This is a genomic window from uncultured Winogradskyella sp., from assembly GCF_947495255.1.
Taxonomy (GTDB): domain Bacteria; phylum Bacteroidota; class Bacteroidia; order Flavobacteriales; family Flavobacteriaceae; genus Winogradskyella.
In genome coordinates, this window is sequence record NZ_CANLYI010000008.1 from 57,672 (window position 1) to 115,342 (window position 57,671).

General features: G+C 31.9%; 63 protein-coding genes (2 of these 63 cut by a window edge). 20 read left to right on the forward strand and 43 right to left on the reverse strand.

Annotated features, from left to right (window positions below; translation table 11 throughout):
* From Q0807_RS13880 to Q0807_RS13915, 8 genes are all read left to right on the forward strand, one after another.
* Window positions 1-114 carry the end of a metallophosphoesterase gene (locus Q0807_RS13880; protein WP_299110724.1) on the forward strand. It extends 615 nt beyond the left edge of the window, so the window shows 114 of its 729 coding nt (coding positions 616-729); the start codon falls outside the window, past its left edge; its stop codon occupies window positions 112-114.
* Window positions 115-219: 105 nt separating this feature from the next.
* Window positions 220-525 (forward strand): helix-turn-helix transcriptional regulator, encoded by a 306-nt coding sequence (locus Q0807_RS13885; protein ID WP_299110726.1) that lies wholly within the window; start codon window positions 220-222, stop codon window positions 523-525.
* Window positions 526-575: 50 nt separating this feature from the next.
* The gene (locus tag Q0807_RS13890; RefSeq protein WP_299110728.1) at window positions 576-812 is read left to right on the forward strand and encodes a thioredoxin family protein; all 237 of its coding nucleotides are present in this window, start codon (window positions 576-578) and stop codon (window positions 810-812) included.
* 11 nt (window positions 813-823) lie between these two features.
* A complete protein-coding gene (locus Q0807_RS13895; protein WP_299110730.1) occupies window positions 824-1,231 on the forward strand; it encodes an OsmC family protein in 408 nt (135 codons plus the stop codon).
* A complete protein-coding gene (locus Q0807_RS13900; RefSeq protein ID WP_299110732.1) occupies window positions 1,224-2,198 on the forward strand; it encodes a permease in 975 nt (324 codons plus the stop codon). Before Q0807_RS13895 ends, Q0807_RS13900 begins: the two co-directional genes overlap by 8 nt.
* A 17-nt stretch (window positions 2,199-2,215) precedes the next feature.
* Entirely contained in the window at window positions 2,216-2,656 is a 441-nt protein-coding gene (locus Q0807_RS13905; RefSeq protein ID WP_299110734.1) for a nitrophenyl compound nitroreductase subunit ArsF family protein, read from the forward strand.
* A 19-nt stretch (window positions 2,657-2,675) separates the two neighbouring features.
* Window positions 2,676-3,152, forward strand: coding sequence for an aromatic aminobenezylarsenical efflux permease ArsG family transporter (locus tag Q0807_RS13910; protein ID WP_299110736.1), 477 nt, complete (start codon window positions 2,676-2,678; stop codon window positions 3,150-3,152).
* A gap of 5 nt (window positions 3,153-3,157) precedes the next feature.
* Window positions 3,158-3,385 (forward strand): hypothetical protein, encoded by a 228-nt coding sequence (locus Q0807_RS13915; RefSeq protein ID WP_299110738.1) that lies wholly within the window; start codon window positions 3,158-3,160, stop codon window positions 3,383-3,385.
* A gap of 128 nt (window positions 3,386-3,513) precedes the next feature.
* Here Q0807_RS13915 and holA read toward each other — a convergent pair whose 3' ends face one another.
* Window positions 3,514-4,518 (reverse strand): DNA polymerase III subunit delta, encoded by a 1,005-nt coding sequence (holA, locus tag Q0807_RS13920; protein WP_299110740.1) that lies wholly within the window; start codon window positions 4,516-4,518, stop codon window positions 3,514-3,516.
* A gap of 140 nt (window positions 4,519-4,658) precedes the next feature.
* On the opposite strand from holA, the gene Q0807_RS13925 reads away from it, so the two are divergent.
* The 3 genes from Q0807_RS13925 (at window position 4,659) to Q0807_RS13935 (ending at window position 7,066) form a co-directional block, all read left to right on the forward strand.
* Complete coding sequence (locus Q0807_RS13925) at window positions 4,659-5,111, forward strand: type I restriction enzyme HsdR N-terminal domain-containing protein (RefSeq protein ID WP_299110742.1); 453 nt, start codon at window positions 4,659-4,661, stop codon at window positions 5,109-5,111.
* On the forward strand, window positions 5,112-6,104 hold the full coding sequence (locus Q0807_RS13930; RefSeq protein ID WP_299110744.1) for a glycosyltransferase family 2 protein: 993 nt from the start codon (window positions 5,112-5,114) through the stop codon (window positions 6,102-6,104).
* 104 nt (window positions 6,105-6,208) lie between these two features.
* Window positions 6,209-7,066 (forward strand): OmpA family protein, encoded by an 858-nt coding sequence (locus tag Q0807_RS13935; RefSeq protein ID WP_299110746.1) that lies wholly within the window; start codon window positions 6,209-6,211, stop codon window positions 7,064-7,066.
* 168 nt (window positions 7,067-7,234) lie between these two features.
* Here Q0807_RS13935 and Q0807_RS13940 read toward each other — a convergent pair whose 3' ends face one another.
* The 14 genes from Q0807_RS13940 to Q0807_RS14005 form a co-directional block, all read right to left on the reverse strand.
* Window positions 7,235-8,320, reverse strand: a complete 1,086-nt coding sequence (locus tag Q0807_RS13940) for an AMP-binding protein (RefSeq protein ID WP_299110748.1) — start codon at window positions 8,318-8,320, stop codon at window positions 7,235-7,237.
* Window positions 8,321-8,326: 6 nt separating this feature from the next.
* Window positions 8,327-9,286, reverse strand: coding sequence for a CPBP family intramembrane glutamic endopeptidase (locus tag Q0807_RS13945; RefSeq protein WP_299110750.1), 960 nt, complete (start codon window positions 9,284-9,286; stop codon window positions 8,327-8,329).
* A 2-nt stretch (window positions 9,287-9,288) separates the two neighbouring features.
* A complete protein-coding gene (locus Q0807_RS13950) occupies window positions 9,289-10,323 on the reverse strand; it encodes an o-succinylbenzoate synthase (RefSeq protein ID WP_299110752.1) in 1,035 nt (344 codons plus the stop codon).
* A 98-nt stretch (window positions 10,324-10,421) separates the two neighbouring features.
* The gene (locus tag Q0807_RS13955; protein ID WP_299110754.1) at window positions 10,422-12,083 is read right to left on the reverse strand and encodes a GDSL-type esterase/lipase family protein; all 1,662 of its coding nucleotides are present in this window, start codon (window positions 12,081-12,083) and stop codon (window positions 10,422-10,424) included.
* Window positions 12,084-12,132: 49 nt separating this feature from the next.
* Window positions 12,133-14,103, reverse strand: coding sequence for a YgiQ family radical SAM protein (locus Q0807_RS13960; RefSeq protein ID WP_299110756.1), 1,971 nt, complete (start codon window positions 14,101-14,103; stop codon window positions 12,133-12,135).
* Window positions 14,104-14,157: 54 nt separating this feature from the next.
* The gene (locus Q0807_RS13965; RefSeq protein WP_299110758.1) at window positions 14,158-14,979 is read right to left on the reverse strand and encodes an alpha/beta hydrolase-fold protein; all 822 of its coding nucleotides are present in this window, start codon (window positions 14,977-14,979) and stop codon (window positions 14,158-14,160) included.
* Window positions 14,980-15,014: 35 nt separating this feature from the next.
* A complete protein-coding gene (locus Q0807_RS13970; protein WP_299110760.1) occupies window positions 15,015-15,692 on the reverse strand; it encodes a metal-dependent hydrolase in 678 nt (225 codons plus the stop codon).
* A gap of 47 nt (window positions 15,693-15,739) precedes the next feature.
* The gene (gene menA, locus Q0807_RS13975; protein ID WP_299110762.1) at window positions 15,740-16,645 is read right to left on the reverse strand and encodes a 1,4-dihydroxy-2-naphthoate octaprenyltransferase; all 906 of its coding nucleotides are present in this window, start codon (window positions 16,643-16,645) and stop codon (window positions 15,740-15,742) included.
* 15 nt (window positions 16,646-16,660) lie between these two features.
* On the reverse strand, window positions 16,661-17,500 hold the full coding sequence (locus Q0807_RS13980) for a 1,4-dihydroxy-2-naphthoyl-CoA synthase (protein WP_299110764.1): 840 nt from the start codon (window positions 17,498-17,500) through the stop codon (window positions 16,661-16,663).
* Window positions 17,501-17,542: 42 nt separating this feature from the next.
* The gene (locus tag Q0807_RS13985) at window positions 17,543-18,373 is read right to left on the reverse strand and encodes a S1-like domain-containing RNA-binding protein (protein ID WP_299110766.1); all 831 of its coding nucleotides are present in this window, start codon (window positions 18,371-18,373) and stop codon (window positions 17,543-17,545) included.
* A 127-nt stretch (window positions 18,374-18,500) separates the two neighbouring features.
* Window positions 18,501-18,842, reverse strand: coding sequence for a DUF2853 family protein (locus Q0807_RS13990; RefSeq protein ID WP_299110768.1), 342 nt, complete (start codon window positions 18,840-18,842; stop codon window positions 18,501-18,503).
* A 109-nt stretch (window positions 18,843-18,951) separates the two neighbouring features.
* A complete protein-coding gene (gene menD / locus Q0807_RS13995; RefSeq protein WP_299110770.1) occupies window positions 18,952-20,712 on the reverse strand; it encodes a 2-succinyl-5-enolpyruvyl-6-hydroxy-3-cyclohexene-1-carboxylic-acid synthase in 1,761 nt (586 codons plus the stop codon).
* Between the two features lie 61 nt (window positions 20,713-20,773).
* Window positions 20,774-21,892 (reverse strand): chorismate-binding protein, encoded by a 1,119-nt coding sequence (locus Q0807_RS14000; RefSeq protein ID WP_299110773.1) that lies wholly within the window; start codon window positions 21,890-21,892, stop codon window positions 20,774-20,776.
* A 7-nt stretch (window positions 21,893-21,899) separates the two neighbouring features.
* Window positions 21,900-22,322, reverse strand: coding sequence for a PaaI family thioesterase (locus Q0807_RS14005; RefSeq protein WP_299110776.1), 423 nt, complete (start codon window positions 22,320-22,322; stop codon window positions 21,900-21,902).
* 49 nt (window positions 22,323-22,371) lie between these two features.
* Here Q0807_RS14005 and Q0807_RS14010 point away from each other — a divergent pair, with 49 nt between their 5' ends.
* Window positions 22,372-23,013, forward strand: coding sequence for an alpha/beta hydrolase (locus Q0807_RS14010; RefSeq protein WP_299110778.1), 642 nt, complete (start codon window positions 22,372-22,374; stop codon window positions 23,011-23,013).
* 217 nt (window positions 23,014-23,230) lie between these two features.
* On the opposite strand, the gene Q0807_RS14015 is transcribed toward Q0807_RS14010, so the two are convergent.
* The 7 genes from Q0807_RS14015 to Q0807_RS14045 form a co-directional block, all read right to left on the reverse strand.
* A complete protein-coding gene (locus tag Q0807_RS14015) occupies window positions 23,231-23,551 on the reverse strand; it encodes a YtxH domain-containing protein (RefSeq protein WP_299110780.1) in 321 nt (106 codons plus the stop codon).
* Between the two features lie 125 nt (window positions 23,552-23,676).
* Complete coding sequence (locus Q0807_RS14020; RefSeq protein WP_299110782.1) at window positions 23,677-24,051, reverse strand: glyoxalase; 375 nt, start codon at window positions 24,049-24,051, stop codon at window positions 23,677-23,679.
* Between the two features lie 206 nt (window positions 24,052-24,257).
* A complete protein-coding gene (locus Q0807_RS14025; RefSeq protein ID WP_299110784.1) occupies window positions 24,258-24,983 on the reverse strand; it encodes a DNA alkylation repair protein in 726 nt (241 codons plus the stop codon).
* Window positions 24,984-25,266: 283 nt separating this feature from the next.
* On the reverse strand, window positions 25,267-26,508 hold the full coding sequence (locus Q0807_RS14030) for a sigma-70 family RNA polymerase sigma factor (RefSeq protein WP_299110786.1): 1,242 nt from the start codon (window positions 26,506-26,508) through the stop codon (window positions 25,267-25,269).
* A 6-nt stretch (window positions 26,509-26,514) separates the two neighbouring features.
* Window positions 26,515-26,862, reverse strand: coding sequence for a YciI family protein (locus Q0807_RS14035; protein ID WP_299110788.1), 348 nt, complete (start codon window positions 26,860-26,862; stop codon window positions 26,515-26,517).
* Between the two features lie 113 nt (window positions 26,863-26,975).
* Window positions 26,976-27,563, reverse strand: coding sequence for a hypothetical protein (locus Q0807_RS14040; protein ID WP_299110790.1), 588 nt, complete (start codon window positions 27,561-27,563; stop codon window positions 26,976-26,978).
* Entirely contained in the window at window positions 27,544-28,095 is a 552-nt protein-coding gene (locus Q0807_RS14045) for a hypothetical protein (protein ID WP_299110792.1), read from the reverse strand. Before Q0807_RS14045 ends, Q0807_RS14040 begins: the two co-directional genes overlap by 20 nt.
* 277 nt (window positions 28,096-28,372) lie before the next feature.
* On the opposite strand from Q0807_RS14045, the gene Q0807_RS14050 reads away from it, so the two are divergent.
* Window positions 28,373-28,714, forward strand: coding sequence for a hypothetical protein (locus tag Q0807_RS14050; RefSeq protein WP_299110795.1), 342 nt, complete (start codon window positions 28,373-28,375; stop codon window positions 28,712-28,714).
* Between the two features lie 6 nt (window positions 28,715-28,720).
* Here the strand turns inward: Q0807_RS14050 and Q0807_RS14055 are convergent, their stop codons facing one another.
* Together Q0807_RS14055 and Q0807_RS14060 are read right to left on the reverse strand one after the other, a co-directional pair.
* Entirely contained in the window at window positions 28,721-29,668 is a 948-nt protein-coding gene (locus Q0807_RS14055; protein ID WP_299110798.1) for a nitronate monooxygenase family protein, read from the reverse strand.
* Between the two features lie 57 nt (window positions 29,669-29,725).
* Window positions 29,726-30,952 carry a class I SAM-dependent rRNA methyltransferase gene (locus Q0807_RS14060; protein WP_299110801.1) on the reverse strand — a complete coding sequence of 409 codons (1,227 nt, stop codon included), beginning with the start codon at window positions 30,950-30,952 and terminating at the stop codon, window positions 29,726-29,728.
* Between the two features lie 221 nt (window positions 30,953-31,173).
* On the opposite strand from Q0807_RS14060, the gene Q0807_RS14065 reads away from it, so the two are divergent.
* The 3 genes from Q0807_RS14065 (at window position 31,174) to Q0807_RS14075 (ending at window position 34,052) form a co-directional block, all read left to right on the forward strand.
* Window positions 31,174-31,839 carry an acetyltransferase gene (locus tag Q0807_RS14065; RefSeq protein ID WP_299110804.1) on the forward strand — a complete coding sequence of 222 codons (666 nt, stop codon included), beginning with the start codon at window positions 31,174-31,176 and terminating at the stop codon, window positions 31,837-31,839.
* 220 nt (window positions 31,840-32,059) lie between these two features.
* Window positions 32,060-32,725 (forward strand): acetyltransferase, encoded by a 666-nt coding sequence (locus Q0807_RS14070; RefSeq protein WP_299110807.1) that lies wholly within the window; start codon window positions 32,060-32,062, stop codon window positions 32,723-32,725.
* A 13-nt stretch (window positions 32,726-32,738) separates the two neighbouring features.
* Window positions 32,739-34,052, forward strand: a complete 1,314-nt coding sequence (locus Q0807_RS14075; RefSeq protein WP_299110810.1) for a CoF synthetase — start codon at window positions 32,739-32,741, stop codon at window positions 34,050-34,052.
* Here the strand turns inward: Q0807_RS14075 and Q0807_RS14080 are convergent.
* A complete protein-coding gene (locus Q0807_RS14080; protein WP_299110813.1) occupies window positions 34,024-35,151 on the reverse strand; it encodes a sugar-transfer associated ATP-grasp domain-containing protein in 1,128 nt (375 codons plus the stop codon). The two genes, Q0807_RS14075 and Q0807_RS14080, sit on opposite strands and share 29 nt — an antisense overlap.
* A 203-nt stretch (window positions 35,152-35,354) precedes the next feature.
* A complete protein-coding gene (dnaK, locus tag Q0807_RS14085; protein WP_299110816.1) occupies window positions 35,355-37,250 on the reverse strand; it encodes a molecular chaperone DnaK in 1,896 nt (631 codons plus the stop codon).
* Window positions 37,251-37,507: 257 nt separating this feature from the next.
* Between dnaK and Q0807_RS14090 the strand changes: the two genes are divergently transcribed.
* From Q0807_RS14090 to Q0807_RS14105, 4 genes are all read left to right on the forward strand, one after another.
* Window positions 37,508-38,020 (forward strand): dihydrolipoamide dehydrogenase, encoded by a 513-nt coding sequence (locus Q0807_RS14090; protein ID WP_299110819.1) that lies wholly within the window; start codon window positions 37,508-37,510, stop codon window positions 38,018-38,020.
* A 123-nt stretch (window positions 38,021-38,143) separates the two neighbouring features.
* Window positions 38,144-39,568, forward strand: a complete 1,425-nt coding sequence (locus tag Q0807_RS14095) for an L-serine ammonia-lyase (protein WP_299110822.1) — start codon at window positions 38,144-38,146, stop codon at window positions 39,566-39,568.
* Between the two features lie 233 nt (window positions 39,569-39,801).
* Window positions 39,802-40,620, forward strand: coding sequence for a 3-methyl-2-oxobutanoate hydroxymethyltransferase (gene panB, locus Q0807_RS14100; RefSeq protein WP_299110824.1), 819 nt, complete (start codon window positions 39,802-39,804; stop codon window positions 40,618-40,620).
* 237 nt (window positions 40,621-40,857) lie between these two features.
* Window positions 40,858-41,556, forward strand: coding sequence for an RluA family pseudouridine synthase (locus Q0807_RS14105; RefSeq protein WP_299110826.1), 699 nt, complete (start codon window positions 40,858-40,860; stop codon window positions 41,554-41,556).
* On the opposite strand, the gene Q0807_RS14110 is transcribed toward Q0807_RS14105, so the two are convergent.
* From Q0807_RS14110 to Q0807_RS14190, 17 genes are all read right to left on the reverse strand, one after another.
* Window positions 41,553-42,248 carry an ATP-binding protein gene (locus tag Q0807_RS14110; RefSeq protein ID WP_299110828.1) on the reverse strand — a complete coding sequence of 232 codons (696 nt, stop codon included), beginning with the start codon at window positions 42,246-42,248 and terminating at the stop codon, window positions 41,553-41,555. The two genes, Q0807_RS14105 and Q0807_RS14110, sit on opposite strands and share 4 nt — an antisense overlap.
* A 65-nt stretch (window positions 42,249-42,313) precedes the next feature.
* Complete coding sequence (locus tag Q0807_RS14115) at window positions 42,314-43,024, reverse strand: hypothetical protein (protein ID WP_299110830.1); 711 nt, start codon at window positions 43,022-43,024, stop codon at window positions 42,314-42,316.
* A gap of 21 nt (window positions 43,025-43,045) precedes the next feature.
* Window positions 43,046-43,444, reverse strand: coding sequence for a hypothetical protein (locus tag Q0807_RS14120; protein ID WP_299110833.1), 399 nt, complete (start codon window positions 43,442-43,444; stop codon window positions 43,046-43,048).
* An 86-nt stretch (window positions 43,445-43,530) separates the two neighbouring features.
* A complete protein-coding gene (locus tag Q0807_RS14125) occupies window positions 43,531-44,379 on the reverse strand; it encodes a biotin-dependent carboxyltransferase family protein (protein ID WP_299110835.1) in 849 nt (282 codons plus the stop codon).
* A complete protein-coding gene (pxpB, locus tag Q0807_RS14130) occupies window positions 44,376-45,104 on the reverse strand; it encodes a 5-oxoprolinase subunit PxpB (RefSeq protein ID WP_299110838.1) in 729 nt (242 codons plus the stop codon). Before pxpB ends, Q0807_RS14125 begins: the two co-directional genes overlap by 4 nt.
* A 6-nt stretch (window positions 45,105-45,110) precedes the next feature.
* Window positions 45,111-45,854 (reverse strand): 5-oxoprolinase subunit PxpA, encoded by a 744-nt coding sequence (gene pxpA / locus Q0807_RS14135; RefSeq protein ID WP_299110840.1) that lies wholly within the window; start codon window positions 45,852-45,854, stop codon window positions 45,111-45,113.
* Between the two features lies 1 nt (window position 45,855).
* On the reverse strand, window positions 45,856-47,082 hold the full coding sequence (locus Q0807_RS14140; protein ID WP_299110843.1) for an Nramp family divalent metal transporter: 1,227 nt from the start codon (window positions 47,080-47,082) through the stop codon (window positions 45,856-45,858).
* Window positions 47,079-48,194, reverse strand: coding sequence for a DUF2891 domain-containing protein (locus Q0807_RS14145; RefSeq protein WP_299110845.1), 1,116 nt, complete (start codon window positions 48,192-48,194; stop codon window positions 47,079-47,081). Before Q0807_RS14145 ends, Q0807_RS14140 begins: the two co-directional genes overlap by 4 nt.
* A gap of 132 nt (window positions 48,195-48,326) precedes the next feature.
* Window positions 48,327-49,802 (reverse strand): anti-sigma factor, encoded by a 1,476-nt coding sequence (locus tag Q0807_RS14150; RefSeq protein ID WP_299110847.1) that lies wholly within the window; start codon window positions 49,800-49,802, stop codon window positions 48,327-48,329.
* Entirely contained in the window at window positions 49,799-50,353 is a 555-nt protein-coding gene (locus tag Q0807_RS14155; RefSeq protein ID WP_299110849.1) for a sigma-70 family RNA polymerase sigma factor, read from the reverse strand. The genes Q0807_RS14150 and Q0807_RS14155 overlap by 4 nt, the downstream gene beginning before the upstream one ends.
* Window positions 50,354-50,471: 118 nt before the next feature.
* Complete coding sequence (locus Q0807_RS14160) at window positions 50,472-51,749, reverse strand: LVIVD repeat-containing protein (RefSeq protein ID WP_299110851.1); 1,278 nt, start codon at window positions 51,747-51,749, stop codon at window positions 50,472-50,474.
* A 60-nt stretch (window positions 51,750-51,809) separates the two neighbouring features.
* Entirely contained in the window at window positions 51,810-53,348 is a 1,539-nt protein-coding gene (locus Q0807_RS14165; RefSeq protein ID WP_299110852.1) for a YifB family Mg chelatase-like AAA ATPase, read from the reverse strand.
* A gap of 75 nt (window positions 53,349-53,423) precedes the next feature.
* On the reverse strand, window positions 53,424-53,747 hold the full coding sequence (locus tag Q0807_RS14170) for a hypothetical protein (protein WP_299110854.1): 324 nt from the start codon (window positions 53,745-53,747) through the stop codon (window positions 53,424-53,426).
* Window positions 53,748-53,749: 2 nt separating this feature from the next.
* Entirely contained in the window at window positions 53,750-54,253 is a 504-nt protein-coding gene (locus Q0807_RS14175) for a hypothetical protein (protein WP_299110856.1), read from the reverse strand.
* Between the two features lie 44 nt (window positions 54,254-54,297).
* The gene (locus Q0807_RS14180; RefSeq protein WP_299110857.1) at window positions 54,298-55,260 is read right to left on the reverse strand and encodes a YheT family hydrolase; all 963 of its coding nucleotides are present in this window, start codon (window positions 55,258-55,260) and stop codon (window positions 54,298-54,300) included.
* 58 nt (window positions 55,261-55,318) lie between these two features.
* A complete protein-coding gene (locus Q0807_RS14185; protein WP_299110858.1) occupies window positions 55,319-57,241 on the reverse strand; it encodes a CocE/NonD family hydrolase in 1,923 nt (640 codons plus the stop codon).
* 28 nt (window positions 57,242-57,269) lie between these two features.
* Window positions 57,270-57,671, reverse strand: the 3' end of a protein-coding gene (locus Q0807_RS14190; RefSeq protein WP_299110859.1) for a T9SS type A sorting domain-containing protein. It continues 2,052 nt past the right edge of the window; the window shows 402 of its 2,454 coding nt (coding positions 2,053-2,454); the start codon falls outside the window, past its right edge; it ends in the stop codon at window positions 57,270-57,272.

A 57,671-nucleotide genomic window follows, 5' to 3' on the forward strand; every position in this document is an offset into this window, starting at 1 on the left:
GCGATAAAAGTGACCTTCAAAAGAGCCACATACGATGTTGAAAAAGCAGCAAAAGCAGTTGAAAATAGTGAGTTTAGCACGTCTTATGCTGATGCTTTAAGAATTGCGAAATAAACTAACCAGAATAATTAAATAGCTTAAAACTTTTTTTCTTAACGTGACAAAAGTCACATTTCTTCTCAAAAACCAATCGTACATTTACGATAGATTCTTATTGAGATGAAACGAAATTTAGAACCAATTGCATACAAAGCAGACACCGAAGCTTTAGCTAAATTCGCTAAAGCATTGGCACATCCTACACGTATTGCTATTTTAAAACATCTAGAAAACCAATCTTGTTGTTTTACAGGCGATTTAGTAGATGTTTTTCCGTTGGCACAATCTACAATTTCTCAACATCTAAAAGAATTGAAAAATGCAGGTTTAATTCAAGGTGAATTAAAACCGCCTAAAATAAAATATTGTATTAATCAAGATAACTGGAAAACTGCCAAAACACTATTTCAACAATTTTTTGATTGATATTTTCTAATAATTAAATCGTCAATTGGCGATAAACAAATACAAATATTATGAGTAAAGTAATTAAAATACTTGGTACAGGTTGCCCAAAATGCAAGACAATGACAAGTGTTGTCACTGAGGTCGTAAAAGAAAATAACATTGATGCGACCATAGAAAAAGTTGAAGATATCATGGAGATTATGAAATTTAATGTCATGACAACTCCAGCATTAGTAATAGATGATGTTATTACAATAAAAGGAAGAGTACCTTCAAAAAATGAAGTCTTAGCACTACTCAACTAAATGGAACAGTTATGAATTATCATATCAAAGCCTCTTCTATCTCAAATGAAGATGCAGTTATTCATGTAAAAGAATCGAATATAGATTTTGGTACCACTTCAAAAACTTCTGAAATTTTACCAAATCCTGCTGAATTATTCTTGGGCTCATTTGCAGCATGTATGCTTAAAAATGTAGAGCGTTTTTCGGTTATGATGAAATTTAACTACTCAAAAACAACCCTTGAAGTCAATGCTACACGGCTAGAAAATCCGCCTAGAATGGAAAATCTAGTTTACCACTTAACTATTTATAGTGCCGACCAAAAAATCAATACAGCCTTACTAAAAAAGAATATTGAAAAGTTTGGTACTATTTATAACACTATAAAACAGTCTTGTAATATTGAAGGCACCATAAAAACGTCTCCAAATGTTTGATTGGTTACAACACTTTGCGGATTGGTTAATTTATTCAGTTTTCGGAATTGAAGTAGAAACACATTTGGGCATTGCGCTTAATTTCTTTGTACACGACACCCTTAAAATTCTCATTCTACTTTTCTTTATTGTTTTTATAATGGGAATTGTAAATGCTTATTTCCCAATTGAAAGACTCAAAGATTATCTAAATAAGAAAAAGTTATACGGATTAGAATACTTCTTTTCTTCCATATTTGGTGCGATAACTCCATTTTGCTCCTGTTCTTCTGTGCCACTTTTTATTGGCTTTGTACAAGGCGGAATTCCTCTTGGAGTTACTTTTTCATTCCTTATTACGTCGCCATTAGTTAATGAAGTCGCTGTCGCTATGTTTATTGGCATGTTTGGTGTAAAAGCCACATTAATTTATGTAGTCTCAGGCATTCTATTAGGAACTATTGGTGGTTGGCTTCTAGGTAAATTAAACCTAGAACCCTTATTATCTGATTGGGTAAAGCAGATTCTAGAAAATAAAATGCACCAAGCCGAATTTCAAAATGAACAACGGACCTTTTACCAACGCTTACCAGAAATAACAAATGGTGCTTGGGCTATTGTAAAAAGCGTACTGCTTTATGTAATTATAGGAATTGCAATTGGTGCAGCCATGCATGGTTACGTGCCAGAAAACTTTTTTCATCAGTATTTAGGTGGTGGAGAATGGTGGACAGTTCCACTTGCAGTAATCGTTGCTGTACCAATGTATGCGAATGCAGCAGGCATTGTGCCTGTAATTCAGGTATTTGTAGCTAAAGGTGTTCCATTAGGCACGGCTATTGCCTTTATGATGGCAACCATAGGCTTATCAATACCAGAAGCTACATTGCTTAAAAAAGTAATGTCCTTAAAACTTATTGCAATCTTTTTTGGAGTTATTACGCTTTGCATCATTCTTTCTGGCTACTTATTCAACATATTATTATAAACTTAAATTGATATAAAATGAAAAACTCAATTAAATTCTTTGCCTTAATTACCATAGGATTAATGCTCATGGCTTGTAATGGTCAAAACAAAAATGAAAATAAAACTGTAGATAAGTCGGTTTCTAAAATTGAAGTGTACGACTTCCATTCTACACACAGATGCATGACATGTAATGCTATTGAAGCAAATACAAAATACACTTTAGACACCTATTTTTCTAATGAATTGAAAACTGAAAAAATTACGTTTCAGGTAATCAATGTAGATGAAGAACAAAACGAACAAATTGCAGAAAAATTTGAAGCCTCAGGAACTGCCTTAATTTTAAATGTTATTAAAGACGGAAAAGAAACCAAAATTGATTTAACGGAATTTGCCTTTATAGAAGGAAATGATCAAGATGTTTTTTCAAAAGAACTAAAAGCTAAAATTGATAAAGAATTAAAAACACTTTAGTTTCTAGAGAATAAGTAAAATGGATGTTCTACAATCGCTTTTAGAGAATTCTAATTTTCCTGTATTATCAGCTTTAATACTAGGATTAATGACAGCTATTAGCCCTTGTCCTTTAGCTACTAACATTACTGCGACTGCATTTATTTCTAAAAATATTTCGAATAAAAAAAAAGTATTCCTAAGTGGTTTATTGTATTCTCTTGGTCGTGGTTTTAGTTATACTGTAATTGGTTTAATACTTTATTTTGGCGCTAGTAAATTTCATATTGCAAGATTTTTTAACCAAAATGGCGAAAAGTATCTAGGTCCTTTATTGATTATTATTGGCTTAATAATGCTCAATATTATTAAGTTGAATTTCTTAGGGAAGTCTAATTTTCAAGAAAAACTGTCTGATAAATTCAAGGATAAAGGTTTATTGGGTTCATTTCTTATAGGAGTTGTATTTGCTTTAGCCTTTTGTCCTTACTCTGGTGCTTTATTTTTTGGATACTAATTCCTATGAGTATAAGTTCTGTAGACGGATTATATTTACCCATAGTATTCGCCTTAGGAACAGGTTTACCAGTTATTCTTTTTACCTATTTATTGGCGTTTACAGCTGGGAAAATTGGCGTATTCTACAATCGAATTACTAAAATTGAAAAAGTAATGCGTTATATAACTGGTGTCGTTTTTATTAGTACTGGTCTATATTATGTCGCTATTTTCTCAGGACTAATAGACTAAATTGTAAGATAATTTGAAATAATTAAAGAATTACTAATTGAAAATGAATTTGTTTTATTTCAATATAATTTAACTATGACTAAATAAAGAAAAGTTTAAAAATATAATGCTTTTATCAAAAACAAAAATTAACTTAAAATTCTGACTAACATCTCCTTAAGCAAGTCGCCTTGAGGTGTTGCATTAGCACCTACACCTTTGCTTTTTACATCAAATTCTCGTAAAACGCCAATTACATAACTCACTTTTCGCATTGGATAATGACGTGCTGCATCTAAATATTCATTGACAAAATAAGGATTCACTTTTAAAGCTGAAGCAACACTTCTTGGGTTTCTGTCAGACATGCCATGAAGATGTAATAATTGCGAAAAGAAACCAAACAACAAAGCCACAGTTACAACCATAGGATTATCCTTTGGGTTGTCCGCAAAATACTTAGCAATTTTATGCGCTTTTAAAACATCACGTTGTCCAACTGCCTTACGTAATTCAAAATTATTGTAATCTTTACTGATACCAATATTCTCCTCAATATGATCTGGTGTAATTTGAGTACCTTCTGGTAGAACAATTTTAAGTTTACTGAGTTCGTTGTCAATTTTACTTAAATCGGTTCCTAAGAACTCAACTAACATTTGTGCCGCTTTAGGCGCAATATTGTAATTCTGTCCAGCCAAAACACGTCTTATCCAATCGGAAACTTGGTTTTCGTACATTTTTTTACTCTCGTAAACAACGCCAACCTTATTTATAGCTTTATACAAAGCCTTACGCTTATCTAATTTTTTGTATTTATAATTAAGAACTAAAACTGTTGAAGGTTGCGGATTAGCAGCATATTGTGCCAATTTTTCGATACTACGACTTAAATCTTGCGCTTCTTTTACAATGACCACTTGGCGCTCAGCCATCATCGGGTAACGCTTGGCATTACTTACAATATCATCAATAGTTACATCACGACCGTAAAGCACCATTTGATTAAACCCTTTTTCGGCTTCATCTAGCACATTATTTTCAATATAATCAGAAACCTTATCAATATAATAAGCCTCTTCACCCATTAAAAAATAAATAGGTTTAAGGTCTCCCTTTTTTATGGCTGCTACTAATTGTTTTACTTCGTCCAAAAGCTTAAAATTCCGAGTTTATAATTCAAAAATACCTATGCTTAAAATTTAGCTTCAAACTAAATAATAAGGATTTTAGGAATTGAAAATTGTGATTTGCGGTTTTCTACTTTAACTTTGAAAAAAATTAAGGCCTTAACGTGTTTCAAGAACTCAACTTTCCAAAGTTTGAATACCGTTTCAAAAGTACAGAAAATAAAGTTTCTATTTTTGATGTCATTCGGAAAAAATTCATCATTCTTCAACCCGAAGAATGGGTAAGGCAGCATTGCGTTCATTATCTAATAAATGATAAAAACTACCCTATATCATTGATTAATGTCGAAAAAGAACTGACTATAAACGGCTTAAAGAAACGCTATGATATTGTGATTTTTAATTCTGACGGCAGTATTTTTTTAATTGTAGAATGTAAATCGCATAGTATAAAAATAGACCAAACTACTTTTGACCAAATTGCACGTTACAACCTAGTTTTAAATGCCACCTATTTAATGGTTACTAATGGTTTAAATCATTATTATTGTGAAATGGATATGGAAAGTGAACGTTATTCTTTTTTAAAAACAATACCAGATTATAAACCTAATTAAATGCTTCAAACCAAAGATTTTGCTGTTGTTATTTTAAACTGGAATGGAAAAGCTCTGCTTCAGCAATTTTTACCTTCTGTTTTAAAATATTCTGATGATGCTGTGATTTATGTGGCTGATAATGCCTCTACTGATTATTCTGTTGCTTTTATATCTGAAACATTTCCGACGGTAAAAATCATTAATAATAATGAAAATGGAGGTTATGCTAAAGGATATAATGATGCCCTTAAACACGTTGAAGAACCACTAATCTGCTTGGTGAATAATGATATAGAAGTCACGGAGAATTGGTTACAACCTATAATTGCAGAGTTCAATACTGAAGACACTACAGCAATCATTCAACCAAAAATATTAGATTTTAAAGATAAAACGCATTTTGAATATGCTGGTGCAGCTGGAGGATTTATAGATAAATATGGTTATCCTTATTGCAGAGGACGCATATTTGATACTATAGAAGAAGACAAAGGTCAATACAATGATACCAAAGCTATTTTCTGGGCTTCTGGTGCTTGTTTTTTTATTAAAAACTCAGTTTATAAGGAATTAGAAGGTTTTGATGAATCTTATTTTGCGCACATGGAGGAAATTGATTTGTGCTGGCGCGCTTTTAATAATAATTATAATACCAAGTATATAGGGACTTCTACCGTTTATCATGTTGGTGGTGCAACTTTAAGCAACACAAATCCTAGAAAAACGTATCTCAATTTTAGAAATAGCCTGTTTACACTTTTAAAGAATACAGATTCTAATCTGCTTTATAAAATATGGGTTAGAATGGTACTTGATGGTGTTGCAGGAGTTCGGTTTTTGTTTCAACTTAAACCTGCTTTTTTAGTTGCAATTCTTAAAGCTCACTTTTCTTTTTATGTAAATCTACCAAGACTTTTAAAACAGCGCAAACAGTTACCTAAACGTCCTGGTTATTACGAATCGAGCTCTATTGTTTGGTCTTATTTTATAAAGAAAAGAACAACATTTTAATTGTTTATAAAACTGTTAAAGTTTTTGTTAATCCATGTACCATCGACTCTTCTTTTGCATAATTTTGTTATGTTAAAACTAAAATTTTAAACTATAATTAAATTATGAAAAAATTAATGTTATTAAGTGCATGTACAATGTTGTTTTTGGCGTCTTGTGTGTCGAAAAAAGAGCACCTTGCATTACAAGAAAAATATCAAGAAACTCAAGATTTATTAAATACTGCAACTGTTAAATTAAATAGTTGTCTATCTGATGTTGCTGCAGCAAACGCGCGAGTAGAAACGATGAAAGATCAGTTATCTGATTTACGTAAATCGAATCAAGATTTAATTGATACCAAAGGAAACTTAACAACTTTAACTCAAAAAGGTGCTGAGAATCTTGAAAAATCATTAGAAAGTTTAAAAGAACGTGATTTAAAAATCACAAGATTACAAGATGCTTTAACTAAAAAAGATAGTGTAACACTTGCTGTTGTGACTAGTCTTAAAAAAGCAGTTGGTATAAGTGATCCAGATATTGAAATTAACGTAGAAAAAGGAGTTGTATTTATTTCTATTGCAGATAAATTATTATTTCAAAGTGGAAGCTATAACGTAACTACAAGAGCTAATGAAATTTTAGGAAAAGTAGCGAAGGTTATTAATAGCAAACCAGATTTTGAAGCTATGGTAGAATCTCATACTGACAATGTACCTTATAACAAACCACCATTAATTGACAACTGGGATTTAAGTGTTAAACGTGCTACTTCAGTAGTAAGAGTTTTAGAGAGCTTAGGAGTTAATTCTCAACAATTAATTGCTTCTGGTCGTAGTTCTTACGTACCGTTAGTAGAAAATGACACTGCTGAGAATAGAGCAAAAAACAGACGCACACGTATTGTTGTATTACCAAAAATTGACCAGTTCTACGAAATGGTTGAGTCTGAAATGAAAAACTTATCTGAAGGAAAGTAATCCAATCAGATTTTTAGAATAAGAAAAACCCAATGCAATTGCATTGGGTTTTTTATTTACTCAAAAATTAATTACTTCACATTATCATAAGATTTTACTAGTCTTATAAACTCAGATCTAAAGCCGTCTTTATTTAGAAACCTCTACCTTAGTAAAACTTATAATGAGTTAACGCTCTATAACCGACTTAATCGTTTTTTTACGTTGAATTTTACCATTAACGGTTTCTAAGAAACGATCTATAAAATAAATTTCTTTTGGTACTTCATATTTCGTTAAGTCCTTAAGAATTTTAATTCTACTTGCTATGCTCTCTTTAGAATCGCGAGGATTTTCTACAATTAGAATCAATTTTTCACCTAATTCTGCATCATCTTCACCTGCTACAATAAAACGCTCATCAATTACAGGTTGAAGTTTTTCTTCAATTTGCTCAGGAAATAACTTAACACCTCCAGAATTAATTACATTATCAAAACGCCCCAAAAGTTTAAAGCTTGTTTCAGATTTTAAATCCACTATATCATTAGTAACTAAAGTCTCGTTAACTAATTTTGGTGCGTGAATTACTAAACAATGTCTATCATCTTGCTCAAAATTAATATTTTCTAAAGCATTAAAAAAATGCTCTTTTTTACCAGATTTAGACTCTAAAGACCTTACAGCAACGTGTGTTACTGTTTCTGTCATTCCGTAGGTTTCATAAAACCTAGGCTCACAGTTTTTAATTTTCTCAATTAATGGCTTTGTTACCTTAGAACCACCAACGATAATAGTTTTAATATTCTCAATATGATTTATAGTGTGCTTTAATTGCAACGGAATCATTGCACAGAAATCGTAAGGCACTTCATAATCGAAAATAGGATGTCCTGATGGCTCTACAAAATCTATTTCTAATCCTAACACCAAAGCACGTACAAACATCATTTTACCAGCAATGAAATGACTTGGCAAGCAATGTAAAGCTTTATCTCCTGGTTCTAACCCAAAAAAGTTACCTGTAGCTATGGCAGAGTTTACCATGGCTTGTTTTTTAAGTTTAATTTCTTTTGGGTAACCTGTAGAGCCAGACGTGTTAACAATTAAAAAGTCTTTATTATTTAACCAATCTATTAGAAAATTTCCAGTTATTCTTTCGTAAGGTTTACCTTCTTTTATAAGACTGTAGGCGACTTCTTTTAGGTCTTCATGATTAAAATGAAGTCCATTAAACTTAAAACGATTATGTACTTTTTCGTATGTTGGTGTCATAATTTCTTATTCAATTATTTTATAATCTTCTTTTGGAGGCTCAGTAACTTTTCCGAATAATTTATCTTTCCAATTGGTCCATCCATACATTTTAGAAAGGATGAATAACAAGATAGGAAAAATAACAAACACGGGAACAACAATATCTACTAATGCAGCTTCTGTTGGATCTGACGTATCTTTTAAAATGGAATACGTTTGAAATGCTGTCCAATCTGCTGTAACCAATAAAGCTGTAAACAAATTATTAGCTGCATGAAAGCCAAGTGCTAACTCCATGCCTTCATCCATTAAGGTGATAATACCTAGAAAAAAACCTGTTCCGATATAATATATCATTATAACATAGCCCAATTTTTCAACTTCAGGGTTTGCAATATGTAACATTCCGAAAACGACTGATGTTACAATTAAAGGAAACCATTTTGTTTTAGTTAACACTCCTAAACCTTGCATTAAATACCCTCTAAATAAATACTCTTCGCAACTTGTTTGAAGCGGCACTAAAGCAATTGCAATTACACTTAAAATCAAGAAATTCTTTAATTCAAAATTCCAAACATAGTTCTCTGGTGACATAAAATAATCCACCAAAACTAATCCTGAAGATAAAATTCCCCAAGCAAAAAATATAACCCAAAAACGTTTCCAATCTATCTTCTTTCTTGCTGTAGTTAATTGAGTTATGGTCATTTTGTGCAACCATTTGTTTACCGCAAATATTCCGACTAAACCAACTGCAAATGACAATAGCATTAGTGCTAAATTAAGATTAGATTCTAAAACACCCATCATAGTACTCTCGTCTAATTCAAATAAATTAAGGCCTTGGTTATTGGCTTCAACAATAGCAGCAACCGTAAACGGTATTTGACCTGCCACTACAAAAATGATAATAATGATTGTTCCTACGAGATATCTCCATCCTTCATGTAATCCTTTGTAGGCTTGTTGTATGTAATTCATGCTTATAAATTAAATTTCCAGGGTTGTTTTAAATTGTATTGCAAAGTACCATTTTTTACTATTAATGGCGAAGAAAAATTATTGGTATATAAACTTCCAGTTCCTAAACCTTGTGGCATTTTACTATTTAAAGTGTAGGTCCATTGAGAAATGGCATTTAAGCCTACATTACTCTCTAAAGCACTTGTAATCCACCAGTTTATATTCAATTTTTCTGCTATATCAATCCACTCTTTACTTCCGGAAAAACCACCAACTAAACTCGGTTTTAGAATTATATATTGCGGATTTATAGTCTGCAATACATTTTGCTTCTCCTCATTTTTAAATACACCTATCAATTCTTCATCTAAAGCAATTGGCAAAGGCGTGTCTTCACAAAGTTTTGCCATAACCTCAAACTGCTTAGGTTTTATTGGTTGCTCAATGGAATGTAATTTGTATTCTGAAAGTCGTTTTAGTTTCTCTAAAGCTTCATTTGGTAAAAAAGCTCCATTGGCATCTACTCGCAATTCTATGTCGTTAACAGAAAACACTTTTCGTATAGATTTTAAAATATTTAATTCCGTTTGAAAATCTATTGCTCCAATCTTTAGTTTTATGCAATCAAAACCAGCTGCAATTTTTTCTTTTATTTGAGTACGCATAAAGTCTTCGCTTCCCATCCAAACTAAGCCGTTTATTGGAATTGAATCTTGGCCTGTTGAAAAATCTGATGGAAATAATTCAAACTGATCTGTACTTTCTAAAGACTTAAAAGCGGTTTCTACCCCAAATTGAATACTCGGAAACTCTATAAGATCACTTAAAAGCTCATCTAATCCTAAATTAATGTTATCACAAGTCCATTTAAGTTTAGCTTCATAATCTGGTCTATCATCAATAGACAAACCTCTTAAAATACCACACTCTCCTACTCCAGTTTTACCGTTTTGTTCTATAACAATAAACCAAGTTTCTTTGGTCGTCATTACACCTCTCGATGTTCCGCTTGGTCGTTTAAACTCTAAATTATATTTGTGATAGGTTGCTTTCATATGAACAACCAAAAATAGGTAATAAATGGATTTATATTACTATCATAATCAAATTTTGAATACTAAAAGCAACATAAATTATTAAAATAAAATTGTCTCTAGTTACCAAACACCTTTTCTTTTTTCAATTTTTCAACCCAATGTTTATAACCCAACTCATTTAAATGAGTCCCATCTGTGGTAAGATTATCTTTTAATAATCCTTTTTCGTTAGCAAATACGTCAAATAGATTGATGATTTTGTAATTCCCATCACTCTCATGATTCTTAATTATGGAATTCACTTTATTAATATTGTCTGCCATGAAATCTTTTGAAGTTGGCAATATAGTTTGCAAATAAATTTTTGTTTCAGGCGATTTTTTTTGAATGATTTCTGTTATTTTAATAATATTATGCGCCACATATTCAGCAGATGGAATTTCTTCTTCATAATGCAAGTTGAATAAATCGTTAATACCAACTAGCAACAATATCTTTTTAGGTTTATAGTAGATAATTTCATCCAAACGTTTTAAAAGACCATCAGTAACATCGCCTGCAATTCCTCTATTTTTTACGTTTTTTAAATTTAATTTTTTGCCCCAATTTTCGCCTTGTTCTGTAATGCTGTTACCAACAAATACTATATCTCCAAAATTTAGTGGTGCTTTTTTAAATTGAGCTATACGTTGTTTATAATGTACTTTTGTCCAAAGCCCATGATACTTAATTTGGGTTGAATCACTTGGATACAAGCTATCAATATGACTTTCCTTTAAATAGGAAGTCTTAAAAGGCACTAACATGCTTTGCTGTGGTAATAATTCTATAAAATTGCCCTTTTCATTTTTTACCCAAACAGAAATAGTTTTCGATGGATTGAAGACCTTATTCTTAGAATACTCTAAGTTTTTAATAGCATTTAAATAATCAGCAACCTCAATAGTTTGGGCATACCAAATTTCTTTTTGATTCCCTAGAATATTGCAAAGCGAATCTGCTAATTCCCAATTATTATGAAACTCGTAACTATGACCCCAAATATTTAACAACTGCATTTCATTAGATTTACTATACCTAAAATAAGAAGCATAATTAGATGCTTCTAAAATATGACAGGTTGGATTTAGTGTTAGAAAATTAGAGCTTGGTAATTCAAAATTATGAGTTGAAGCGGTTGTTCTGGCGTATTTCACATTCAACTGTTTTAAAATTTCTAAGGTTTTATCGTCATATGCTCCAAATGGATATGCTAATCCTTCTACAAGCTCATGGTTATCTCCTTTTAATTGATTTAATGACTTTAAATCTGAAGCGACTTCCTCTAAAATAATAGAATCCTTTTGATTGTTTAATCCTGTGTGATGTGCTCCATGTCCAGAAATTTCATGACCGTTATAGAGACTCGCGATTTCAGATTCTGAAACAAACGTAACGTTAGTATTTAACTCTGAACTCAACCATTCTGCTTTTTGTCCTAAACGTGCTGAGTTTAAATGAAAAGTCCCAAAAATGTTAGCGTCATTAAGCTTCTCAACCAACAAACGGTCATATTCTGGACCATCATCAAAGCTCATTACTAAACACTTTAATTTTCCATTAGGAAAAGCAAATTGACTTGAATTAATAATAGCATTATATTGTTTTTCTTTTGGATCTAAACTTGTATTTTCTGAATCATTGAAATTACAAGAGACCAAGAATATCGCAAATAGAAAACCATAACTAATCAACTTAAAACGTAAATAGTTTATTGTATTTGTCCTTTTTTCTATCATTAATTGAAATGAATTTAATCGATATAATACTTATACAGCGAGATGCTTTTTATCGTCGCTTCTTCCGAGACTTATGTTTACGCTTTCTACGAGAATCACTTGAAGAATTCGTTGCAGTTGCAGGTACTGCATCATCAAAAGTGTTTTTAACCGCTTTAAGATTGACACTTTTCCATCCCTTACTTTCGGTTTCTGGCACTAATGCTTCTACTAAATCCTTTCTTCCAACTTTATTTAAAGTCTTTCTGATCCAATCTTTATTTTCCTTTTTGTACCAAAAGAAGAAACGATGCTGTTCATCTTTTTCCTTTTTAGATTTAGGCGTTTTAGTTGGTTTTAAAGTATATGGATGATAACCACTGTAATAAATTACTGTAGCAACTGTCATTGGTGTTGGTGTAAACCCTTGTACTTGCTCTAACTGAAAGCCCATATCTTTTGTTTCTGCAGCCAAGTTTGCCATATCCTCTACCTCACATGCAGGATGATTAGATATAAAATAAGGAATCAACTGAAGTTTTAAATTTTTTGCTACATTAATTTTATCGAAACGCTCTTTAAACTTATGAAAATACTTAAATGAAGGTTTACGCATCAACTTTAAAACAGGATCAGAGGTATGCTCTGGCGCTACTTTTAAACGACCAGAAATATGTTTAGTCATTACCTCTTCCGTGTAATCGTCTAATTCTTTTGGATCTGCATTTTTATTGAATTCTGGCACTAACATATCATGACGAATACCACTACCAATAAATGATTTCTTTATTTTCGGATGTTTATCAACCGCCTGATATAACTCAGTTAACGGCTTATGTGACGTATCTAAATTACTACAAATTACAGGTGAAATACAAGAAGGTGCTACACATTTATCGCAAATGGATTGCACTTTTCCTTTCATCTTATACATATTAGCAGATGGTCCGCCAATATCTGATAAATAGCCTTTAAAATCTGGCATATTTGCCACTTTATCAACTTCTCTTAATACAGATTCTTGACTACGACTAGCAATAAATTTTCCTTGATGTGCAGAAATAGTACAGAAACTACAACCACCGAAACATCCACGGTGAATGTTTATAGAAAACTTAATCATTTCAAACGCAGGTATTGGTCCACGCTTATTGTATTTTGGATGCGGTAATCTTGTATATGGCAAATCGAAAGACGCATCTATCTCCTCTTCTAACATTGTTGGAAATGGTGGATTAATCACCAATGTTCTGTCATTAACTTGTTGAAAAATTCGATTTGCTTTTAACTTATTTGATTCTTGCTCAATCACTTTAAAGTTAGAGGCAAATTTCTTCTTATCGTTTAAACAAATTGTATGCGAATGAATTTCGACGTCATCCCAGTTCTTGTTTTTAGGAATCGCCTCATTTTTATTTACTAAAACAGCCGTTTGTTTTATTGTTCTTAAACTAGAAAATGGCACTCCCTTTTGTAATAATTCAACAATTTCTCGCAAAGGTTGTTCTCCCATTCCGTAAACCAACATATCTGCTTTAGAAGTTTCTAAAATAGATGGCATTAGTTTATCGCTCCAATAATCGTAATGTGTAACACGACGCAATGATGCTTCAATACCACCAATTAAAACAGGCACATCTGGGAATTTTTCTTTTAATATCTTAGAATACACTGAAGTTGCGTAATCTGGTCTAAACCCTTTGTCACCATTTGGTGTGTAAGCATCATTATCACGACGTTTCTTAGTCGCTGTATAGTTACTTACCATAGGATCCATACAACCACCTGTAACACCAAAGAATAATCTTGGTGTTCCTAGTTTTGTAAAATCTTGTAAATTATCGTTAACACTTGGTTGCGGAACGATAGCCACTTTTAAACCGTAACTTTCTAAAATACGACCAATTACAGCTGGTCCAAAAGATGGATGGTCTACATAAGCATCTCCACTAAATAGAATGACATCTAATTCTTCCCAACCTCTAAGTTTTACTTCTTTGTTAGTTGTAGGCAGCCAATCTGTAAGTTGATTAATTTTCATAGTGCTGCAAAGATACAGTTAAATTAACGTTATGAAATATTACTGTTAAAACTACTATTCAGCTTTAACATTTAAAATCCAAGTAAGGGCTTTTTCTTTAGTCGCTCTAAAAATGGTACTGTGGTCTTCATTAGGCTCATCAGAGTGTTTCCATGTTAGGTTTTGTGGCGTATTACTTTCTAATGTTTTTGCTAAATTATTAGTATGTACAGAAATATCTTCTACGCTAGAACCTGCAAACCAAAGTCTTGTAGGTTGTAAAGGCTGGCTATTTATCAATATCTTCGCGTTTTGTTCTAAGTAATTATCATTCCACCAAAGTGAAGGATCCATTGCTACATAAAAATTAAAGGTATCTGGTTTTAATAATAATGTTTCAACCACAAATAAGCCTGCTAGAGATTCTCCAATAATACCTTTTTCATTGGTTGTTCTGTATCTTTTATTTATTTCAGGCATTAATTCATCTGAAATAAAAGCTCTAAATACTTTTGCGCCATCTGTTAATGGACAATATTCTTCATCTGCCTTAACTTCTGAAAAGCCTGATAAATCTCTTCGTCTATCTGTATTCTCAATTCCCACTAATATAATTGGAGGAATACTTTTATTCTCTACCAATTTCGCAATAGTATTTGCTATGTGCGGAAAATCTTCTTGTACTACACCTCCATCTGGCATATACAAAACAGGAAAAGAATCTTTGCTCGTTTTATAATTAGGAGGTGTCCAAACATTAATTACTCTAGTTTCATTTACAATTTTGGATTCAATGGTAAAATCATCATGTTCTGGAATTGGGTCATTAAATTGTGCTGTGTTTTTACAACTCAACGTCACAATCAATAATACTGATAAATAAATGCACTTTTTCATACTTTATAGATTAGAATAATCAGTTTGTTTTGTTTCTACAATTCTACACTTTCACCAATATCCAATAACATTAAATCCTTATTCTTATCAAAGAATTTTCGTTTGGCTTCTTCATGATTAATCTCAATATATCCAAATGTATCAAAATGATACCCTAAGACTTTATCGCATTCTACTAAATCACTCGCCAAAATAGCATCTTCTATTCCCATGGTGAAATTATCTCCAATTGGTAAAATAGCTAAATCTAATTTAGTTTGCATCGGAATGAGCTTCATATCCATCGTTAACGCTGTATCACCAGCAATATAAATAGTTTTGTGCTCTCCTTCTATAATAAAACCTCCTGGTTGACCTCCATAACTACCATCTGGAAATGATGATGTATGTATGGCATTTACATATTTAAGATTTCCAAATTCAAAATCCCAAGAACCACCTAAATTCATAGGATGACCCTCTAATCCCTTTTTCTGATAATGTTCAACAATTTCAAAGTTAGAAACAATTATGGCGCCTGTGCGTTTAGCAATAGCTTCAACATCTAAAGTATGATCTTGATGTGCATGTGTTACTAAAATATAGTCGGCTTTTAGAGTATTAATATCAATGCTTGAAGCTTTTTCATTTCCTGAGATAAATGGATCAACTAAAATATATGTATCCTTTATTTGAATGCCTAATGAAGCATGACCGTAGAATGTAATTTTCATGTGTTATTATTTAGAAATAAATTTAAAAATAGAATGGAACACTAAAATTAATATAATATATAACCAATACCTAATAGTACAGAATATAGAAATGTTGACAATGCCACAACTTTTAATTGGCTATCAAAATCACTTGGAGAATGAGCAACCCTAATCTTTTTTACGTGAATAATTAAAGGAATAAATGCTATTAAATATAAAAAATTGTAAAGCTCAACATAATATAAGATTGAGAAAACTAACGTTAATAACATAGCTCCAACAATCAAGAAATAATGATATTTTTTGGCACGTGGCAAACCTAATTTAACTGCTAGAGTAATTTTATTTGATTTTTCGTCAGATTCAATATCACGCATGTTATTCAAATTAAGTACAGCAACACTCAATAATCCTAAAGCAATAGCAGGTAAAATTACAACATGATCTATAGTATGCATATACAACACATAACTACCAATAGTACTTACCAATCCAAAAAATACAAATACAAAAACATCACCTAATGCACGATATCCATAAGGCGAATTACCCATGGTATATCTAAGCGCTGAATAAATAGACAATCCTCCTAATATGAAAAACAATAAAATATAGAAAAAATTTGAAGACCCAAATGCCATCCAAATCAACATAACCATTAATACTACAACTATAAGAACATTAAATCTTATAGCTTCATACATTTCCTTTGGTGTTATAGCTCCACTTTGCAAAGCACGTTCTGGCCCTACGCGATCCTCATTATCTGTACCTTTTACACCATCACCATAGTCATTAGCCAAGTTAGATAGTATTTGTAAACTAATGGTTGTAAAAATTGCAAGTACAAAAATTAAAATTTGAAAATGTCCATTATAATAAGCAAAACAACTACCTAAAACAATACCAGAAACAGAAAGCGGAAGCGTTCTTAAGCGCATGGCAGAAAGCCACGGTTTAATTTTATTCATTGCTAAATGTTTATATTAAGGTATCCATTTTTTAGGAAAATTAGGTTTTCTTTTTTCTAAGAATGCATCTCTTCCTTCTTTGGCTTCATCTGTCATATAAGCCAATCGAGTTGCTTCACCTGCAAAAACTTGTTGACCAACCATACCATCATCGGTAAGGTTCATAGCAAATTTTAGCATTTTAATTGATGTTGGTGATTTCGCTAATATTTCTTGAGCCCATTCATAAGCTGTATCTTCTAGTTCTGCATGTGGAATTACGGCATTAACCATTCCCATATCAAAAGCTTCTTGAGCCGAATAATTTCTTCCTAAGAAAAATATTTCTCTAGCTCTTTTCTGACCAACCATTTTTGCTAAATAAGCCGATCCATAACCACCATCAAAACTGGTAACATCTGCATCTGTTTGTTTAAAAATAGCATGCTCTTTACTCGCTAAAGTTAAATCACAAACCACATGTAAACTATGTCCTCCTCCAACTGCCCAACCTGGCACAACTGCTATAACAGCTTTAGGCATAAAACGAATAAGGCGCTGAACTTCTAAAATATTTAAACGATGGTAACCATCTTCACCTACATAACCTTGATGACCTCTAGCTTTTTGATCACCTCCTGAACAAAAACTCCAAATTCCGTCTTTTGTAGAAGGGCCTTCCGCACTTAATAATACAACACCAATATTTACATCTTCTCCTGCATCATAAAATGCATCGTATAGTTCTGATGTTGTTTTTGGTCTAAAAGCATTTCTTATATCTGGTCTATTAAATGCAATCCTAGCAACACCATTACATTTTGAATATGTTATATCTTCATAAGATTTAACAATTTTCCAATCTATATCACTCATGTATCAAATATTTTAAGCGTAAAAGTAATTAATTATTTAAATCTATTTTAAATGAATTCCGTCGTCTTTTATTTCAATTTGACGTTCTTTATAAAGCGTGCCAATCGCTTTTTTAAAGCTTTTTTTACTCATTTGAAGTTGACGCTTTATGTCTTCAGGATTAGATTTATCATGAAGTGGTATAAATCCACCATTATCATGCAGCTCGTTTAGAATATGCTCCGCATTTGGCTCAATGTTTCTATAACCTATTTGGTTAAGAGAAATATCTAGCTTATTATCTGGTCGTACTTTTTTAACAATACCTTTAAGTCGGTCACCAACGCTAATATCTTTATAAATGTCATCATTGAATACTAAACCAAGATGTGTTTTATTCACTATAACATTCATTCCTAAATCTGATGGATGCGAAACAATTAAATCGACTTCATCAAATTGGGCAACCGTTAATTCTTTATTATCTAAAAAGTGATTGGTTTTACTAGAAGCTACTAACCGCTCAGATTCTTCATCTAAATAGCAATACACTAAATACCAGCCACCAGCTTTCATATTAAAAGCTTGCTCTCTAAAAGGGCAAAATAATTCTTTTACTAATCCCCAATCTAAAAATGCACCATACTCTGTAACTTGGTTACATCTCAACAAAGCAAAATCACCTTTTTTAATATAAGGTTTGTCTGTTGTGGCTACAGGTCTTTCTTCATTATCTAAATAAACAAATACTTCAATTTCATCTCCTATTTCAAATGTTTTTGGAACATAACGGTTGGGTAAAAGCACTTCGCCATCTTCACCATCTCCTAAAAATAAACCAGGTTCTGTATCTCTTAAAATTTCTAATGTATTGTATTCACCTAAATATATCATATTGCAAAGATATTGATATTTTAAAAGAATGCAGAAAAACTTTTAATTCTTACTTAAATAAATTTTACATAAAAAAAACGTTGTAATAATTAAATTACAACGCTTTTTTTATAGTATTAAATTCTACTTATGAATAAATAGATTCTTTACCGAAATGCTTACATAATAAATAATAAACAACAGCTCTGTACTTAGTTCTGTTCGATTTACCGTAAGTTTCAATAACTGAATCGATAGCTTTATCTAATGCATCACCATCACTTAATCCTAATTTTTTGATTAAGTAATTGTTTTTTACAGTAGCTAATTCCTTTGCATCTGAACCAGATACAGTTGATGAATCTGCATTATAAATTGAAGGACCTAAACCAACAGTTACTTTAGTTAATAAATCCATGTCTGGAGTAACACCACATTTATCTTTTAAATCTGCTGCGTACTTTACGATTAAGTCGTCTCTTTTACTCATTTTATTATATGTTTTTAGTTAATTAATATTGTTTCCCTAAAGGTAGTTATTTTTTAGAAACGTTAAATATGAAAAAGTCACATTTATTTTTTAAATATCGGGTATCTAATTATTTAATAAACTTAAAATAGTTTAAAAGAATCTCATCATTACTTCTTGATGGTGTAAATATTTCTAATAATTTTGGCTGTTTTGTTGCATTATTAAAATCACTTAATTGTTCATTTAATTCTTCATTATTACTAGCAACGCTATATTCAAAACCATACATTTCACATAACTGTTTTGCTGTTAATTTATGTTTTGTTTCAAAATAAGTATCAAAATTTTCTGTGTTTTTATTTCCAGGAAGTATTCTAAAGATTCCTCCTCCTTCATTATTAATTACTATAATCCTAAAGTTATTCGGTATATAACTGTTCCACAATGCATTACTATCGTAAAAGAAACTTAAATCACCTGTAATAAATGTGGTCTGTTTCTCGTTAGCAACTGCTGCTCCTATTGCTGTACTTGTGCTTCCATCAATTCCGCTTGTGCCTCTATTACAAAAGACTTCTACACTTTTTGGTATTTTAAATAATTGCGTATATCGAATCGCAGAACTATTACCTACTTGCAACATACTGCGCTTAGGTATTTGCTTTAAAATGGAATTGAAAACCGAAAAATCAGAAAACGGAATAGTTTTTAAATACTCATCTTGTAGCTTTCTCCTTTTTTGTCTAACAGCTAACCACGTTGCTTTATATGTACTTTTTGTATGATGTGTAACTTGCGGTAAAAATGAAGCTAAAAACGTATTAGGCCTTAATTTAATATGCTTCTCTAAACAGAAAAACGTATCATTTGCTAGAGATAAACCAACATGCCAATGCTGATCTGGTTTATATGTTCTTAAAAATGCTTTTATCTTTTTTGAAACGATTAAACCGCCAAACGTTAGTAAAACATCTGGTTGAAGAGCTTTTAAATCAGTATCATCTAAAGGCGCAATCATCTTATCGATACCTGGAAAAAAATCTTGGTGATGCAAGTTTGATGTCGTTTCTGTAAATACAATAATGCTGTCATCATCTGCAATTTCCTGAATCCATTGTGCTTCTATAGAATTTGGTTGTAACACACCCACCAAAATCATTTTACGTTTTGCACTGTGCCAAACATCTAACAAGCTTTTAATCTCAAAAGGATCAACCTTATCTACTCTATTTTGAATTTTGAAAGGCTTTGGGTTTATAAATAACTCCTCTGTTGTTTCATACAAAGGTTCGTCAAAAGGAATATTAATATGAACAGGTCCTAAGTTTAATTTTGAAATCGTAAGAGCATCATGAACTTCTGACTCATTATATGTTTGAATGTCTTTTTGAAGTCCTAAAAAGCGTTCAAGCTTATTTTCAAGATTTTTAAATATAGGTAATTCATTTTCTGAAGTTCCGTTTTCTGAATCCTTTAAATCTAATTTTAAATTGGCACTATACAAAACATGTTCTCCAAAAACATTCTTCTGTTTTATGGTTTGCCCATCGCCAATATCTACTAAATGTTTTGGTCTATCTGCAGATAAAACTACTAACGGAATATTACTATAAAATGCTTCTGCAATTGCAGGATAATAGTTTAACACTGCACTACCTGAGGTACAAACTACAGCAACAGGTTCTTGTAGTTGTTGCGCAATACCTAGTGCAAAAAATGCAGCACAACGCTCATCTACAATACTGTAACATTTAAAAAAATCATCGTGTGTAAAACCAATGTTTAAAGGTGCATTTCTGCTTCCTGGAGAAATAACTATATGCTTAATATTATGCGTTTTGCATAAGGTTGTAATGGTTTGTGCTAATGGAATTTTTGAATATATCATAAAATCAATGTTCCGACTTTAAGTCACTTGGAACTTTATTTTTTTGAAAAATAATGCTTTTTTAGTCTAAAACCGAACCTATAGTCCTCGTTTTATTAACGGTTTCTTCCCATTCTTTTTCTGGATTAGAATCTTTAGTAATTCCGCCTCCAACATAAATATGTGCTGTATTATCTGCCAATTGCATACAACGCAGATTCACATAAAAATTAGATTGTGTTCTCACAACCGCGTATGCATTGTTTTCAACGTTACGTCTATTAGTATTTCTTGTTCTACCCTGTTTAAGATTTAATTCACCTAGAAATCCTGTATAGAAATCGCGTTTATAATTTTCATTTTCTAGAATAAACGCTTTAGCATCTGCTTTTGGAAATCCTGAAACCGCTGGTGTAGGATGTAGAGCTTCTATAATTTCTTTTAAGTCCGATTCTTCTTTAATTAAACTAGTTATTCTTGTTTTAAGATGTAATAAGCTACCAGCTCTAACGGTATCAACCTCAGAAACATTAACTTGTTTGGTGTAGGGCTGTATTTGTTTGGTAATATAATCGGTTACAATCTGTTGTTCTTCAAACTCTTTATGTGTCCAAGTTGGTTTTGAGACCCTTTTATAAGGTTGCGTACCTGCTAATGAGATTGTTGTTAATCGTTTGCCTTCAACCTTAAGTAATAGCTCTGGTGTTGCTCCAATCCACAAGCCTACTTTTGGATGATACCAACAATAAACCATTGCATTTTTATACCTATTAAAAAGTCGTTTAAATATGGAGATAGGATTAGAATCTTTAAGCTTTTTAGTTTTACAACGCGATAAAACTACTTTTTGTAATTCTCCTTCTATTATGCTTTCTATACCTTTTGAAACTAATTGTATATGCTGAATTCTATCTGTTTCATTTTCAGTAATAGCAATCGGTTCTATAGCTTCAGCTTCTAACGTTTCAATATCAATTTCAGAAAACACACAAGCTTCCTTAGGGAAAAGAATACTTTTTTCATTCAAATTAAAAGGTGAAAACACAAAACCACTTTCCGTAAATGAATCTGTTTTATGCACAACATCATCCTTTTGCAACCAACATTTAATACTAGAATTTATAGGTCTGCTATAAACAACAAATGGTAATTGTTTGGCGTGCTGAGTTTGTAAAGTTTCAAAAAATGAATCTTCCTTCATTCTCTAGTTATTTTTTAGGAAGTGAAATGGTTGACAAACGGCAAATTGAAATTAAATTATCTGCTTCATCTGTAACTCTAATATCTAATAATTGCGTGGTTCTACCTTTATGTAAAAACGTTGCTTTTGCAAATATGTAGCCTTCACTAACGCTTTTTAAATGATTCGCTGTAATTTCTAATCCTCTAACAAAAAATTTATCAGTATCAATAAATATATGCGTTGCAAAACTGCCAACACTTTCTGCCAAAGCAGCTGTTGCTCCTCCATGCAAAACACCATCTGGTTGATGTACTTTAGAGTTCACAGGCATTCTTGCAGTTAAAAAATCATCGCCAAAGTCCACAATTTCAATACTTAAGGTTTCCATTAACGTATTTTTGCTTGCTTCATTGGCTTTCGCCAACATTTCTTCTTTAGATATTTGCATAGAATTAGTTTAATTTTATAGTTCAAAGATAAAGAAACCACCAAGAATAATGAATTCACAAGAGAAAGAAATCACATATACAAATAGCAACTCCTACTCTACTTTAAATACAATTTCTCAAGAGACTAAAACAATTTGGTTTGTTTGTCATGGCATGGGTTATTTGAGTCGTTATTTTTTAAGATATTTTAAAAAATTAAATCCTGAAGAAAATTACATCATTGCGCCACAAGCGCCAAGTAAATTTTATATACAGCCAAAAATGCACGTTGGTGCCAATTGGTTAACACGCGATGATACGAAAGCCGGAATGCAAAATATTCTGAATTATTTTGATGCTATTTTAGAAGCTGAAAACATTCCGGAAGATGTTAACCTTATCGTTTTTGGTTATTCACAAGGTGTAAGTGTTGCGATGCGCTATTTAGCAAAGCGACAATTGCAATGTAGTCAGTTGGTGTTACATTCTGGTGGAATTCCGAAAGAATTAAACTCTAAAGATTTTGATTTTTTATCTGAAGATACTCAGGTGAAAATGATTTATGGAACTGAGGATGAATATTTGGATGAAGATAGAATTACGAAAGAAACTGAACGTGCAGAATCACTATTTGGCAATCGATTAACTGTGCTTCCTTTTGAAGGAAAACATGTGGTAAATGTTGATTTTATTAATGAATTGGTAAACTAATTTATGTCACTTCGAGTTATTTTGAAGAATAGAAATTACATCTAAAAACGTATAGCTCATTATATCTAAAATCGTTGAGTCCGACTATGTAGCAGCTGCGCCTTCCGATAATATTATATGTTTCAATTAGAAATTGATTTAAGATAAAAAAAAATACACCGAAGAGCTTAACTAATTATAAGCTTCTCGATGCATTTATTATGTCTTAAAGACTTTATTAACTCGTCTTCTGTAACGTTTTATTCTTCTCTTTAAGAATTGCTAATTGCTTTTCTATAAAAGTAATGGCTTGTTCTGTTTTATAACTAGATTTAGATGTAAACTCTTCCATATCTTGTTTAAACTTTTCTTTACCAGAAGCGACTGCTTTAGACAAATCATCTTTCACTTCTGTTAAATCATTAGATAATTGGTCTTTAATGTCCATACCTTCTTTTTTGAGTTTGTCTCTAGTAGCACTTCCTTTTTCTGGTGCTAACAAAACACCTGCTGCTGCTCCTAACAATACTCCTAATACTACTGCTCCTTTATTAATCATAACTTTTTTTCTATTAATTAAACTTGTTCTACTTTATACGTCGCAGAACTTACTGTTTTGTTACAAACAAATTTAGTGCCAAGTATTTAAGAAAGAAATAGAGTTGATTTGCTTAATATTAAAAACTACTCAGTTTTAATAGTGAACTCTCCAAAATGCCATAGAATTCCTGATGGATCATGAAGAAAAAACTCATTTCCCCAATCATTACAGACCACCTCTGAACATCTTACATTTTCATATTTCTCAGTTAAACCACTTTGTTTTAAGAGTTCTAAATGCTGCCGAACATCATCAACTTCTAGAAAAACCATGGTATTATCTACCCAATCTTTTGCGTAATAATCTTGCAAGTAGAACGCGAATTCTCCTGAACTGAATACTGACATGTTATGAGAAATAATAAACTCTTCAAATCCTAAATCTTTATAAAATTGTCTAGAAATAGTATAATTTTTTGAACCTATGAAAGGTCTTATGGATTTTGGTTTTAGTTTCATTTGCTTTTGCTATAATTAATCTATTATTATTATTATTATTATTATTATTATTATTCAGCGCACCTCTTATATGAGTTGGAGTGATTCTTTAGATTGAAAAATTGTATACAGAATGTTTTTACTATTAATGGTTCCCTACACAAAATTCCGAAATAGAAATTTCACTCAGAGTGACAAATTTTGAAATACTATTTTATAGTACTAAATCAACCTTTGAAAATCGTTTTAAAAACAGAAATCCTATAGATATCACGTGGATAATCTGACATTCTAACGTTTTCTTTCTGCAATTCTGTTAATGCATTTTTAGCAATCCATTGAGCCGATTTACTTTCAAATTTAAGAATTTCTTTGGCGACTTCAATCGCTCTTTTATTTAGGTCAACATTTCGCTTTCCAATACTTCTTAAAGCCCAATTTACAGCATTTTTAACGTACAATCTGTCGTCATTAGCTTCTAGTTTTATAATTGTAAAAAACAGCTCAAAAAGTTCGTTTTCTGAAGTTTTATCTGCCATACAATAGGACGCTAGAGTAGCAAATGCAGCTCTTTTTTCAAATTCAGGTTTTCTTGTTGACCATTCTATTATTTTTGCGAATGCAAAGCTGCTTTTAGAAAACAAACCCATACAAAAGTTATCACAAATTTCCCAGTTCTCAAAGGTCTTAACCCATTTTTCCATGAGGTTTTCTGTAACATCTTTGGGTTTAAAAAGTTTGCTACACAACAATCTGGCTTCGTAAATTCCGCTGTCAAACAACTGCAATGCTAGTTCATTATCACTCCCAATTTCTTTAGCAATTACTTTTAAGTCTTTGTGATAAATGCCTAAAGAATTATTCGAGATTATACCGAATTTTTTCTCTTTAAAAATTACCTTTTCGGAGTTTTGGAGATCGTAGAGGGCTTCTATGATTTGGTTGTAGATCAATTTGTTTTGTGCTTAAAATATTCGTGTATGATATAGTTTGGTTGCGTTTGAGACTAATATAACTAATAAGGATGAACTCTTTTCAGTATAGGTAAGCGAAGTTATATTTTTTTGAATAGAAAATCAATACATTACAAGCCTGACTTATAAACAATTATAAACAAAAACTGCTGTTTATCAAACATTTAAAAATCGTAAAACAATAACGTAATAAACACCTTGAGTTTTGTTTTAAGACACGAGAAGTTAAATTCAGTTTTTGATTCCTATTCAATAGTTAACCTTATAGCTTTTGCCAAGCCAACCGCTTTTTTAATAAATAGTCTTTTTCTAAACTATTAGTAACTGTTTTGAGAGCTAAATCTATTTGTAATAGAGCGTCTATTAAATGATTCGTTTCTGCAAAATAATCTGCTTTTGCTGCATAATACAAGTAGGCACGTTGTTCTAAATCTTTAGGTTGTAATTGTTTAAAATAAGCATCTGCTGATTTGTAATCTTTAGTCTGAATGCAAATTACAGCCATTGTTAGCAAGTGTGATGGCATAGGTTGTAATGTGTAAAGTGCATTATACCAACGTAGAATTTTAGACCAATCAGTGTCCTCAAAAGTTTTAGCTCGTAAATGTTCTGCAGCAATGGCAGCTTCATAATGATAACATGAAAAATTTTCCGTTTCAACAGCTTTATGCATCATAGTATTCCCGAGTTGAATTAAAGGAAAATGCCACAATGTTCTGTCTTGTTGTTTTAAATCTAGTACTTCATTATTTACAGTTGTTTTTGCTTCTAATCTAGCAGAATGAAAACACATTAATGCAAAAAGCGCATAACTTTCTGGTAGCTGAGTTTGCTTATGTTTAAGTAATAGTTTGCATAAACGCATGGCTTCTCCACATAAGTCTTCTCGGATTAACTGGTCTTTGCTATTAGAATGAAAACCTTCGTTAAAAATAAGGTACAACACTTCCATTACGCTTTCTAAACGTTCAATCAATGTTTTACCTTGTGGTATATTAAATTGTAAATCTTCTGTTTTAATGGCTTTTCTGGCGCGTAACAAACGTTTTTTGATTGTTTCTTCTTTAGTGAGCAAAGCAGCCGCAATTTCTTTGATACTAAAGCCAGAAACCGTTTTTAAGGCAAACGAAATACGGTCTCTAGAATCGAGTTTTGGATGGCAAGCCGTAAAAATCATTCGGAGTTGTGCATCTTCAATTTCGGCATCTAAAAACAGTTCATTAATTGCAATAGCATCTGTCCCTTGAGAGATATAAGGAAGATTATTCTTTTGGGACTTTAGAGTTCTGAAAATATCTAAAACTCTGTTCTTAGCTGCTTTTGTTAACCAAGCTTCAGGATATTCTGGTTGCTCTTTCCTCCAAGTTAAGCTGGCTTTTATAAACGTATCTTGTATGGCATCTTCAATAATATCTAAATGTTGTAGACCAAATATTCGTGTTAAAACAGAGACCATCTTTCCACTATGATGGCGAAACAGATGGTCTATGTCTTTATATTCCATTTAATATTAACGATCAAATACCATGATTTCACGAATCTCTACTGTACCACCTAAATCGTAATCTGGGAAATCTTGAGCAATTTCTTGTACAGCATCAAAATCTTTGGCTTCTACTAAATAGTAACCTCCAACAATCTCTTTAACTTCTGCTGATGTAATATCAGAAACGGTTCTGTTTTCACCAACTATACGTCTTATTTGAGGTGTTAAAGCTTCTCCTCCTCTAAGTATACCTGCTTGTTCCATTTTGTTTCCCCAAGCAAACCATTTTCCCATTCGGTTTTGAAGTTCTTCTGGTGAAAGTCCTAAATCAGCATAATCTGCGCCAATAAAAATCATCATAAAATTTTTCATAATTTCTAAAATTTAATTGTTTATACCTTTAAGACGTTTACCGAAAAGTAAAAGGGGACAATTATTCTGAAAAATTAAATCTTTCTTATGAGTAATACAAATGAAGAAGGAAATTAATCCATGTTTATACTTATTCCTTCATTGAGTAGAATATAAATAATACCTAAACCTTTCACTAAAACAAGTTCTTTGATTTCAGTATCACTCTGTGTTTCATTAAAGGTCACCTTGAAAGCGTCAGGATAAACAATATCATTTAATGTATAATCTGAAATATAAGTAATACTATTATTTGAAGACGTTTGAAGCGTTGTAAAATTATAACTCGCGTTATACGTATTATAATTTACCTTTAGGCTAAAACCTTTTTCTTCTCCCTGTTTGTAAAAATCAGTTTCTATTGTAAAAGGGAAATTGTAAAAATCGTATCGTACTGCACTCCTTTCGGCTTGTGTTACATTACCGCAATCGTCCCAAATAGAATCTCCATAATTATGATAATTATGAGTTAGAATCACATTATCTGAAATACCAATACTAGATTCGGCATTTTTAATAGTTAACTCAGTGTCTGTATACCAAGATTGTAACTCTTCTGTTTTATCTTGTATAAATGGTACATCTAAACAAGGCTCTTTGCAAGAAGACAAACTAAGAAGTATAAAATATGAAAATGTGTATCTAAGAATTGATTTGCGCATAATCTCCATTTAAGTAATTAATCTTTAAAATTCCGAATGTATAACTGTAAAACACCTCAGAAATTGGGTTATCTAAAACTCCAGAATAGTAATGATAGATATCTGTATAAGTTGTTCCGTTGATTTCAACAGTTTCTAATGGTTCTGAAAAATCATAATCAAACCAGGCATTATTAATTGTAATAGCAACGTATAAAGTGTCGTCATCATCTTCACCATTGTATCGATTCTGTAAACTTAACTGAACATCTAAGGTTGGTAACTCTGAGTTGAGATAAACTTGATAATTTTCATAACTTGTATAATCTTCACAAAAATCTTGGTCAGAATAAAAAGTACTAGAAACCGTTGTGTTTAATTGAAATTCAAAGTCTTCGTCTGTAATAAATTGAATAGTCTGATTATCTGCATATGGAATTATTACTTTTTCTTCGGGAGTAAAATAAATACGGCCTATTTCTTCTCCGTTGGTAAAACAACAACTTTGAACTAACAGTAAAATAAGAACTAATAAAGGGTAATTTCTTTTCATTATTGATTGATGATTATAGTATTTACATACTAGATGCGTAAATACCTAAAAGGTTGCGTTGAAATAGCTTTACTTTTTTCGATTTTTTTGAATAAACTATAAAATTAAAGCCTGATTTACAATTTTAAAATTTAATAATCCCCTATTATAAAACACGTTATATCGTTAGAATTGTGATTATTAGAACAGTTAATCCCAAAAATATCAATTCAAACGAATATAGTTAACGCCAAACTAGAATTAACATACTTTGGAGTCGCAAACTAAAACAACCCAAATGAAAATTCTACTTACCTCCCTTACATTCTTTATAATATCGACAAGTAATGCGCAGTCGATTTCAGAAGATGAAATGCTTCATTTTGCGACAGGTGCTGCTATTTCTTCTGCAACTTACGCCATTGTTTATTCTAAAACAAAAAATAAGAAAAAAGCATTTTGGTATAGTCTAGGACTTTCTACTTTAGCTGGTTTCTCTAAAGAAATTTTTGACAAAACTATTGTACAAGGAAGATTTGATACAGGTGAAGCTGTATTTACAGGAATAGGAGGACTTGCAGCAAGTTATACTTTTAACATATTCACTGGAAAGAAAAAAAAGAACCAAGTTAATGAATAACGTACTTTAAGTCGTTAAGCCTTTAATTATTTCTTTAACAGGAAGTATTGCTTTTGTGTGTTCTATACTAGGACCAGCAACCCAAACCGTTTTATAAGTCGCTTTTTTAGCTGCATTTTCAGTAGCCTTCATTCCTATTGAAAAACGCACCATTTTCACCCATTTCTTTAAACTCTTATTTTTGTTTAAAAGGTTTTCTAACCAAGTAGCTTTTGTTCCTATTTTCTGAACATAAGGTGTATTAATCACTGTACAAGGTGTGCCAGAAATGCGTTCTGTCATTATAATATCTTTCTCACCATAATCTACGCAAGCTTGCTTATACTCATCTGTAACGCCTGCTTCTATCGATGCAATAAAAGGGCTACCAACAGAAACACCTTCTGCTCCATAACTCAACATTTTATCAATATCTGCTTTACAACCAACACCACCTGCAGAAATCACAGGTATACTTAATTCTTTACTTAAAAGATTGGTTAATTCTTCTGGAGATAAGTTTCCTCTGTGTCCACCAGCTTCGTTATTTACGGCAATAGCGGCATCAGCTCCTAATTGTTCTACTTTTTTAGCAAAACGTAAATCTGTAACATCACAAAATACTTTTATACCTACTGCGTGTGCTTGTCTAATAGTTTCTTCCGGACTTCCTAAAGATGTAATAATGAAGTCACATCCTTCTTCGCAAATAGCTTCTAACTGTCCTTTATACTTAACATTAGATTTATTAACAATTAGATTGAAACCAAAAGAACCACCTTCTACTTTAGCGGTTTTTAATTCTTTAATTGCTGCTCTTAATTCTTCTGTAGTTCTGTAGTTTAATGCTGGTATACATCCTGCAATACCTCCTTTCATAGCTTCTGTGACCATTGCCACATTAGAAACTAAAAACATAGGCGCTTGAATAATTGGATACTTTATATTAAGAAGTTGTGTAAGTTTGGTTTGCATTGTAGAGAAATTTTAAAACAAATATAACACATTTTTTATTATGCATGCATAATACTTTTATTCTAAAAACCGATAATAGCCACACTTTAAATATGCACCTTCAGGAAAACCAATTGGATGATCACTATCGTGTATTGACTTTAATTCAGTTTCAAAAAGCCTTGCTTGCGCATTTAAAACACGCTGATTTAAATCAAAAAATGATTGCGCTAGTACTCTAGACGAACAAGAAGCCAAAACTAACATGCCGTTTTTAGCTGTAAGCTTCTCTCCTAGTTCTGCTAACTGCGCATATTTCTTTTTTGCTAATTCAACTTCAGATTGTTGTTTTGCAAAACTCGGTGGATCAATTACAACAACATCGTAAGTTTTTCCTTTTTCAATTAAAGCTTTCATTTCATCAAAAGCATCACCGGAAATTGTTTTATGCTTACCAGAATAGCTGTTCAATCTTCCGTTTGCACGAGCCATATCTAATGCTTGCTTACTTATGTCTAGGCTAGTGACTTCTGTCGCTCCGTTTGCTAAAGCATGTACTGAAAATCCACCAGCATAAGAAAATATATCTAAAACTGATTTCCCTTTACTCAATTCTCCTACGCGCTTTCTATTTGCTCTATGATCTAAAAAGTAACCTGTTTTATGACCTTTAATGACGTTCGCAGAAAACTTTACGTCATGCTCAACAAACTCTACAACTTCATTTTCAAGCATTCCGTAAATAACCTCACCATCTTTTAATGTATGGTTATTACTGATTTGTAACCCTCTACTTAATCGCATTACAATAGTTTCTGCTTTAGAAATTTGTTGTAAACTTTCTAAAATAGTTTCTAAATATGGTAACCATATTTCAGAATATAGTTTTACGACTAAAACGTTATCATATACATCTGCAATTAAACCTGGGAAACCGTCATTTTCACCAAATAATAATCGATAACTATTAGTGTTAGTTCTTAGTAATTCTGAACGTTTCTCAAAAGCTACTTCAATTTTATGATGAAAAAAATCAGCGTTTACCTTTGCTTTAGTATCTGCATTATGAATAATCTTAATACGTATTGGAGAATTACCGTCATACAAGCCTAATCCAACAACCTTATTTTTATTTTTACTAAAAATTATTGCTAAATCACCTGTTTTTGCATCGTCATTTATCTTAACTATACTATTAGAAAACACCCAAGGATGGCCTTTGACTACAAATTGCTCACCTTTTCCGTTTAGTTTAACGGCTAAGTTCTTTACTTGAGGTTTAACGAGGCTTATATTGAATTCCATAATTATTTCAAACGTATTAAATGCTATTCAAACTTGAAAAAACACAAATTAACTTTAAAAAATCTTTAATTCGGCACTTAGTAGGATAAAATATACAGTTAATCCACTAAAGGAGTATAAGAGTTTTATAGGTAATATATTTGACGAATAACCCGAACCTATCATTTATCAATGAATTTGGTTAAAAAAAATCAAATTCTTTTACAAGCTATTTATAGAAAATGAAAAATATTCTAATTTATGGTGCTTCGGGTCATGCCAAAGTTATAGCAGATATTCTTATTGAAAATAAAGAACACAATATTATAGGTTTTTTAGACTCCTTTAAACCTGTTAACCAAGATATTTACGGATTCAAAATTTTAGGAAACCTTGATTGCTTACCAGATTTAATAAAAGAGTATAATATCTCAGGAATTATAATTGGTATTGGTGACAACTTCATTAGAAAAAATGCATATTCTAAAATTTCGAAAATTGCACCAAATTTAGAATTTATTACGGCAATACATCCTAATGCTATTATAGCTCAAGATGTTGTTGTTTCTGAAGGGACTGTTATAATGCCTGGCACAATAATTAATGTGCATGCTAAAATTGGTAGATTCTGTATATTAAACACAAAGTCATCTTTAGATCATGATTCTGAAATGTCTGATTTTTCTAGCCTTGCTCCTAGTGTTAATGTAAGTGGAAATGTAAAAATTGGTGAGTGTAGTTCTATTTGTCTGGCTGCTTCAATTATACAAAATGTATCAATAGGTAAGTATACAGTTGTGGGTGCTGGTTCATTAGTTTTAAAATCTATTGGAGATTATAAACAAGCTTTTGGAAGTCCTATAAGCACTTTAAAAGACAGAAAAGCGGACGCCCTATATTTAGGTTAATATTCCTATCTACTCAAAAAAAGTTTAATTCTTTCATTAAAAATATTTACTTCAATATTTTTTCATTCGACTTCAACGATTGGCTTTATCATTAATAATCAATGATATATAATTAATCTGTTATTTAGTATTTATAAGAATTAAAATACGAATGCTTATCTTTGTTTTTAAGAACCAACTCTATCAATGGCAGTAATTGCCAAAACCTATTTGCCGACCGATGAAAAATATTTTAATATATGGTGCTTCTGGCCATGCCAAAATGATTGTTGATGTCATTGAAAAGAATAAAAGCCATAATATAATGGGTTTTATTGACACTTATAAACCTTTAGGTTATCAATTAAACAGCTATAAAGTTATTGGCCATTTAGAACATTTAAAACAACTAAAAACAGATTTAAATATTGTTGGTATTATAATAGCAATTGGCGACAATTTTACCAGACAGAAAGTTGCAAACAACATTAAAAACATCTTACCTAATTTAAAATTTGTTACCATAGTTCATCCAACTGCGACATTAGCAGAAGATATAATAATCGAAGATGGCTCTGTTATTATGGCTAAAGCTGTTATAAATTCTGGTTCTAAAGTCGGTAAGTTTTGTATTATTAATACATCCTCTACTCTTGGTCACGATTCTACAATGGCTGATTTTTCGAGTTTAGCATCTGGTGTCACTGTTGCTGGTAGTGTTAAGATTGGAGTTTGTTCTGCAATTTGTCTTCGTGCTATTATCATTCAAAATATTGAAATAGGAAATAATACAGTAATTGGTGCTGGATCATTAGTTTTAAAATCTATAGGAGATTTAAAAACAGCCTACGGAAACCCTATCGATATCATAAAAGATAGAAATGAAGATTCTAAATATCTAAGTTAATATTATTTTAAAGATGCTTTTAAATTTTGCAAGACATAAGTTCTTTTGGCTTTTAGACAGTTTAAAAGGAGGACGAATTAAAAATCAGTTAAAAGAGATTAAACTTGGAATTGAACAACCCAACTCAGAACAAGCCAAGCATATAAAAGAAGTACATTTAAAAGACTTAATCAACCATGCTATAAAAACCACATCTTTTTATAAAGCCTTTAGTGAGACCACACCTCTTTCTGATTTTCCTGTGATTAGAAAAACAATTATTCAAGATAATTTTGAAAAATTTCAATCTAGTGCGTTTATAGATAAAGAAAATTTTAAGGTTTCCACTAGTGGCTCAACAGGTATTCCTTTTTTCTTATTTCAAAATCAAAATAAACGTAACCGAAATCACGCTGATGCGGTTTACTTCTATGATCAATCTAATTTTAAAATAGGAAATAGGCTTTATGAACTCGAAGTTTGGCGAAACCATAATAAAAAAGGAAACTTAAAATCTTGGTTACAGAATATTGTTCAATTTGACATTTCTAGGCTTACTGCCCCAAGAATTGAGGAATTTTTAGAGATTTTAAAAACGGATAAACAATCTAAAACAATACTTGGTTTTGCCTCTGCTCTTGAAATGATTGCTCAATATCTCGAAAGAAAGAATCTGTTCTATGAAAATTTAAAAATCACATCTATAATAGCAAATTCTGAATATTTAAACCCTTATACAAAAACGACCTTAGGGAAACATCTTAATACCGCTATCTTATCTAGATATTCTAGTGAAGAAATTGGAATCATTGCTCAGCAAACTTTAAATGCACCTAACAGCTTTATTATCAATCATGCTAGTTACCAAGTTGAGCTACTAAGCCTAGATAAAGATTTACCAGCAAAGCCAGGTGAATTTGGACGAATTGTAATTACAGATTTGTTTAATTATGCAATGCCAATCATTAGATATGACACAGGTGACATTGCGAAATTTGGTGAAGGTAAAAATGGCGCAATTGTCTTTACGCAAATTGATGGTAGAAAAATGGATATTATCTATGACTCAAAAGGCAATATGTTATCGTCTTTTGTAGTATATACTAAGTTTTATAAGTATTATCATTTACTGAAACAATATCAATTTATTCAACAAGGTGAAAAGGAATATGAAGTAAAACTAAATCTTCAAGATTCTACATTTCAATTTGAAGATGAATTAGTAGTAGATATTAAATCAGATTTTGGCGATGATGCTATAGTAACAATTGCTTATGTAGATGAAATTCCGGCATTATCCTCTGGTAAAAGACGTAAGGTTATAAACCGTTATAAGCAGTCTCAGTAGGGTTTAGACTAATAGCTAAAATTTCGTCTGTAAATTCACCAAACAAAGGACCATTTGTAATTTGATGTAAATCTACATCTTGGTAATAGGTATTAAATTCAATAAAAACAGGTTGATTTTCTTTATTCATTCCAATATCCCAAGACACTATTTTAAAATACGGAATTATAGGATGCATGGTTTTTACCATGTCTATTAACGCATTATAATTAGGTATAGTAATACCTTCAAAAGTAACTTTAGTATGCGATTTATTTAAAATTGCTCCATCCCTTGTATATGCTTTACTTTTTAAACTACCGTTTGGTTTAATGCCACAAATAATTCCACCACCACAAAAATTATCAGTGCTACTGTTTGGCTGGCCAATTCTAAGTACAGATGATAAAACATGTACACCATCAGTTTTTAGATAAGTCATCACCCTTACTGTATTTAGAGAAGACGGATTTAATGATTTTAAAACGTCGCTTTGTTCTACCGCTTCTTGCACTATAAAATCTTTCTTATATTTTTTAAATAAGTCTAAAGTGGTAAGATTCTCATAAGTAGTTTTATAATTTGTAACATTAAATTTATGTACCATTACTCCATCACCAGAATCAATTGTAGGTTTAATAATTAGTGGTGAATTAATGGTATTACATTTTTCTAACGCAGCAGATTCATTAACAATTTTACCATCTACAAAATAAAATCCATTTATATTCTGAACCACTGCAGTTGGTTGCACAAACTCTTGAAATAAATTATAAGACAAGTTTTTATCTAGTAATGCTGGCCATTGACGCATTTGATTAAAGCTCGGAGCAATGATAGCATTAAATATATCCTCAGGAATATAGTTTACAAAAAATGCGTTGGTTAACCCTTTATAATACTTGTGCCAATAGGTATTATCTAGTTTATATCCTTTAGATTTATAGAAAGCTTTGGCTTGGTTAACTTCAGTCGTGCTTAATTCTGGAGATTTATTCTGACGAATAATTTCCTTAACATATTTTCGAGCATTCATTTTTAAATTGAATTCCCAGAAGCGTTTTCTGTAACCTAAAACATGTTTAATCAGTATGCGCTTAAGCGACGAATAAAGATTCATTTATTGAGGGATTTACTGTAAATGTAATACACCATTTTTTAATGAAACAAATAAGTTAAAGGTATTAGAAGAAGTGATTTAAGTTCTCGACTAACGTCATATTTCAACCATGTATATATTTAAAAACAAAAAAACGCAATCAAATTAATGATTGCGTTTTTTTGTTCTAGATTCTGAAATGAGTTCAGAATTACAAATTGAGATTACTTCACTTCTTCGAAGTCAACATCTTCTACATCGCTAGATTCATCAGCTGGCTGCTCTGCTCCTGCTTCAGGACCAGCAGCTCCACCTTCTGCTTGTGCTTTGTACATTTCTTCACTTGCTACTTTCCATGCTTCATTAATTTTATCTAAAGCTGGTGTAATAACTGCGATATCTTTTGATTCGAATGCTTTTTTCAATTCTTCAAGTGCTGCTTCAATTGGCGCTTTCTTATCATCAGATAATTTTTCACCAAATTCTTTCAGTTGACTTTCAGTTTGGAAAATCATAGCATCTGCTTCGTTCAATTTATCAGCCGTTTCTTTTGCTTTAGCATCTGCATCTGCATTTGCTTCTGCTTCTGCTTTCATCTTTTGGATTTCCTCTTCAGTTAATCCAGATGATGCTTCAATTCTGATATCTTGTTTCTTACCAGAAGCTTTATCTTCTGCAGATACTTTAATGATACCATTTGCATCAATATCAAACGTTACTTCAATCTGAGGTGTTCCTCTTCTTGCTGGTGGAATTCCGTCTAAGTGGAAACGACCAATCGTTTTGTTATCCGCTGCCATTGGACGCTCACCTTGTAATACATGAATCTCTACTGATGGCTGATTATCTGCTGCTGTTGAAAATACTTGCGATTTCTTAGTAGGAATCGTTGTATTTGCTTCAATTAAATTTGTCTTAACATTACCCATAGTTTCAATACCAAGAGATAATGGTGTTACGTCTAATAAAAGAACGTCTTTTACATCACCTGTTAATACACCACCTTGAATACCTGCTCCTAAAGAAACAACTTCATCAGGGTTTACACCTTTACTTGGTGCTTTTCCGAAGAAAGATTCAACAGCCGCTTGTACTGCAGGAATACGTGTAGAACCACCTACTAAAATAACTTCGTCAATATCACTCTTAGATAAACCTGCTGCTTTTAATGCAGAAGCACAAGGCTCTATTGTACGCTTAATTAAATCGTCAATTAACTGCTCAAATTTAGAACGTGTTAATGTACGTACCAAGTGCTTTGGTCCACTAGCTGTAGCTGTAACGTATGGTAAGTTGATTTCAGTTTGTGCAGAAGATGATAATTCAATCTTCGCTTTTTCAGCTGCTTCTTTTAAACGTTGTAAAGCCATTGGGTCTTTACGTAAGTCCATTGACTCGTCAGCAATAAATTCTTCAGCTAACCAATCGATAATACGTTGATCAACATCATCACCACCTAAGTGTGTATCACCATCTGTAGATAATACTTCAAAAACACCGTCACCTAACTCAAGGATAGAAACATCATGCGTTCCACCACCAAAATCAAATACTACGATTTTTTGATCAACACCTTTTTTGTCCATTCCGTAAGCTAATGCTGCAGCTGTTGGTTCGTTAATAATTCTACGAACTTTTAAACCTGCAATCTCACCTGCTTCTTTTGTTGCCTGACGTTGTGCATCATTAAAATATGCTGGTACTGTAATTACAGCTTCAGACACATCTTGACCTAAATAATCTTCAGCAGTTTTCTTCATTTTTTGAAGAATCATAGCTGATAATTCTTGAGGTGTATATAAACGACCATCGATATCTACTCTTGGAGTATCGTTGTCACCTTTAACCACTTTATATGGCACACGCTCTGCTTCTTTCTTAGACTCAGAATACTTGTTACCCATAAAACGTTTAATAGAATAAACTGTTTTAGTTGGGTTAGTAACTGCTTGTCTTTTTGCTGGATCTCCAACTTTAATTTCACCACCTTCTACGAAAGCGATAACCGAAGGTGTTGTTCTTTTACCTTCAGCGTTTGGGATTACAACTGGCTCGTTACCTTCCATTACAGAAACACAAGAGTTGGTTGTACCTAAATCAATTCCAATAATCTTACTCATAATTTTATATGTATGTTTTGTTGTGTTATTAATTTTTAAACTCGGTTAGTATTAGTCAATGATTATGCCATGACAAAAAATGTGACATGATGTCAGATATGATTTATTCATATTAATTGAATAATAGGTTACTTTGGTATTAATATTGATACCTAAAAAGAAAACCTAAAAAATTATGAAACATCCGTTACTAATAAAATAGTCTCAAAAAGAAACTATCGTAGGATGTTGCATATAACCTCTAAAATCATTTAAACATGAAAAAATTATTATCATTTATTACAGTATTTACACTTTTACTAACTTCTTGCACAGGCGAACAAGGACCTCCTGGTTTTGATGGTTATGATGGGCAAGATGGACTTGATGGCGTCAATTTTGTAGGACAATCCTTTGAAAGAACTATAGATTTTACATCTGCTAACAATTATCAAGAATCTATAGAAATTCCTATTGATGTAGCTCTAGAAGAAACAGATATGGTTTTAGTATACCACCTAAGAGGTCAATTAGATGGGTTTGACATATGGAAATCGCTTCCTGAAACCATTTATATAAATTCTACAGAACAATTTCAATATAACTTTGAACACAATTATGATTTCGTTACAATTTTCATTGAATCACATCCCACATTTGATTTTAACTTATTGCTAGATGACGAGAGGTTTGACCAAACTTTTAGAATAGTTGTATTACCTGTTGATTTTGTAAACAGCAGTAACTTAGATGTTAATAATTACGATGATGTAATGCAATACATTCAATAAAAGTTTACACATAATTTAAAAGGAAAGTCTGAAAGTAATTTCAGGCTTTTTTTTATGCTAAAATCACAGCCAGTATATGAACAAGATCTATATTTGAAAAAGTAAACTAAATCAATTTATAGAATGGAGTGTATTTCTGTTTTTGACATGCTAAAAATTGGCGTTGGCCCTTCAAGTTCTCATACTTTAGGACCTTGGCGAGCTGCTGAACGTTGGATACAAGAATTAAAGGATAAAAAACGTTTTGATAAAGTTGAAATGATATCAGTAGACCTTTATGGTTCTTTATCCTTAACAGGTAAAGGTCATGCTACAGACTATGCTGTAATTTTAGGCTTAACAGGTGCTGACCCAGAACGTATTCCTGTTGAAAATATAAATTCTATTATTGATGATGTAAAGACTCATAATGTCTTACTATTTAATAATGAAAAATCAATCCCGTTCGATTTTAAGTCTAACATTATTTTCAATAGAAAATTCCTTCCGTTTCATTCTAATGGAATGGTTTTTACAGCTTTAATTAATGGCAGAAATTATAAATCTACCTACTACTCTATTGGTGGCGGATTTGTAGTACAAGAAGAGCGAAAAGTGGCTAAAGCCAATAAAATAATTTTTTACTGTACGTTTCCTTATCCTATTTCTTATGGTGAAGAACTCCTAAAATTTTGTGATCAATTACAATTACCAATATCTGGTGTTGTTTTAGAGAATGAAAAATCTATAAGAGAAGAAGAATCTATAGATTTTGAACTCAAACGTATTTGGAATACCATGCTAGAGTGTATGTACGTTGGCTGCCATACCGAAGGTAATTTACCAGGAGGACTAAACGTTAGACGTCGTGCTTATGATATGCACAAAAATTTAATTGGCGAATGTAACTATGAAAATCCACAAGAATGGTTGGAGTCCATTAGACATACAGAGGTAAAATTCCGTCAGATTCTAAAATGGGTAAGTTGTTTTGCTTTAGCTGTTAATGAGGTGAATGCTTCTTTAGGAAGAGTTGTTACTGCACCTACTAACGGAAGTGCTGGTGTTATTCCTTCTGTATTAATGTATTATTTGGTAATTGAAAACCACAATGCCGACTTTGAACATATTAAGAAATTCCTTTTAGTTGCGGGTGAAATTGGCAGTATCTTTAAAAAAGGTGCTACAATTAGCGCAGCAATGGGTGGATGTCAAGCAGAAATTGGCGTTTCTTCTGCCATGGCAGCAGGAGCACTCTGCGAATTACTTGGTGGCACACCAGAACAAGTTTTAGTCGCTGCAGAAATCGCTATGGAACATCATCTTGGTTTAACTTGTGATCCTATTGGTGGATTAGTTCAAATTCCTTGTATTGAACGCAATGCCATGGGAGCAATTAAAGCAATTAATGCAGCAGAATTAGCCTTAGATACAGACCCTAAAAACGTAAAAGTACCTTTAGATAAAGTAGTGTCTACGATGTGGGAGACTGCAAAAGATATGAATACCAAGTATAAGGAAACTTCTGAAGGTGGTTTGGCAGTTGGTGTGAATATGTCAGATTGTTAATACTAACATCTTTCTGTTGCAACAAACAACCAATTAAATCGTCGCGAAAAGTAATTGATACAATTAGATACTAACTTTACTTGTTTATATTTTTATGCTACTTCAAAATAGAATTAATTATTTCAACTTAGCCTCAGTATTATTCTAAATTATGAATTAACCATTATTTATACTTTAGATTAATCAAAAGTTTAACAAATCTCGCTATTTTTACATTCATTAATAAAACAACAATGTCAACAGCAAAAAAAGAATATAAGAGAATTACCGTAAAAACTTTAGTCGATATGAAGTCTAAAGGCGAAAAAATATCGATGCTTACCGCTTACGACTATACAATGGCTAAAATCGTTGATGGTGCTGGTATAGATGTTATTTTAGTTGGTGATTCTGCCAGTAATGTAATGGCTGGTCACGAAACTACGCTACCTATTACCTTAGATCAAATGATTTATCATGCATCTTCTGTTGTTAGAGCAATTGAGCGTTGTTTAGTTGTAGTAGATTTACCTTTTGGTAGTTATCAAAGTGATCCCAAAGAAGCTCTACGTTCAGCAATTAGAATTATGAAAGAATCTGGAGGACACGCTGTAAAAATGGAAGGCGGAAAAGAAGTCAAAGATTCCATAAAACGAATACTTAATGCTGGAATTCCTGTAATGGGACATTTAGGTCTTACACCACAATCTATATATAAATTTGGTACTTACACAGTTAGAGCCAAAGAAGAACAAGAAGCGCAACAACTAAAAGAAGATGCTTTAATGCTAGAAAAAGCGGGTTGCTTTGGAATTGTTTTAGAAAAGATTCCTGCAAAATTAGCACAAGAAGTAGCGGAAAGTGTTTCAATTCCTGTTATTGGAATTGGTGCAGGTAACGGTGTTGATGGTCAAGTGTTGGTTTTACATGATATGCTTGGTATGACTCACGAATTTAATCCAAGATTTTTACGTCGCTATATGAATTTATATGAAGAAATGACAACTGCTATTGGTAGTTATGTTGAAGATGTAAAATCTAGTGATTTCCCTAATGACAAGGAGCAGTATTAATATCGATTATTTAACATTTAGATATATTAGATTGTTAAATAAAAATGAATTTAATTTTAGAAATAATAGCAGGTTTAATACTTAATTATCCATGTGCACTAATCAGATAGTTATGTTTTAATATGGATAAACCTTACTCTTATTGTTTAAAAGATATATCTATTAATAATTTCGTTTCATCAATTTTTATGGTCATGATAATAATTGTTTATCATTTAATCTTTAAATAATCTAATAGTGTCTAAAATCCTCTCTAATAAATCCAACCTTCAAGTTTTACACGAAGACAATCACATCATCGTAGTCAATAAACGAGCAGGTGATATTGTGCAAGGTGACAAAACAGGAGACAAACCGCTAAGTGAAGTTGTTAAGTCGTATTTAAAAGACAAATACAAAAAGGAAGGGAATGTATACCTTGGTGTTGTTCATCGTTTAGATAGACCAACAACAGGTATTGTTATGTTTGCCAAAACTAGTAAAGCGTTACCAAGATTAAACAAACTCTTTGCTGAAAAGACGGCAAAAAAAACTTATTGGGCTTTGGTTAAAACCCAGCCACCAAAAAACAACGATACTTTAATTCATTGGCTTAAAAAGAATCCTAAAAACAATAAATCTACAGCTTATATTAAAGAAGTTGATGGTAGCAAAAAAGCCATTTTACATTATAATCTAACACAAACCTTAGATAATTTTTATTTACTGGAAGTTGATTTAGAAACCGGAAGACATCATCAAATTAGAGCACAGTTATCTTCAATTGGCTGCCCTATTAAAGGCGACTTAAAATATGGTTTTGACCGAAGTAATAAAGACGCAAGTATAAGTCTACATGCCAGAACATTGCGCTTTACACATCCTGTAAAGAAAGAAGAAGTTGTAATTACAGCACCTTTACCAAATGATTCTCTTTGGAACGCATGTAATATTTAAGCATTTTTATAAGGGTATTTTAAAGTTAAAATAGTTCCTTTTTCTTCTATCGATTCTAATTTAAAATCAGCATTTAATAATTCTGAACGTTTTTTCATATTTATTAACCCCGAACTTTTTTCTACAGTTTCTTTATTAAATCCAATACCATCATCCTCAACTGTAATATTTAAAAATTGTTCTTGGTAATCAATAGTTACTTTTAGATTTTCGGCTTCTGCATATTTTAAAGTATTAGAGAAAAACTCTTGTAGAATTCTAAACAAAATAATTTCATCCTTTTTATTTTCAAAATCTACCTTTTCTCCTATTATGGTTAAGCAAGATTCTATGAGCATCGATTTATTTAAACGTGTGACTTCATTTTTCACCGTAGCATCAAAACCTAAATTACTTATTACATCACTGTTTAGAGATTTTGATAATGCTCTTACCTCTTCTAAAGCATTTTTTAAGGCGTCAGCTGCGTTATCTACTTTAGACTTTACTTCGTCTTTTACCGCATTACTAGCCACTTTCATCTGCATGCTAGATAGCACTAACATTTGTCCTATGTTATCATGTAATTCTCTACCAACGTGCTTTAAGGTTTCTTCTTGTATTTCCTGTTGGGTTTTAATCAATTCTTCATCAAATTTTTGTTGTTGCTTAACACTATCAATCAATAATTGATTTTTTCGTTTTTGAAACATGACAAAAAATAACACAAAGGTTATAACCAAGGTTAATGTAATAAAGATAACATAAGAAATTAATGCTATCTCTTCGTTACTAATTGTTTTCTGACATATAAAGGATAAAGAAATCCAAAAGTATAACATGAGTATAATAATATATTAGCGATTAAAAGGTAAAGACCCCTGAACTCTAAAAAGCCCTGATTGATTTCATACATATAGGCATCAAAAATAAATAACGGACTTACACATAAAAACCATAATAAAATACCCGTGCACAAATAGAAAACTGGCGATTTATAGAAAAATAATATTTTATCACTATTTAACAATTCAAAATAATAGAGCATTACAAAAACAAAAACAGCCAACGTTTGCATTAAAAAATCATACGGTAATGATTTTTTAAAAAAATTCCCTATAAAACCAAAATACAATACTGTAAAACAAGCAATTAAAATAACCATAAAAACTATAAGTTTTTTAGCCAAATCATTATTAAGTATTCGCTTAAAAAAAAGACCCAAAAAAAATATAGTAGATAAATTAAATATATTATAAAGCCAAGTATTTGAGCAAAAAACACTATTTTTTATCCAAATAAAAATTTCATTATCGTAATTATTTTGCAAGATATAGCCATACATTCCTACAGTTTCAACAATAACAATTACCCAGAGAAACCATATAAAAGGTTGAACTTTCCTATCGTTAGTCTTCAAATAATAATAGGAACCTGACAGGGCTGCAATAAGCTCTAATAGATGAAAAACAAAATCATCAATATCCATTTATTTACGTTTGAAAATACTTTATTGCGGATAATTTGCTCCAGGTGGCTTTCCTTGTCCTCCGTTATTCAATCCATCAGCATCTGCAATATCAGGATTAGCATCTCCTCCTCCTTTACCTTGATCTGCAGCAGTAGTTGGCACTAAAAATAAAGTGGTTAAACCTTCTGTTTCTGTTCCGCAATCGTCAGGCTCATGAGCTCCGCAATAAATTCTTATACCATTCATTTCAAACCCTAAATCACAAGCTTGTTTTTCGGCGTGTTCTAAATATGCTTTTAAATCTTTTAAAGAATACCAAGACGATCTATTATCATCTGTCTTTGTGATATCCTTACTTATTAGAGCGTGCCTAGTTGTATATGCATCATTTAGTTTTTTAGCTTCAGCGGGAGAGATTAATCCTTTAATGTTGTTCATATTAATTTATGTTGTTTAGTTTCACAAGAGTCAAATTAACAATTAAAATCACAATAAAAAAGGATTTTAGTGTTTTTCAAAAATTATTAAATTCTAAGACGCATTAAAACGCTTGCTCCAGTAAATTTTTGACTCAAAATATTAATAGATTCCTCTGTTAATTGCAAAACCCTAGGATAACCACCTGTGGTTTGGCAATCTTTCATTAAAACAATAAGTTGCCCAGAAGGTGTTAACTGAATCGTTCCTGGTAAAACAGGCGCTGTTAAAATAGAATCTAAGCTATTATGAAACAAAGGCAATAGCTGATAGGCCATACGATTATTATGTTTTGAAACCTCAAAATTTTGACTACACAGTAGCTCTTGCTGCTCCAGAGATAATTTACTAAACTCTGGTCCTTTTGTTACTTTTAGAATGGGAGATTCAAAATAGGATGAATAAAATCTAACCTTAGCATTTTTTGTTTCTACCGAACTTAAATATTGAGAAATTAACAAACAATCACCTTTACTAATTTTAGAAACGTCAGTGACTTCCTTTGCCATACTTCTACTTCCTAATACTGTTTCTGTTAAAAAACCACCTTTTACAGCAATATAAGTTCTAAATCCGCTTTGAGCATTTCCTAAAGAAAGAATATCGTTTGCATGTACTAGTATAGAATTAAACATATCAATTGATTCTCCATTAAGCATGGGATTCATATTTGCTCCTGTAATTGCAATTACCGTTGGCTCTAAAAATTTCAACTCTGCACCAATCATTGTCATTTCTAAAACTGATGCTCCTTTTTCATTGTTTAAAATGCTGTTAGCAAAATTACTAGAATACGAGTCCATTGCTCCAGAAACAGGAACACCAAATTCCCGATAACCGAAGCGACCCAAATCTTGAATGGTAGAATAAAATCCCGATTTTAAAACTTTAATCATACTATTAAAAGTGTTTTTATATCAAACCTTGAAAGCGTTATTTCATTTTGAATTTCAAAATATTCAGATTTTGAAATAGCGTGAAATTTTACTTTATCTCCTGCCTTAATAAAACACGGTGGATCCTGTTTTGGATTAAATAATTCTATTGGAGAATTGCCAATTATATGCCAACCTCCAGGACTGTCTTGAGGATAGATTCCTGTCTGTTTTCCACCTATTGCAACTGCCCCTTTTTTAACATTTAGATTTGGTGTTTTTTTTCTATCTAAATGCAACTTAAAATCTAGTCCGCCTAAGTATAAAAAACCAGGTAAAAACCCAATAAAAAAAACCGTATAAATTGGGTCAATATGTCGCTTAATAATTTCTTCTTTCGTGAGCTTTTTTGTTCTTGAATAATCATCTATATCTACCGCAAATTCATCATCGTAACACACAGGAATCCTAAATGTATTAGATTCGATTACACTTATAGAATTACAATTATCATAAAGCAATTCTAAGTCTAAAAAAACACTATTGACATCTTCAATAGTAGACACATAAAATATTAAAATTGAATTATATGCAGCAATCACCTCAACTATTTGTTTACCATATTTATTTTGAATTAAATTTTTAAAATTCAAGATATCATTAAGCATATTTTTATCTATAATTGCTGGCCACTCCACCAAAATAGAACACTCATTATATTGCAAAAACTGAAGTTTATATTTCATTTTTACTTATATAATTTTAATACCATTTCTAATCAAATTAGTATTCAAATAATCTAAAATTCCTAACGCATTTTCAGTATCTCCATGCACACAAATTGTATTCGCTTTTATGAGTACTTCCACTCCATTTATTGAGGTTACTTTTCCTTGTTTTACTATACCCAAAACATGACTCAAAACAACATCGTTTTTATGTAAAATAGCATTACTATTTTCACGAGAAACAAGCGACAAATCATCATTATAATTTCGGTCCGCAAATGCCTCAAATACGACTTCTATATTCTGTTGTATTCCCAAATTTGACAATATAGAATTATAAGGCGCATATAACTTTATTGGTAAAGACAAACTCTTAATTACATCGATTATAACTTTTGATGTAGTCTCATCTTTAGCTGCCAAATTATATAATGCGCCATGTGGCTTAATATGATTTAATTTTACATCTTCTTCATTAGACAACACAGATTGCAAACTTTCTATTTGAGATTTTAAACTATCAAACAAATGAGCATCTGAAAGCTTCATAATCACTCTACCAAAATTCAATTTATCAGGAAAAGATGGATGTGCTCCTATTTTTACATTTTGCAACTTAGCCAGCTTTACAATAGTTGTCATGGATCGTAAATCACCTGCGTGTCCACCACAAGCAATATTACATGACGATATTAATGGCATTAATTTCGCTTCATTACCAACACCTTCACCAACGTCTGCATTTATGTCTATGTAGAATTGCGTCATATTAAATCATTTCAAAAACACTTAAAATCCCTCTTAAACCAAGAAAAATAGTAACCACTAAAATAATTAAACCTAAGAAATTCTGAAGTTTAGAGTTCTTATAAGTCCCTAGCACTGAAGACTTATTCATTATCCACAATAAAAAACCTGCAATAACAGGTAATAGCAAGCCATTGGCTACTTGTGCAAATTTTATAATTTCAATAGATTTAAATCCAATAGAAGAAAATACAACACCTAAAAGCACAATAACCATCCAAACGGCTTTAAACTTTTTAGACTTTAAATCCGACTCCCAACCCAAACAACCACTTGTCACAAAAGCTGCTGCTAGAGGCGCTGTAATTGCACTTGTAACTCCTGCCGCAAACAAACCAATAGCTAAAAAGTACTTAGCAAAACTCCCAAATAAAGGCTCTAAACCTAAAGCTAAATCCGAAGCACTAGTTATGGATTGTTTTTGAATAGCTGAAGCCGCAATAATTATACACATAGATACCATTCCACCTAAAACAACAGCAATCATCGTGTCTTTTTTAGCAGATTTTAAATCACTATTATCCTTCCATTTGGTTTTTGCCAAAGAGGCATGCAAAAAGATGTTATAAGGAACAACCGTAGTTCCTATTAAGGCTATAACACTAAGAATACTGCCTTCGGGAGCTTTGGGTATAAAAATATTTTTAAAAACCTCAACCAGATTTGGCTTTGTTAGGATTGCAGTAGTAATAAATGCCAAACTCATTAGTATTACTAAGAACACAAAGACTTTTTCGAGTACATTATAATTACCTATGTACAACAATACAAAAGCAATGATACCAATTAGTAAACTCATTACGTTGAGTTTTATACTGCCAATTTCCCAAAACACATTGCCTACAATGGCTTCCATTCCTAATGCGCCTCCACTTATGTTTCCTGCTTCGTAAGCTGCATTTCCTATTACAATAGCACTTAATATGAGGATAACTGCTAATATTTTCACAACAGGATGCTTTATTTCTTCTCTAATAATTTCAGACAATCCTTTTTGAGATACAATTCCCAAACGTGCTGCCATTTCTTGTAGAACAACCGTTGCAAAAATCGATAAAGCCATTGCCCACAATAGAGCAAAGCCAAAATTAACACCAGCTAAAGTACAAACAGTAACTGTACCTGGACCAATAAAAGCGGCTGCAATTAATGGACCTGGACCAATATTTTTAAAGAATTTTAAAATCATTTACCCATAGAATTCAATGCATAAATAGCAAAACTACCTAACCAGTGACCACCTTCATAGCTATCACCAACGATACTTGGCAACGAATGATTGATATGTTTATTCGCCAAATTCTTTAAATGTTTAAATTCTGGTAAATCTTGAGCTATATAGTTTAAACTCCAAGCTCTAGAAAAGTTTACGCCATCTAAATGCACTAATTTACCATCGGTTCTATCTGAAACTTCTCCAACAGACCAATCGAAATCTTCTTCACTTAGTTCTGGCAGAAAATCATTAATCCAAGACCGAAATTCTTCATGTTCTAAAACACGCTTCATTAAAGCTGCCTCTTCTAAACAAGGCGATAAAAAATCAAAGCCACTTGGCTCCCATTCTATCGGACAATCTTGATCATCAATATAAAAGTCTGTGGCACGATTTTCAATTAACTCTGCCAATACTTCATTATCTAAAGTTGCCGCATAATCGTAAGCAAAACTCATCCCAAAAGCTGTATTTGGATGCTCACCAACACGAATTGGGTAATTTAACTTTGGAAGAAACTCAATATATTTACTAACAACCAAATTGGTTAGCGGCAGAAGATTCAATTCTAATTCTTTAGCAATTGGGTTATCCCAAGTATGTAATTCTTCAGCAAGTTTTAGCAGCCAAGCCCAACCATAGGTCCTTTCGAAAGATTTATTGTATGCACCTTCAAAATACAACAACTCTTGTTCTATGTTTTCTTTTGAGATATTTTGAAGTAGTTTTTGTTCTATTTCTTCTCTATTTTCTAATTCAGGAAATTGTTTTAAAAGCGACACCAAACTCCAATGACCATGTACTGCAGAATGCCAATCGAAACAGCCATAAAACGCAGGATGCAATTCTTTTGGGGATTTTAAATCCGCTGCACTACCAATGGTTTGATTTAGCTTGTTTGGATATTCTGTATCCATGCAATGCAAAGGCAATTGCGCTAAACGATTGGCTTGTTTTAAATTTAGAGTTGGCTTTTCTACAATTTCAACCTTAGTATTCTCATTGGCTGTGTTCTTATTCTTTTCTGAAGTATTACAACTTAAAAAGACAGCAGATAAAACAACAACAAAATAGTATTTAGTCATAAAAGTATGTTTACATGTCTAGTAAAAATACAATATAATTATACTTCAATGTAACTTTTAGGCACTTCGCTATAAAATTCTAACTAATTTATAGATGCGACCATTAACTCATTCAGAAAGATAAATTACAATCTAAAACTTATAACGCAACCCAAATAACACTCTTAATTGCGTGTTTTCAAAAGACTGATTATTATTATTGATGGGCTTTTCGAAATAATTATAACTTGGTTCAAAAAATAGAATTGTCTTTTTTGCTAAACTGTATGAGATATTAGAATTCATTGTTGCCCCAAAAATTGTTGTGTTAGCTCCCAAACTCTCTCCTATTTCCTCATTATCTAGAAAGGCTCGGTTGTTTGTTAAAAAGTTCACATTCCCACCTAAACCTAGTGATAAATCGAATTTTTGAGCTCGCAGTAAATTATAAGAAAATTCTAATGGTACTTGCACATAATCAAACTGCTGCTGTAAAGAACCCTCATTAGTAAGGCCTACAAAAGAAGAAACATCATTAATAGATTCCTCAGATACTAAAAACGTTATGTTTGGGTTGCTTACTATATTTTGAGAATCACCAACAGAAAGCGATGTGTCTGCGCCTGTATATTTGATATTACTTACCTCTTGACCTAATACATTCTTACCAATCCCAGATTTTACTACAAGTCTATCTGATAAAGCATACCCAACTTTTAGAGCATATACAAAGTCATTTTGAGACGCTGTGTTTACTGTTGTATTTTGAATAGATGAATCAGAAGAAGTATTGGCCAAGCCACATAAAACCTCTAACGACCATTTTAAACCTGCACCTTTAGAAATAAGCGTACTATCACTAACGTTTTCGGCTTCAGCAACAAGCGCTTCTGACAAATCTAACATACCACCACCAATAGGCTTAGCAATAGAATCATTACTTGCTATTATTTTTTCTTTTTTAAAATCATTTAGCGTTTTATTCTTTCGTTTTAAATCGAGAGCATCCTTATTATTAACTTTATCACCTTCTTCTATTATAACATTCTCTTTAATTGTATTTTGAGAATATTTGTTATTATACTTAACGTTATCATTTTTATCGTCACTATATTTCTTATAATGAACATTTTTAGATTTCTCTTCATTATAACTCTCCTCTTTTCGCTCTAATTTTCTAGTAGTATTTGCCAGTTGATTTTGACTTGACAAAATATTTGATTTTTTATTTCTCTCCTTTAATTGGTCCTGAACCGATAAATTATTTAATGATTCTTTTGCAACACCTGAGCCTTCTGTTGACGAATCTTCAATCGTGTTTTTATCATCTACACCTTCAACTATTATTGTAGCTTCCTTATTTGATTCAATTAACACATCATTCTCTACAGGTTGCTCTATATCTGAAATCTCGTTTATAGGATTACCATTAGTTTCTATCGAATTTGTAAACATATATCCCAAAAACAGGACTAATACTGCAGCAGCAGATCCCCAGAAAAATAATATACTTCTTCTCTTCTTTTCAGGATGAAGTCTTGCTTCTATATTATCCCATAATTCCTCAGGAGGCGCTTTAGAGAACCCTTCTAATTCACTATATAAATCTTCAATATCATCTTTCTTCATGACACTTTTTCGTTTAATTCTTCATTAATTTTTATCCTCAACAAACTTTTGGCTCTACTTAATAGGGATTTTGATGTTCCTGCTGCCATTTTTAACTTATCGGCTATTGCTTTATGGCTATAACCCTCAAAAACATAAAGGTTAAATATCATTCTGTAGTTATCTGGCAATTGCTGTATATGCTTTAATAGCTTATCGTGTGAAACCATAATACTAGGCTCATTTGTTTCGTCCTCAATAGAATTATTTAAGTTAGAGTTTTCAATTTCCACATGTAATCGACGTTGTTTTTTTCGCAAAACTTCTAAGGCTTCATTTACGAAAATGCGCTTTGCCCAACCTTCAAAACTTCCTTCAAACTTATATTGATTAATTTTTTGAAATAGAATAATAAAAGCGTCTTGAAAGACATCATCCGCCTCAGTCTTGTTCCTCATATATTTTAAACAAATACCATACAAGACTGGAGAAAGCAGCGTGTATAACTCACGCTGCCCATTCCTGTCATTCTCAACACATTTTTGTATGAGTATTTGTAGTTTTTTATCCAAATTGATACTGATCTATATGCTGATGATATTAGCTGAATTATAATTTACATAATTAAAAACCATTGCTAATATTCACACTCATAAAGAATACGGTTTTAAGTTTTGTAATTGTATGTCTTTAAAATTGAATCGTACTAATAAGTTCTAACCCAAAATTATCCGCATAATTATATTGATGAATAACATTTTCTCCCACAGTAATTAAATGAGATGATAAAGGGATAACATCTTTAGAAGTCGTTTCATAAGTGTTTTCTAAAACTATTTCGGTTGGATTTTGAGCATCAAACACATTTAGACCTTCATCATTACATACATATAATATTTCGTCTTTAACCCCTAAACCATACGGACTAGACAAAAAGTATGTAGAATATTCCACAGGCGCAGTAATATCTGAGATGTCAATTATATTAACTTGATCTTCAATTGCACCACAAGCATTTCCTCCCCTAACGGTTATGTATGCTGTATAATCTTCCGCAACTACAGGGTCACAACCCATAGCATGAGTAAAAGAGGATAAATAAGTTGGATTGAATTCATCTATTAAACTAACAATATGCATACCATCAGTAGCTCCAATAAATAAATTTTCTTTTAAAATAAAGGTAGTTTCTAACACACCACCAAACCAACCTCCTAGCCAAGTCTCAGATACCAAAGAAATAGAATTATAATCTGTGATATCAAATGTGTTTAATTTATAATCATCTAGTGTATATAAGGCATCATTAAAAATCTGAAACTTAGCATAAGAACCACCTGTTCCAATATTTATTCCTGCATTAAGTGCTAAAACATCACTTTCAAAAATTGAAAAAGTACTCCAATACATTTCTTGGTCCATCTCCACCTCAGCTCTTTCCATATAAACTGTTGTATATTCTGCAATAAACTCATCCTCGTTTGAAGGATATGTATTAAACTGATAATACATAGAATCTTCAGGAAATATTGGATTATACAATAACATATCCTCTTCTACATTAACAAGCTGTATATCTGCAATAGTACTTATATCAAATACTACCATGTCCATAAAATTGTCAGCATATAGAATATCATTTTTCACCGAAATGTCATGCACACCTTCTAATTGAATAAATGTTAAATTTTGAGGATTTTCTGGGTTTTGATTATCAAAAATATGTATCCCTGAGTTTTGTGCTATATAAAATAGCAAATCGTCATAGACATATATTTTTCCATCGGAATTGGTTTGCTGAGCAGACTTAATTTGAATTGAATTTCTAATTTCAGATTTAGACTTTATTAAAGGAACTGTAACTGCAACAGGATCTAAAAGCTCATTACTATCGTCATCAGTATCACAACTAGTGAATTGTAAACATACCATTACAACTAGTACTAAAGGTAAAATTTTGTTTTTCATGATTATTGTTTATTAATAAGATGAAAAAAAATCAAAAGGTTGCAGTGTTTTGTAAAAAAATTATCCCAACCAACCTTCTCTGTCTAAACTTCTGTATTGAATGGCTTCACTAATATGAGCACCCAAAACATCTTTAGACCCTTCTAAATCTGCTATTGTTCTTGAAACTTTAAGAATTCTATCATATGCTCTAGCAGATAAATTTAAACGCTCCATTGCCGATTTTAGAAGCTGCATCGACGCCTCTTCTAATTTACAATACTTTCGTATTTGTTTGGTATTCATTTGCGCATTGTAATGAATATTCTCTAAATCTTTAAAACGCTCAGTTTGGTTTTCTCTAGCTTTAGTAACTCGTTTTCTTATATCTACTGAGGATTCACCACTACGTTCATCTGCCAATTTTTCAAATGGCACAGGTGTCACTTCAATATGAATATCTATTCGGTCTAATAATGGTCCGGAAATTTTCCCCATATAACGTTGCATTTCTGCTGGCGACGATGTAATTGGCGAATCTGGATCATTGAAATAACCACTTGGACTCGGGTTCATACTTGCCACCAACATAAATGATGATGGATAAGTAACCGTAAATTTTGCTCTAGAAATAGTTACCTCTCTATCTTCCAACGGCTGACGCATCACTTCTAAGACTTCTCTTTTAAACTCTGGCAATTCGTCTAAAAATAAAACACCATTATGTGATAAAGATATTTCACCTGGTTGTGGGTAACTTCCACCACCTACAAGTGCAACATTTGATATGGTATGATGTGGACTTCTAAATGGTCGTTGTGCCATGAGTCCTGCGTGTGCTTTTACACGACCAACTACAGAATGAATCTTAGTGGTTTCTAACGCCTCATGTAAGGTCATTGGAGGCAAAATACTTGGCAGTCGTTTTGCTAGCATCGTTTTACCAGAACCTGGTGGACCAATAAGAATAATATTATGTCCTCCTGCCGCTGCAATTTCCATACAACGCTTTATAGACTCTTGTCCTTTAACATCTGCAAAATCGAATTCTGGAAAGTCGAGATTTTTATAAAATTCTTCTCGTGTATTTATAATAGTTTGCTCTAAAGGTTCACCTTTATCAAAATGATTAATAACTTGCATTATGTTCTCTACGCCAAAAACTTTTAAATCATCTACAATTGCAGCTTCTTTTGCGTTCTGAATAGGCAGTATAAACCCTTTAAAACCTTCTTCTCTTGCCTTTACAGCTATTGGTAAAGCGCCTTTAAATGGCTGTAAGCTTCCATCTAAAGATAATTCTCCCATAATGAGATAATCCTCTAAGTTTTCAGCCTTAATCTGATTAGACGCAGCTAAGATACCAATAGCTAAAGTTAGATCGTATGCAGAACCTTCTTTACGCAAATCAGCAGGTGCCATATTTATGGTAATCTTTTTACCTGGAATTCTGTAACCGTTATTTTGAAGTGCTGCTGCTATTCTGTAATTACTTTCTTTGATAGCATTATCTGGAAGTCCGACTAAATGATAACCAACACCTTTATCTACATTAACCTCAACTGTAATTGTTGAAGCCTCAACACCAAAAACGGCACTGGCGAAAACTTTTTTTAGCATGAATTGTTATTTCCTTAAAAATAGAAATAATTCGTTTATAAAAAAATTGAAATACAGAAATTACCTGATAACCAGTTAAATCACAACAGTAATTACCGTATTAACGATCGTTTTAATAATCTTGTTCTTTAAATGCCCTAAACGTAATTTTGAAATACCAGCTTGATAAAGCGCATTTAAGATTAATAAATCTTTTTGACTTCCTAACAACCATTTATAATCCTCAACAGTTAATTCTCCTGCTTGTAATAACTTTGTCCAACGCTCTAGTTTAACTTTAGACAACGTTAAAAACGCTTCGACATCTGCTTTTGTTTCTTTTTTATAATCACCGTAACTTTCGCCTAAAACTAACAGTAATTCTTCTTTTAACAGTTTTAATAATTCTTCTATATCCATAATTAATCAATGCTTAAAAAGTTAAGAATATTGGTTTCGTTGGTCTTGTTTTTATTGGCTTCATATTTAATAATAAGATCAAAGGATTCTGAAACCTGAATTTTAGCTTCATCTATAAATACCTGAGATAATTGGTTCTTTTCTTTCCAACGCTTTAGAAATCCTGCCAATAAATTACGTTCTTTATTAGCTATAGTTTTCCACATAGCGTAACTGACTTCATTGTCTGGTTTGTTCTTTTCGTACTCTACCATTTTTTGAAGATCTAACTGAAGTGTTTCTACATCTGACTCACGTTCAGCGTAAAGAGCTACAGCTTCATCCATTAAATTAAGACTTTCCACTTTAATAGAAATGGCTTGCTGATAAGAATACTGATCAAAGACAGCTGTTTTTAAGCTATTGCAAGACACTAATACCATTGCTATGAAAGCAACTCCTAAAATAGACTTTACAGAAAAGGGTTTCAATACAATTTTGCTTTGAAATGATTTGAGGTGTTTCATGTTAATTGATTTATATGATTTTAAAGTTATGAAAAGATTTAAAACTAATGAAACTCACTAACAAATTCCAAAGCCCGTTTCTCGTTGTAATACAAATTCTCTTTTCCAATAAATCCAACATGCCCTCCATATTTTGGCATTTCTAAAAACAAGTTCGGATTATGTTTAGCTTCTTTTACAGGATAACATTCTGCCGATAAAAATGAATCATTAAGGGCATTAATTATTAGTGACGGTACCTTAACATTTGGAAGAAACCGTAAGCAACTGGCTTTCTCATAATAATCATAAGCATCCTTAAAACCATGCGCTTTTGATGTATACACATGGTCAAAATCAATTAAAGTCTTAATTGACTTTAAATCTCTAACTGATATATTATTAGGGAATTGTTCAATTTTAGGTTTCAATTTATCTTTTAAATGTTCTAAAAACCGAATAGCATAATGTTTATTCTTTAAACTTAGTAATTCGTCACAAGAGCCTTTTAAATCACAAGGTGTAGAAATGGCTATTACTGCTTTCAACTCACTTGGCAAATCATTTCCTTCCCCAACATATTTTAAAGCCATGTTAGCTCCTAGGCTAATCCCTTTTATGTAGATTTCGTCATAAACACCTTTGGACAAAACATGCTTTACAACAGCATCTAAATCTTCTGTTGCGCCAGAATGGTAACTCCTAAATAATAAATTAGGGTCTCCACTACAACCTCTAAAATTTACACCAACAGCATCGATGCCATTATCATTAAACAATTTTGCTGTTCCTTTAATGTATGGTCGTTGCGCACTGCCTTCTAGCCCATGCAATAGAATAATTACTTTGTTAGATTTTTGTTCCGCATAACTCCAGTCTAAATCTATAAAATCAGTATCGGGTAACGTTATCCGTTCTCTAGTTTGCTCAATACCTTCAACTTTTCTTGCTAAACCCGAGAATACGGTTGACACAAAACTTGTCTTGGCCCAAAAGGGCGGTTTGTAGGTTGATTCTATTACTGGCATTGATATTATTTTTGTTTTATTACAACCTTTCGACTACGCTCAAGGTGACAATTTTATACTATTTTAAAACTGTAAACTCAATTGCAGAATCATTATAAACCTTATGTGTTTGTTTCTGAAAATCTGACTCCTTTGCTTCAAAAATATTATTGACATACGTTTGTGGATTTGCATCTATATAAGGAAAAAATGTGCTTTGTACTTGTACCTGAATTTTATGTCCCTTTTTAAATGTATGAAACACGTCTTGCAACTTCAAATTCACTGCCGTTTTTTCATTAGACACAAATGGCTCTGGCTTAGACATACTATTTCTAAAACGCCCTCTTAAGACTTCACTCCTAACCATCATGTGATAATTACTAAGTTTTAAATGATCTTGAACGTCCTCTGTGTTTTCTGTATCTGCAGGAAACACATCAATAACCTTTACTATCCAATCTGCAGCTGTTCCGGTTGTAGAAACATTTAATTTTGCTAAAATATCGCCTGCTAATGTTATGTCATTCTCTAAAATTTCAGTTTCAAAAGTTAACACATCTGGCCGTCTTGATGCATAACGCTGATCATCTGTCATGAATTTTCTTGGTGTAAATCCAACTTTAATATCTTCTGTATATGGCACTGGCTTTTTAGGGTCACTTAAAAAATCTGAAGTCGCCAGTATACGATTAGCTTGTTTTGTTAAACGCTCAGACGGCTGCATAAAGTAACTTTCTTTAGCTGTGTTTTCTGGTGGCCAAGACGCAAAAGACTCCCATTGTTTTGTTCCTGTATTAAACATACTAGCTTCTGGCAAACCTGTTTCTCCGTTAGCTTCGTCTTTTAGAAAATGATTAAAGAATTTAGTTTCAACATTTTTCTGAAACCCATCAGATATTTCATCACCAAAGTATATATTTCCAACAACTTGCCGCTCAGAAGTTCTTGCCCAATCACCATGACTCCAAGGTCCAAAGACAACCGTATTGTAGTTGTCACTATTCTTTTCTATACTTTTATAGGTATTAAATGGTCCGTATAAATCTTCAGCATCAAATAAACCACCTACAATCATAGTGGCTGGCTTTATATCTTTTAAATGTTGAATTATTCCACGAGCTTTCCAAAAATCATCATAAGTAACGTGCGTTTTAATTTGCTCCATAAAAACATTGTCTTCACCATAAAAAGAATTAAGCTTACCTAGTGGCATATGGTCTAAGAAAAATTGATGCTGATCCTCTGTTCCTATATCCGGAAATGTGTACCAAGATTCTTTTACAGGTTGATCTTTCATATAACCAAAAACAGAAGTCGCTCTCCAATAACTCAATAAAAAGGCACCATTATGAATAAAATCGTCAAAAAAGAAATCACCAATACAAGCCTGAGGCGAAACTGCTTTTAATGCTGGATGCGAATCTAAAAGTGAATAGGTCGCATAAAACCCTGGGTAAGAAATTCCATATGTACCAGCCTTTCCATTATTATTTTCAACATTATTAACCAACCACTCAATAGTATCATAAGTATCACTAGCTTCATCAAATTGTGTTCCTGTTTTGTTAGGAATATAAGCTCGCATATTATCGTAAACCCCTTCACTATTCCAACGTCCACGCACATCTTGATACACCATAATGTTACCTTCTTGCATTAAGTACTTATTTGGTCCTAAACGTGTTCTAAATTCTTCTCCATAAGGTCGGCAGCTGTATGGTGTTCTTTGCATTAATATCGGATAGATCTTAGACGTATCTTTTGGCGAATAAATAGTAGTGTGTAATTTTACACCGTCGCGCATTTCTATCATTACTTCTTTTTTAGTGTAATGATCAATTGGGTTGTATATTTTCTCAACAACAGCATTGACTTCTTCATCATCACCATCTAAATTTTCTAATGTTTCATACCCTTTATCTATGGTATGTAAAATAGGCTTACAACCTATAAAAGTTATAAATAAAAGTAGAATAAAAGCTGTTTTTCTTATTAGCATAGTGGTTGAGTTTTATAGCGCTTAACGTTTAATTTTTAATGAATTTAAAAGTTTGAATTTTATTTTTTGTTGATATTTCAGCAAAATATAATCCGACATTAAATTCTGAAATATCTATTTCTAAAGCATTCTCTTCGGTTTGAATTGTTTTTAATTGTCTTCCTTTACTATCATAAATACTAATTTTAGTTTCAGTATTTAAACCTTCAATATTTACAAAAGATGAAACAGGATTTGGGTAAAGTGAAATTTTACTTGCCTCAACATCTTCAACTGATAATGCTGTTCCGGTAAAAACCAATTGTTTTAGAATTGTACCATCACCTCCCATTGCTGTAAGTGAAAAATCATCTTTAATTCGTCCTACATGTTGCAATTCAATCTCTATAACATCACCAATATATGGAGCTAAATCAATATTAATAGTTGT

Bases quoted from the DNA above. Each gene is read 5' to 3' on its own strand.
- Q0807_RS13885 (WP_299110726.1), top strand. From the start codon at position 220: ATGAAACGAAATTTAGAACCAATTGCATACAAAGCAGACACCGAAGCT.
- Q0807_RS13890 (WP_299110728.1), top strand. From the start codon at position 576: ATGAGTAAAGTAATTAAAATACTTGGTACAGGTTGCCCAAAATGCAAG.
- Q0807_RS13895 (WP_299110730.1), top strand. From the start codon at position 824: ATGAATTATCATATCAAAGCCTCTTCTATCTCAAATGAAGATGCAGTT.
- Q0807_RS13900 (WP_299110732.1), top strand. From the start codon at position 1,224: ATGTTTGATTGGTTACAACACTTTGCGGATTGGTTAATTTATTCAGTT.
- Q0807_RS13905 (WP_299110734.1), top strand. From the start codon at position 2,216: ATGAAAAACTCAATTAAATTCTTTGCCTTAATTACCATAGGATTAATG.
- Q0807_RS13910 (WP_299110736.1), top strand. From the start codon at position 2,676: ATGGATGTTCTACAATCGCTTTTAGAGAATTCTAATTTTCCTGTATTA.
- Q0807_RS13915 (WP_299110738.1), top strand. From the start codon at position 3,158: ATGAGTATAAGTTCTGTAGACGGATTATATTTACCCATAGTATTCGCC.
- Q0807_RS13930 (WP_299110744.1), top strand. From the start codon at position 5,112: ATGCTTCAAACCAAAGATTTTGCTGTTGTTATTTTAAACTGGAATGGA.
- Q0807_RS13935 (WP_299110746.1), top strand. From the start codon at position 6,209: ATGAAAAAATTAATGTTATTAAGTGCATGTACAATGTTGTTTTTGGCG.
- Q0807_RS13940 (WP_299110748.1), bottom strand. From the start codon at position 8,320: ATGACACCAACATACGAAAAAGTACATAATCGTTTTAAGTTTAATGGA.
- Q0807_RS13945 (WP_299110750.1), bottom strand. From the start codon at position 9,286: ATGAATTACATACAACAAGCCTACAAAGGATTACATGAAGGATGGAGA.
- Q0807_RS13950 (WP_299110752.1), bottom strand. From the start codon at position 10,323: ATGAAAGCAACCTATCACAAATATAATTTAGAGTTTAAACGACCAAGC.
- Q0807_RS13955 (WP_299110754.1), bottom strand. From the start codon at position 12,083: ATGATAGAAAAAAGGACAAATACAATAAACTATTTACGTTTTAAGTTG.
- Q0807_RS13960 (WP_299110756.1), bottom strand. From the start codon at position 14,103: ATGAAAATTAATCAACTTACAGATTGGCTGCCTACAACTAACAAAGAA.
- Q0807_RS13965 (WP_299110758.1), bottom strand. From the start codon at position 14,979: ATGAAAAAGTGCATTTATTTATCAGTATTATTGATTGTGACGTTGAGT.
- Q0807_RS13970 (WP_299110760.1), bottom strand. From the start codon at position 15,692: ATGAAAATTACATTCTACGGTCATGCTTCATTAGGCATTCAAATAAAG.
- menA (WP_299110762.1), bottom strand. From the start codon at position 16,645: ATGAATAAAATTAAACCGTGGCTTTCTGCCATGCGCTTAAGAACGCTT.
- Q0807_RS13980 (WP_299110764.1), bottom strand. From the start codon at position 17,500: ATGAGTGATATAGATTGGAAAATTGTTAAATCTTATGAAGATATAACA.
- Q0807_RS13985 (WP_299110766.1), bottom strand. From the start codon at position 18,373: ATGATATATTTAGGTGAATACAATACATTAGAAATTTTAAGAGATACA.
- Q0807_RS13990 (WP_299110768.1), bottom strand. From the start codon at position 18,842: ATGAGTAAAAGAGACGACTTAATCGTAAAGTACGCAGCAGATTTAAAA.
- menD (WP_299110770.1), bottom strand. From the start codon at position 20,712: ATGATATATTCAAAAATTCCATTAGCACAAACCATTACAACCTTATGC.
- Q0807_RS14000 (WP_299110773.1), bottom strand. From the start codon at position 21,892: ATGAAGGAAGATTCATTTTTTGAAACTTTACAAACTCAGCACGCCAAA.
- Q0807_RS14005 (WP_299110776.1), bottom strand. From the start codon at position 22,322: ATGCAAATATCTAAAGAAGAAATGTTGGCGAAAGCCAATGAAGCAAGC.
- Q0807_RS14010 (WP_299110778.1), top strand. From the start codon at position 22,372: ATGAATTCACAAGAGAAAGAAATCACATATACAAATAGCAACTCCTAC.
- Q0807_RS14015 (WP_299110780.1), bottom strand. From the start codon at position 23,551: ATGATTAATAAAGGAGCAGTAGTATTAGGAGTATTGTTAGGAGCAGCA.
- Q0807_RS14020 (WP_299110782.1), bottom strand. From the start codon at position 24,051: ATGAAACTAAAACCAAAATCCATAAGACCTTTCATAGGTTCAAAAAAT.
- Q0807_RS14030 (WP_299110786.1), bottom strand. From the start codon at position 26,508: ATGGAATATAAAGACATAGACCATCTGTTTCGCCATCATAGTGGAAAG.
- Q0807_RS14035 (WP_299110788.1), bottom strand. From the start codon at position 26,862: ATGAAAAATTTTATGATGATTTTTATTGGCGCAGATTATGCTGATTTA.
- Q0807_RS14040 (WP_299110790.1), bottom strand. From the start codon at position 27,563: ATGCGCAAATCAATTCTTAGATACACATTTTCATATTTTATACTTCTT.
- Q0807_RS14045 (WP_299110792.1), bottom strand. From the start codon at position 28,095: ATGAAAAGAAATTACCCTTTATTAGTTCTTATTTTACTGTTAGTTCAA.
- Q0807_RS14050 (WP_299110795.1), top strand. From the start codon at position 28,373: ATGAAAATTCTACTTACCTCCCTTACATTCTTTATAATATCGACAAGT.
- Q0807_RS14055 (WP_299110798.1), bottom strand. From the start codon at position 29,668: ATGCAAACCAAACTTACACAACTTCTTAATATAAAGTATCCAATTATT.
- Q0807_RS14060 (WP_299110801.1), bottom strand. From the start codon at position 30,952: ATGGAATTCAATATAAGCCTCGTTAAACCTCAAGTAAAGAACTTAGCC.
- Q0807_RS14065 (WP_299110804.1), top strand. From the start codon at position 31,174: ATGAAAAATATTCTAATTTATGGTGCTTCGGGTCATGCCAAAGTTATA.
- Q0807_RS14070 (WP_299110807.1), top strand. From the start codon at position 32,060: ATGAAAAATATTTTAATATATGGTGCTTCTGGCCATGCCAAAATGATT.
- Q0807_RS14075 (WP_299110810.1), top strand. From the start codon at position 32,739: ATGCTTTTAAATTTTGCAAGACATAAGTTCTTTTGGCTTTTAGACAGT.
- Q0807_RS14080 (WP_299110813.1), bottom strand. From the start codon at position 35,151: ATGAATCTTTATTCGTCGCTTAAGCGCATACTGATTAAACATGTTTTA.
- dnaK (WP_299110816.1), bottom strand. From the start codon at position 37,250: ATGAGTAAGATTATTGGAATTGATTTAGGTACAACCAACTCTTGTGTT.
- Q0807_RS14090 (WP_299110819.1), top strand. From the start codon at position 37,508: ATGAAAAAATTATTATCATTTATTACAGTATTTACACTTTTACTAACT.
- Q0807_RS14095 (WP_299110822.1), top strand. From the start codon at position 38,144: ATGGAGTGTATTTCTGTTTTTGACATGCTAAAAATTGGCGTTGGCCCT.
- panB (WP_299110824.1), top strand. From the start codon at position 39,802: ATGTCAACAGCAAAAAAAGAATATAAGAGAATTACCGTAAAAACTTTA.
- Q0807_RS14110 (WP_299110828.1), bottom strand. From the start codon at position 42,248: ATGTTTCAAAAACGAAAAAATCAATTATTGATTGATAGTGTTAAGCAA.
- Q0807_RS14115 (WP_299110830.1), bottom strand. From the start codon at position 43,024: ATGGATATTGATGATTTTGTTTTTCATCTATTAGAGCTTATTGCAGCC.
- Q0807_RS14120 (WP_299110833.1), bottom strand. From the start codon at position 43,444: ATGAACAACATTAAAGGATTAATCTCTCCCGCTGAAGCTAAAAAACTA.
- Q0807_RS14125 (WP_299110835.1), bottom strand. From the start codon at position 44,379: ATGATTAAAGTTTTAAAATCGGGATTTTATTCTACCATTCAAGATTTG.
- pxpB (WP_299110838.1), bottom strand. From the start codon at position 45,104: ATGAAATATAAACTTCAGTTTTTGCAATATAATGAGTGTTCTATTTTG.
- pxpA (WP_299110840.1), bottom strand. From the start codon at position 45,854: ATGACGCAATTCTACATAGACATAAATGCAGACGTTGGTGAAGGTGTT.
- Q0807_RS14140 (WP_299110843.1), bottom strand. From the start codon at position 47,082: ATGATTTTAAAATTCTTTAAAAATATTGGTCCAGGTCCATTAATTGCA.
- Q0807_RS14145 (WP_299110845.1), bottom strand. From the start codon at position 48,194: ATGACTAAATACTATTTTGTTGTTGTTTTATCTGCTGTCTTTTTAAGT.
- Q0807_RS14150 (WP_299110847.1), bottom strand. From the start codon at position 49,802: ATGAAGAAAGATGATATTGAAGATTTATATAGTGAATTAGAAGGGTTC.
- Q0807_RS14160 (WP_299110851.1), bottom strand. From the start codon at position 51,749: ATGAAAAACAAAATTTTACCTTTAGTACTAGTTGTAATGGTATGTTTA.
- Q0807_RS14165 (WP_299110852.1), bottom strand. From the start codon at position 53,348: ATGCTAAAAAAAGTTTTCGCCAGTGCCGTTTTTGGTGTTGAGGCTTCA.
- Q0807_RS14170 (WP_299110854.1), bottom strand. From the start codon at position 53,747: ATGGATATAGAAGAATTATTAAAACTGTTAAAAGAAGAATTACTGTTA.
- Q0807_RS14175 (WP_299110856.1), bottom strand. From the start codon at position 54,253: ATGAAACACCTCAAATCATTTCAAAGCAAAATTGTATTGAAACCCTTT.
- Q0807_RS14180 (WP_299110857.1), bottom strand. From the start codon at position 55,260: ATGCCAGTAATAGAATCAACCTACAAACCGCCCTTTTGGGCCAAGACA.
- Q0807_RS14185 (WP_299110858.1), bottom strand. From the start codon at position 57,241: ATGCTAATAAGAAAAACAGCTTTTATTCTACTTTTATTTATAACTTTT.